This window comes from Collinsella aerofaciens, assembly GCF_040920445.1.
GTDB classification, from domain to species: domain Bacteria; phylum Actinomycetota; class Coriobacteriia; order Coriobacteriales; family Coriobacteriaceae; genus Collinsella; species Collinsella aerofaciens_BH.
In genome coordinates, this window is record NZ_JBCOTQ010000008.1 from 1 (window position 1) to 51,889 (window position 51,889).

At 57.5% G+C, this 51,889-nt stretch carries 55 protein-coding genes; 20 read left to right on the forward strand and 35 right to left on the reverse strand.

The window, feature by feature from the left end; genetic code table 11:
- Positions 1-45: 45 nt before the first annotated feature.
- The 3 genes from AB5405_RS02100 to AB5405_RS02110 form a co-directional block, all read right to left on the reverse strand.
- Positions 46-801 (reverse strand): B12-binding domain-containing radical SAM protein, encoded by a 756-nt coding sequence (locus AB5405_RS02100; RefSeq protein ID WP_368137444.1) that lies wholly within the window; start codon positions 799-801, stop codon positions 46-48.
- Between the two features lie 442 nt (positions 802-1,243).
- Positions 1,244-2,428, reverse strand: a complete 1,185-nt coding sequence (locus tag AB5405_RS02105) for an MFS transporter (RefSeq protein ID WP_148332709.1) — start codon at positions 2,426-2,428, stop codon at positions 1,244-1,246.
- A complete protein-coding gene (locus AB5405_RS02110; RefSeq protein WP_055251466.1) occupies positions 2,406-2,687 on the reverse strand; it encodes a DUF2087 domain-containing protein in 282 nt (93 codons plus the stop codon). The genes AB5405_RS02105 and AB5405_RS02110 overlap by 23 nt, the downstream gene beginning before the upstream one ends.
- A gap of 483 nt (positions 2,688-3,170) precedes the next feature.
- Between AB5405_RS02110 and AB5405_RS02115 the strand changes: the two genes are divergently transcribed.
- Both AB5405_RS02115 and AB5405_RS02120 read left to right on the forward strand, forming a co-directional pair.
- Positions 3,171-4,124: a hypothetical protein gene (locus AB5405_RS02115; RefSeq protein WP_368137446.1), complete on the forward strand. Its 954-nt coding sequence runs from the start codon at positions 3,171-3,173 to the stop codon at positions 4,122-4,124.
- Between the two features lie 140 nt (positions 4,125-4,264).
- The gene (locus tag AB5405_RS02120) at positions 4,265-5,554 is read left to right on the forward strand and encodes a hypothetical protein (RefSeq protein WP_368134851.1); all 1,290 of its coding nucleotides are present in this window, start codon (positions 4,265-4,267) and stop codon (positions 5,552-5,554) included.
- Between the two features lie 54 nt (positions 5,555-5,608).
- On the opposite strand, the gene AB5405_RS02125 is transcribed toward AB5405_RS02120, so the two are convergent.
- The 5 genes from AB5405_RS02125 to AB5405_RS02145 all read right to left on the reverse strand — a co-directional run bounded on the left by AB5405_RS02125 (position 5,609) and on the right by AB5405_RS02145 (position 10,226).
- A complete protein-coding gene (locus AB5405_RS02125; RefSeq protein WP_196032689.1) occupies positions 5,609-5,947 on the reverse strand; it encodes a hypothetical protein in 339 nt (112 codons plus the stop codon).
- Between the two features lie 31 nt (positions 5,948-5,978).
- Positions 5,979-7,106 (reverse strand): hypothetical protein, encoded by a 1,128-nt coding sequence (locus tag AB5405_RS02130; RefSeq protein WP_147332645.1) that lies wholly within the window; start codon positions 7,104-7,106, stop codon positions 5,979-5,981.
- 280 nt (positions 7,107-7,386) lie between these two features.
- A complete protein-coding gene (gene ettA / locus AB5405_RS02135) occupies positions 7,387-9,066 on the reverse strand; it encodes an energy-dependent translational throttle protein EttA (RefSeq protein ID WP_368137447.1) in 1,680 nt (559 codons plus the stop codon).
- 184 nt (positions 9,067-9,250) lie between these two features.
- Positions 9,251-9,955 carry an SdpI family protein gene (locus AB5405_RS02140; RefSeq protein WP_368137448.1) on the reverse strand — a complete coding sequence of 235 codons (705 nt, stop codon included), beginning with the start codon at positions 9,953-9,955 and terminating at the stop codon, positions 9,251-9,253.
- Entirely contained in the window at positions 9,948-10,226 is a 279-nt protein-coding gene (locus AB5405_RS02145; protein WP_022094448.1) for an autorepressor SdpR family transcription factor, read from the reverse strand. Before AB5405_RS02145 ends, AB5405_RS02140 begins: the two co-directional genes overlap by 8 nt.
- Positions 10,227-10,526: 300 nt before the next feature.
- On the opposite strand from AB5405_RS02145, the gene AB5405_RS02150 reads away from it, so the two are divergent.
- Both AB5405_RS02150 and AB5405_RS02155 read left to right on the forward strand, forming a co-directional pair.
- A complete protein-coding gene (locus tag AB5405_RS02150) occupies positions 10,527-11,321 on the forward strand; it encodes a tRNA threonylcarbamoyladenosine dehydratase (protein WP_117770138.1) in 795 nt (264 codons plus the stop codon).
- Between the two features lie 14 nt (positions 11,322-11,335).
- Positions 11,336-12,118: a TatD family hydrolase gene (locus tag AB5405_RS02155; protein ID WP_368137450.1), complete on the forward strand. Its 783-nt coding sequence runs from the start codon at positions 11,336-11,338 to the stop codon at positions 12,116-12,118.
- Positions 12,119-12,396: 278 nt separating this feature from the next.
- On the opposite strand, the gene AB5405_RS02160 is transcribed toward AB5405_RS02155, so the two are convergent.
- The 9 genes from AB5405_RS02160 to deoC form a co-directional block, all read right to left on the reverse strand.
- On the reverse strand, positions 12,397-13,260 hold the full coding sequence (locus AB5405_RS02160) for a PfkB family carbohydrate kinase (protein ID WP_035138847.1): 864 nt from the start codon (positions 13,258-13,260) through the stop codon (positions 12,397-12,399).
- 14 nt (positions 13,261-13,274) lie between these two features.
- On the reverse strand, positions 13,275-14,243 hold the full coding sequence (locus tag AB5405_RS02165) for an SIS domain-containing protein (protein ID WP_022094440.1): 969 nt from the start codon (positions 14,241-14,243) through the stop codon (positions 13,275-13,277).
- 62 nt (positions 14,244-14,305) lie between these two features.
- Positions 14,306-15,157 carry a sugar phosphate isomerase/epimerase family protein gene (locus AB5405_RS02170; protein ID WP_161194583.1) on the reverse strand — a complete coding sequence of 284 codons (852 nt, stop codon included), beginning with the start codon at positions 15,155-15,157 and terminating at the stop codon, positions 14,306-14,308.
- Position 15,158: 1 nt separating this feature from the next.
- A complete protein-coding gene (locus AB5405_RS02175; protein ID WP_271739980.1) occupies positions 15,159-16,742 on the reverse strand; it encodes an amidohydrolase in 1,584 nt (527 codons plus the stop codon).
- 9 nt (positions 16,743-16,751) lie between these two features.
- Entirely contained in the window at positions 16,752-18,215 is a 1,464-nt protein-coding gene (locus AB5405_RS02180) for a YfcC family protein (protein WP_368137452.1), read from the reverse strand.
- Positions 18,216-18,433: 218 nt separating this feature from the next.
- Entirely contained in the window at positions 18,434-19,177 is a 744-nt protein-coding gene (locus AB5405_RS02185; protein WP_368137454.1) for a GntR family transcriptional regulator, read from the reverse strand.
- A 149-nt stretch (positions 19,178-19,326) separates the two neighbouring features.
- The gene (locus tag AB5405_RS02190; protein WP_308196326.1) at positions 19,327-19,986 is read right to left on the reverse strand and encodes an HAD family hydrolase; all 660 of its coding nucleotides are present in this window, start codon (positions 19,984-19,986) and stop codon (positions 19,327-19,329) included.
- A 64-nt stretch (positions 19,987-20,050) separates the two neighbouring features.
- Positions 20,051-20,893 (reverse strand): Cof-type HAD-IIB family hydrolase, encoded by an 843-nt coding sequence (locus AB5405_RS02195; RefSeq protein ID WP_368137455.1) that lies wholly within the window; start codon positions 20,891-20,893, stop codon positions 20,051-20,053.
- A 149-nt stretch (positions 20,894-21,042) separates the two neighbouring features.
- On the reverse strand, positions 21,043-21,717 hold the full coding sequence (gene deoC, locus AB5405_RS02200; RefSeq protein WP_022094433.1) for a deoxyribose-phosphate aldolase: 675 nt from the start codon (positions 21,715-21,717) through the stop codon (positions 21,043-21,045).
- A 600-nt stretch (positions 21,718-22,317) separates the two neighbouring features.
- Here deoC and AB5405_RS02205 point away from each other — a divergent pair.
- The 3 genes from AB5405_RS02205 (at position 22,318) to AB5405_RS02215 (ending at position 25,342) form a co-directional block, all read left to right on the forward strand.
- Positions 22,318-23,364: a hypothetical protein gene (locus tag AB5405_RS02205; protein ID WP_368137456.1), complete on the forward strand. Its 1,047-nt coding sequence runs from the start codon at positions 22,318-22,320 to the stop codon at positions 23,362-23,364.
- A 63-nt stretch (positions 23,365-23,427) separates the two neighbouring features.
- Positions 23,428-24,045, forward strand: coding sequence for an ATP-dependent Clp protease proteolytic subunit (locus AB5405_RS02210; protein ID WP_195239148.1), 618 nt, complete (start codon positions 23,428-23,430; stop codon positions 24,043-24,045).
- Positions 24,038-25,342: a VirD4-like conjugal transfer protein, CD1115 family gene (locus AB5405_RS02215; protein ID WP_368137458.1), complete on the forward strand. Its 1,305-nt coding sequence runs from the start codon at positions 24,038-24,040 to the stop codon at positions 25,340-25,342. The genes AB5405_RS02210 and AB5405_RS02215 overlap by 8 nt, the downstream gene beginning before the upstream one ends.
- 141 nt (positions 25,343-25,483) lie before the next feature.
- Here the strand turns inward: AB5405_RS02215 and pgi are convergent, their stop codons facing one another.
- Positions 25,484-27,178, reverse strand: a complete 1,695-nt coding sequence (gene pgi, locus AB5405_RS02220; RefSeq protein WP_055251439.1) for a glucose-6-phosphate isomerase — start codon at positions 27,176-27,178, stop codon at positions 25,484-25,486.
- Positions 27,179-27,377: 199 nt separating this feature from the next.
- On the reverse strand, positions 27,378-27,902 hold the full coding sequence (locus AB5405_RS02225; RefSeq protein WP_158558624.1) for an iron-containing alcohol dehydrogenase: 525 nt from the start codon (positions 27,900-27,902) through the stop codon (positions 27,378-27,380).
- Positions 27,903-28,139: 237 nt separating this feature from the next.
- On the opposite strand from AB5405_RS02225, the gene AB5405_RS02230 reads away from it, so the two are divergent.
- Both AB5405_RS02230 and AB5405_RS02235 read left to right on the forward strand, forming a co-directional pair.
- On the forward strand, positions 28,140-29,645 hold the full coding sequence (locus AB5405_RS02230) for a Y-family DNA polymerase (RefSeq protein WP_346979392.1): 1,506 nt from the start codon (positions 28,140-28,142) through the stop codon (positions 29,643-29,645).
- Positions 29,638-30,063 (forward strand): hypothetical protein, encoded by a 426-nt coding sequence (locus AB5405_RS02235; RefSeq protein ID WP_346979393.1) that lies wholly within the window; start codon positions 29,638-29,640, stop codon positions 30,061-30,063. Before AB5405_RS02230 ends, AB5405_RS02235 begins: the two co-directional genes overlap by 8 nt.
- A 26-nt stretch (positions 30,064-30,089) precedes the next feature.
- Here AB5405_RS02235 and AB5405_RS02240 read toward each other — a convergent pair whose 3' ends face one another.
- The gene (locus AB5405_RS02240) at positions 30,090-30,473 is read right to left on the reverse strand and encodes a heavy-metal-associated domain-containing protein (RefSeq protein WP_346979394.1); all 384 of its coding nucleotides are present in this window, start codon (positions 30,471-30,473) and stop codon (positions 30,090-30,092) included.
- 175 nt (positions 30,474-30,648) lie between these two features.
- Here AB5405_RS02240 and AB5405_RS02245 point away from each other — a divergent pair, with 175 nt between their 5' ends.
- Both AB5405_RS02245 and AB5405_RS02250 read left to right on the forward strand, forming a co-directional pair.
- Positions 30,649-31,353, forward strand: a complete 705-nt coding sequence (locus AB5405_RS02245) for a DUF3793 family protein (RefSeq protein ID WP_349110421.1) — start codon at positions 30,649-30,651, stop codon at positions 31,351-31,353.
- Between the two features lie 46 nt (positions 31,354-31,399).
- Complete coding sequence (locus tag AB5405_RS02250) at positions 31,400-31,819, forward strand: flavodoxin (RefSeq protein ID WP_349076427.1); 420 nt, start codon at positions 31,400-31,402, stop codon at positions 31,817-31,819.
- Positions 31,820-31,936: 117 nt separating this feature from the next.
- Here the strand turns inward: AB5405_RS02250 and AB5405_RS02255 are convergent, their stop codons facing one another.
- The 6 genes from AB5405_RS02255 to AB5405_RS02280 all read right to left on the reverse strand — a co-directional run bounded on the left by AB5405_RS02255 (position 31,937) and on the right by AB5405_RS02280 (position 38,487).
- Positions 31,937-32,689, reverse strand: coding sequence for an amino acid ABC transporter ATP-binding protein (locus tag AB5405_RS02255; protein WP_055251428.1), 753 nt, complete (start codon positions 32,687-32,689; stop codon positions 31,937-31,939).
- A 12-nt stretch (positions 32,690-32,701) separates the two neighbouring features.
- A complete protein-coding gene (locus AB5405_RS02260; RefSeq protein ID WP_229058824.1) occupies positions 32,702-34,063 on the reverse strand; it encodes an ABC transporter permease subunit in 1,362 nt (453 codons plus the stop codon).
- A gap of 118 nt (positions 34,064-34,181) precedes the next feature.
- Positions 34,182-35,042 carry an ABC transporter substrate-binding protein gene (locus AB5405_RS02265; protein ID WP_099431468.1) on the reverse strand — a complete coding sequence of 287 codons (861 nt, stop codon included), beginning with the start codon at positions 35,040-35,042 and terminating at the stop codon, positions 34,182-34,184.
- A 147-nt stretch (positions 35,043-35,189) separates the two neighbouring features.
- A complete protein-coding gene (locus AB5405_RS02270) occupies positions 35,190-36,056 on the reverse strand; it encodes a deoxyribonuclease IV (protein ID WP_368137461.1) in 867 nt (288 codons plus the stop codon).
- Positions 36,057-36,186: 130 nt separating this feature from the next.
- Positions 36,187-37,206 (reverse strand): Gfo/Idh/MocA family protein, encoded by a 1,020-nt coding sequence (locus tag AB5405_RS02275; protein WP_368137463.1) that lies wholly within the window; start codon positions 37,204-37,206, stop codon positions 36,187-36,189.
- 90 nt (positions 37,207-37,296) lie between these two features.
- The gene (locus AB5405_RS02280; protein WP_346979401.1) at positions 37,297-38,487 is read right to left on the reverse strand and encodes an aldo/keto reductase; all 1,191 of its coding nucleotides are present in this window, start codon (positions 38,485-38,487) and stop codon (positions 37,297-37,299) included.
- A gap of 162 nt (positions 38,488-38,649) precedes the next feature.
- On the opposite strand from AB5405_RS02280, the gene AB5405_RS02285 reads away from it, so the two are divergent.
- Positions 38,650-38,844 carry a cyclase family protein gene (locus tag AB5405_RS02285; RefSeq protein ID WP_138374657.1) on the forward strand — a complete coding sequence of 65 codons (195 nt, stop codon included), beginning with the start codon at positions 38,650-38,652 and terminating at the stop codon, positions 38,842-38,844.
- A 123-nt stretch (positions 38,845-38,967) separates the two neighbouring features.
- On the forward strand, positions 38,968-39,882 hold the full coding sequence (locus AB5405_RS02290) for a ketopantoate reductase family protein (RefSeq protein ID WP_055251420.1): 915 nt from the start codon (positions 38,968-38,970) through the stop codon (positions 39,880-39,882).
- Between the two features lie 109 nt (positions 39,883-39,991).
- Here the strand turns inward: AB5405_RS02290 and AB5405_RS02295 are convergent, their stop codons facing one another.
- The 3 genes from AB5405_RS02295 to AB5405_RS02305 all read right to left on the reverse strand — a co-directional run bounded on the left by AB5405_RS02295 (position 39,992) and on the right by AB5405_RS02305 (position 42,781).
- Complete coding sequence (locus tag AB5405_RS02295; RefSeq protein ID WP_346979403.1) at positions 39,992-40,198, reverse strand: hypothetical protein; 207 nt, start codon at positions 40,196-40,198, stop codon at positions 39,992-39,994.
- A 186-nt stretch (positions 40,199-40,384) separates the two neighbouring features.
- A complete protein-coding gene (locus tag AB5405_RS02300) occupies positions 40,385-41,158 on the reverse strand; it encodes a hypothetical protein (RefSeq protein WP_368137466.1) in 774 nt (257 codons plus the stop codon).
- 312 nt (positions 41,159-41,470) lie between these two features.
- Positions 41,471-42,781 carry an O-acetylhomoserine aminocarboxypropyltransferase/cysteine synthase family protein gene (locus AB5405_RS02305; RefSeq protein ID WP_346979405.1) on the reverse strand — a complete coding sequence of 437 codons (1,311 nt, stop codon included), beginning with the start codon at positions 42,779-42,781 and terminating at the stop codon, positions 41,471-41,473.
- Between the two features lie 273 nt (positions 42,782-43,054).
- On the opposite strand from AB5405_RS02305, the gene AB5405_RS02310 reads away from it, so the two are divergent.
- The 5 genes from AB5405_RS02310 to AB5405_RS02330 all read left to right on the forward strand — a co-directional run bounded on the left by AB5405_RS02310 (position 43,055) and on the right by AB5405_RS02330 (position 46,579).
- Positions 43,055-43,957: a LysR family transcriptional regulator gene (locus AB5405_RS02310; RefSeq protein WP_117770163.1), complete on the forward strand. Its 903-nt coding sequence runs from the start codon at positions 43,055-43,057 to the stop codon at positions 43,955-43,957.
- Between the two features lie 48 nt (positions 43,958-44,005).
- Positions 44,006-44,542: a ribonuclease HI gene (gene rnhA, locus AB5405_RS02315; protein ID WP_117637459.1), complete on the forward strand. Its 537-nt coding sequence runs from the start codon at positions 44,006-44,008 to the stop codon at positions 44,540-44,542.
- A 75-nt stretch (positions 44,543-44,617) separates the two neighbouring features.
- Positions 44,618-45,724, forward strand: coding sequence for a Gfo/Idh/MocA family protein (locus tag AB5405_RS02320; RefSeq protein ID WP_368137468.1), 1,107 nt, complete (start codon positions 44,618-44,620; stop codon positions 45,722-45,724).
- A 2-nt stretch (positions 45,725-45,726) separates the two neighbouring features.
- Positions 45,727-46,137 carry an acylphosphatase gene (locus AB5405_RS02325; RefSeq protein ID WP_117583885.1) on the forward strand — a complete coding sequence of 137 codons (411 nt, stop codon included), beginning with the start codon at positions 45,727-45,729 and terminating at the stop codon, positions 46,135-46,137.
- Positions 46,138-46,198: 61 nt separating this feature from the next.
- Positions 46,199-46,579, forward strand: a complete 381-nt coding sequence (locus AB5405_RS02330) for a Fur family transcriptional regulator (protein WP_172677978.1) — start codon at positions 46,199-46,201, stop codon at positions 46,577-46,579.
- A 76-nt stretch (positions 46,580-46,655) separates the two neighbouring features.
- Here the strand turns inward: AB5405_RS02330 and AB5405_RS02335 are convergent, their stop codons facing one another.
- The 3 genes from AB5405_RS02335 to AB5405_RS02345 form a co-directional block, all read right to left on the reverse strand.
- Entirely contained in the window at positions 46,656-47,453 is a 798-nt protein-coding gene (locus tag AB5405_RS02335; protein ID WP_368137470.1) for an HAD-IIB family hydrolase, read from the reverse strand.
- A gap of 82 nt (positions 47,454-47,535) precedes the next feature.
- On the reverse strand, positions 47,536-48,114 hold the full coding sequence (locus tag AB5405_RS02340) for an urease accessory protein UreE (protein ID WP_117770167.1): 579 nt from the start codon (positions 48,112-48,114) through the stop codon (positions 47,536-47,538).
- A gap of 3 nt (positions 48,115-48,117) precedes the next feature.
- Positions 48,118-48,546, reverse strand: coding sequence for an FKBP-type peptidyl-prolyl cis-trans isomerase (locus tag AB5405_RS02345; RefSeq protein ID WP_055286916.1), 429 nt, complete (start codon positions 48,544-48,546; stop codon positions 48,118-48,120).
- A gap of 120 nt (positions 48,547-48,666) precedes the next feature.
- Between AB5405_RS02345 and AB5405_RS02350 the strand changes: the two genes are divergently transcribed.
- Together AB5405_RS02350 and AB5405_RS02355 are read left to right on the forward strand one after the other, a co-directional pair.
- Positions 48,667-49,680 carry a dipeptidase gene (locus AB5405_RS02350; protein ID WP_089572972.1) on the forward strand — a complete coding sequence of 338 codons (1,014 nt, stop codon included), beginning with the start codon at positions 48,667-48,669 and terminating at the stop codon, positions 49,678-49,680.
- Positions 49,681-49,754: 74 nt separating this feature from the next.
- Positions 49,755-50,531: a M48 family metallopeptidase gene (locus AB5405_RS02355; protein ID WP_368137472.1), complete on the forward strand. Its 777-nt coding sequence runs from the start codon at positions 49,755-49,757 to the stop codon at positions 50,529-50,531.
- A 6-nt stretch (positions 50,532-50,537) separates the two neighbouring features.
- Here the strand turns inward: AB5405_RS02355 and folB are convergent, their stop codons facing one another.
- The 3 genes from folB to AB5405_RS02370 form a co-directional block, all read right to left on the reverse strand.
- Complete coding sequence (folB, locus tag AB5405_RS02360) at positions 50,538-51,023, reverse strand: dihydroneopterin aldolase (protein ID WP_368137473.1); 486 nt, start codon at positions 51,021-51,023, stop codon at positions 50,538-50,540.
- A 43-nt stretch (positions 51,024-51,066) separates the two neighbouring features.
- Positions 51,067-51,648 carry an HD domain-containing protein gene (locus AB5405_RS02365; protein ID WP_368137475.1) on the reverse strand — a complete coding sequence of 194 codons (582 nt, stop codon included), beginning with the start codon at positions 51,646-51,648 and terminating at the stop codon, positions 51,067-51,069.
- Position 51,649: 1 nt separating this feature from the next.
- Positions 51,650-51,889: GTP cyclohydrolase I (locus tag AB5405_RS02370; RefSeq protein WP_368137476.1), on the reverse strand; the 240-nt coding region annotated here is incomplete at its 5' end.

The window sequence follows — 51,889 nt, forward strand, 5'->3', positions numbered from 1 at the left end:
GTGTTGGCTAAAATGGGTCGGCCGGGATTGGTCAATCTCGGCCGACTATATTTGGCTAAAATAATCCGACGCTAACATCGTTTCTCCATGCCAGAAAAACGTTTTTCCCGATGCGTTTATTTCATCCGCGAGTTGCTCCATTCTTTTGCCTTCGAATGTTTCATCCACAAAAGAGAAAACTCTCGTGCCGTATTTTTCATTTAACCGACACATTATTTCAAATACTCTCGATATAGGCATCTTTCGGTAACAACCACCGGTAGCACCGGGAATGGTGCAGAAGGCGCAATGATTAAAACACTGCCTAGAGGAATAAACCGGCAATATTAACTCAGGCATGAAGTATTTAGAAAGGGCGAAGCCATCGAAATCGGGAACTGTATCGTTGATAAATGTTTGCTCAATCCGATGGTTTTTATATATCTTTCCACCTTTAGCATGGCAAAGGTTTGGAACACAGTCGAGATTGTCATCACCAGAGTCAAGAGCCTCAAGAAGACGTGCAAGCGGCTCTTCGCCGTCATACATCATTATCGAATCAATGTATTCAAAAAAGGGATGCCATTCTTTCATGCAGTCATCTGCTAAACGAGTAATGTAATTGCCGCCCAATGAGACGTGTTTAACAGATGGACATTCTTCTTTAATCAGTTTCGCTAACGTAACTGCAGAAATCAATTGGAAACAGCCGCTCACCGAAATCCCAATAAACTCGATTTTTTCCCTCTGAATACGCTTAAGAAAGGCAGTTTCATAGAAGGAAATAAACGGATTATGCAGGGTATCCGCAAGCGATTTCATTATTTCTGGTGTCGAATAATAATCATAGGGCAGATCTATGGAGTTGAACGTGTATTTAACTCCATATGAGACGTGATTTATGATATAGAGTGCATTTCTAAAAATGTTTTCAGCATATTGTCTTTCTTACAGATCGAAGTATCTCTTCGATCTGAAAATATCTTTTGCCTCGTCAACATTAAGTGCTGACTTTTGTATCAACTCGATTGTTAATTGAACATTCGAACTAAACGAATCCTTTGATTCCCGATACCTTTTACAGCACTCTTCGACATGTCTAAAAGATAGGAGGTCATCGTAAAATTCCACGTTTAAGTCAACAATGTCAACTTTGTATTGTTCAACCTCTTGAAGATATGACTTCAAAACAGGCAAGGCAAGATACGGCCCCACTGGACTCCATCCTGGGGGAAATACTAAAAGCGTTTTAGGCATATCAACGTCACATCTTTCGCAAATAATTCAATTGAAACACAACTACCATCATAATTGAAAATACACCAAGTCCTGTAACGAGAATTGAGAACATCGCGATGCTCGTGAACAGCGAAACAAGGAGTGTTGAAATAACAACAGCAACCGATTGCAAAGACTCCCTAATTGAAAACAGGCCTATCGATTCAGATCCGTCTCTCGCCAAATCCTGCAGCGATGTTATGAGAAGCACATCTTGAATGGCGTTTCCGGCACCGACGATAAAAAGGAAAATAAACGATATCCCAGACGCATAGCGATAGCCAAACGCCAGATACGCACCGAGCGCAAGATACGTCACAAAACAATATGATTTAACGCAATCGGAACCACTGATTAAACGACCATATATTGTATTTCCGAACAACAGTCCGATTGTAAGACTGCTCTGAAGGAATCCGTATTGTATCGATGACGAGTCAAATTGCAATTGCGCTATAGCTGGCAAAAGAGAATTCAGAGAGCCGAATGCCACGCCACTAGAAATATCGATTAATAGGAAACCAATTGCCAAGTGCTTCGCGCTAAGATCACTAAATGCAGTCCTGTATTTTTCATTTTTGCTTATCCCCTCTTTATCATTAACCTCGATAACCGACGGAACATCTCGCAGCAACCAGAACGACGCGGCAAAAGATAGCGCGTCTAATGCAAGAACAGCCTCCGCCCCAAATTGAGCGACAACAAAACCGCCGGCAACTGGCCCCAGAACCATCATCAAATTCTGCAGAAACCCAAACGAATTATTAATTACGTCGCGATTGATACTATTCGTATTGGCTCTTAACAACGAGTAAAAGCAGGGCATTTCAACCGTTCGGCAAAGCGATACCGCGCACGTAATAGCAAACATACTCCATTTACTATCAACAAAAATATAGCAAACGAATAATCCCGCGCGAATTAAGTCTGCCAATCTCATGGCCTGCAGTGTCCCGATACCCATCTTCTGAGGCAGCTGCGCGAGCGCAACTGAAAACAGAGAGGGGGCAAATCTGCAGCAGACCATCAAAGCAGTTGCAGAAACATCGTGAGTTACCTCGTAAATCAGCATTGGCAAAGCAATATTCGCACACCAATTGCCTATTTCGCTTATCCCTCTAGCAATATATAGGACCCGAACCGGACGGCTAGCTCTCAATACCGTGAACATCACGATTAACCTCGTATTTCAGGCCTCGTTCATCCCTTAATAGGAATCCATAATCAACCAAATACCGCCTCAACACGGCATAATCAGGATAGAGCTGTGAAAGCACACGATTAACCTGAAGCTCCGTATAACTTGTATTTAATTCAAAGAAAGAGACGGCCCATAGCAGCATGATTCTTTTATAGCTTTCCTTTTTTGGAATTGAAACCAGCTCGCCATTCTTGAGAAATCGTTTTTTAAAGTCTATTAGCTCATCCATTCACATCCTCCATTTCATACGCATCTAATACTAAAAATGCATACGCTTTAGGTCATCGCATTCAGCTTCTTTATTAGAACTAATCTAAATAATTTGCTCAAACACTCTTCGAAAGCTCGTTTTTCACTCTGAGTAAAATGCCCTTCCCAGTCAGTCCACGAACAGGAAGGCAACTCACAACGAGCGGAGTCGAAGCCCTCTGCCGTCGGTCGTTCAAAATGCACGATAACCTTTTCGACATCGACATCTGTAATCAGGTCAGAATGAATGACCTCGGTACCGTCTTCGAATGTCATATACGGGTACATCACGTAAACCACCTCGCAATCGTAAGTCCAGTTTAGCATCAAGCTATTTCGCCAAAGACAGCAAGCCCCCCTTGATGAGTTGATGGTATCTGTTAAATGTCACGTACGATTCACATCTGGTGGGTACCCTGATGGCTACACGAAACGAAGCAGATTTACACCGGGAGGACCCCGTATGACAACCAAGTACACCGACGCGCCGCGTACACGCGTCATGACTCCGGCATCGCTCAACAACGGCGTGCACGAGAACCATTCCATCGGACAGACCATGGCCATCGCGCCCAAAAAGGGCCTGTTCGACGACATTTCCATTCCCCAGATCATCGCCGGCGCCGCAGCTGCCGCCACGAGCGTCGCGCTTGCCTCCAAGATTGGTATCGCTGGCTCAGTAATTGGTGCCGCCGTGAGCTCGGTCATCACCGTTGTGTCCTCGCAGGTCTACCGCCACTTTATCTCTGCCAGCGCCGAAGCCCTCAAAGGTACGCACGCCGACGTCGACTACCCCGCCGGCGCCTATGAGCCCGTTGAATTTAATGCCGAGGAGCACCTGGGCGGCGCCGCGACTACGCAAGAGATGCGCCAGATTGCGGGGCGCGCGACCACGGCGCGCGTTGCCCCCAACAGTCTGCGCGCCAAGGCGGCGGCCGAGCGTAGCCAGACGCAAAAGAAGGTCATCGTCTTCTCGATCGCTATCGCCATCGTCGCGGTCATCGCCTGCGCCGGCGCCATCCTTATCACCACTGCCGGTGAGGGTCTGGGCGAGCGTCCCGAGCCAATCCTGTCGTCGCGCACGACCGAGAGCGATGCAAATGGCAACACCCAGTCGCAGGATCAGCAGGCACAGACGGACGATACGCAAGACGGTTCTACCTCTGCCAATTCGTCCTCGAACACCCAAAACCAACCGCAGGGCACCGATTCCTCTACGGCCAACAGCAGCACGCCGTCCGGCACGACCGACTCAAGCCAAACAACTGACGGTTCACAGCCGAACACGGGAGGCCAGACGAGCGACACCACGTCGGGAACGGGTGCAGCAGACAGTAGCAACACCAACAGCTCGAGCGGAACCGCGTCCGGCACGGCATCTGACAACTCGAGCCAAGGCACGGCATCGGGCAACTAAGCACATTTGCCTCTCATAGATAACCGACCTATACAACGGGCGCGAATCGAAAGCGGTTCGCGCCCGTTTGCCTTGGGCGCCGCCATGGCGAACGCTATGCGATGGTAAGATGCTTTACATGTGTAAAGAGGAGATTTGCCATGAGCAAGACAATAGTTAGGCCCACGCTATCGCTGGGCAACCACATCTATCTGTATCGCCTGCTACGCGATGCAATCGGATGCGGCAAGCAAACGTTTATGACACAGGTCGAGGAGGCGCTCGCCGCCGGCGACATGACCGCTTATGACCTGGGCTTCGAGTCCACGCGCGAGCTGCTCGAGGAGCTCAACGACTGCATTAAGCTGACCGTCTTTAAGGGCGGCCGCCTGTATGCCACCGTCATCGCCAACGAGGCCTGGGATGCCGCCCTTGCCAAGGGCGAGGACAAGCCCAAGGCCACCAAGGGCGCCAAGCAGTCCTACAAAAAGAAGAAGCGCGGCGAGAAGGACCTGAAGGCCGTGCGCCCCAAGCACGTTAAGCGTCCCGAGCCCGTAGTTGAAGCTGTGCCCGAGCCCGAGCCCGAGATCGAAGTCGCTATTGAGGTAACGGCACAAGCCGAAACCGAAATCGCCACCACGGCCGATCCCAAAGTCATATCCGAGCAGGAAGCCACTGCGGAGCTCAACGAAGCTCCCAAGTCGACAACCGAAGAAGCCGCCGACCAGCCCGAGACGTCTGCGTTCCAAAACAGCGATGTCTTTGGCGACGAGGCCGAGGACGATCAGCCTTGCGAGCCCGCAGAACAGGACGCTACCGAGGTGGCATCGGAGCCCGAGGCACCGCAGCCTGCCATCTCGCTTACGGTCGTCTATGACCCCGAGAACGCCAACGCCGGCATCACCACCATGGCCTCCACGCCCATCGAGGCAAAGTCGAGCGTCGAGAATCAGAGCGCTCCGCAAGTCGAGTTCGACACCGCGACCGCAGACGCACCCGCCATCGTCGAGCCCGCAGATTCCGCGGCGATGCCGAAAGCGGACACCGAATCAGTACTCGGCGCCGAACCCGCGCCCGTCATCGAGGTGACGCCCGTCAATGAGCAGGCCTTCGCACCGACGATGGTACCGGCCCCCGCACCCGTAGCGCCCGCCATCCCCGAGGACTTCCCCGTCGATTTCGCAACCGAGGTCTTCTGCCCCGGCCCGCTTCTGCACCAGTTGTCGACCTATCTCCCCTACGGCGCCGACACGCTCGGCATCGTCGGCGAGTACTACTGGATCGCCCGCGAGCGCGGAACCATCGAGGCCGCGCGAAACCGCGCAAGCTTCCCCCTGCGTTACACGCAGGCAGGCGAGCGCCACGAAGTCACCGTGCGCATCCGCCGCAACACCACCGGCGGCCTCGGAGCCGCCTGGACCATCGACAAGGTCAACGCCCCGGTCGAGTAAAAAACGGCCTCGGATAGCCAATTGACCATCCGAGGCCGTTTGAATTCAGGCCTTTTAGTTGCCATCGGCGCATATAGACACCAGAGAAGCAAGCTCCTCCTCAAGTTGCGGAGCAAAATACCTAAAAGAAACTTGTGCTCCAATCGGTATCGACTCAATCATATTCGCAGCATTATCTGAAACACGGTACGATGCAGTTTCACCTGTCTTTAATTCCTCTATTGAGCAGACAGCGTCTTCAGCATCAATCGACCTAAGCATGCCTTTACCTTGCAACATCACATCGGCATGCCCACCAGCTATTTCCAATGAATCTGAGTTTGTCACAGACATTTCTCCGGAATCTCCGCGCGGCATCTCTTCTTTTGTTGAACAGCTCACCAATAAAGCCATCAACACCAAAGACAGGACTAAACGAATCGTCCTACTTCGAAAAAGTCGTTCCATAAGTCCACGCATAATAACTCTGATCATACTTCAGGAAGGATAAGGATGAATTCCAGCCGTCCGCTATGCCAATCATCTGCCTTGTCTCTCCAGTTTTCTTACCAGTAAGTGTGGCGTAAGCCTCCGCTGTTACAGAATGGGCTGATCCGTTGTACAAACTCGCATGTAAAACATTCGGTCTATTAGAGTTAATCTCATTTTGAATGTTCACGATAGCCGGGGAGGAGACAGTGCGAGCGATAAGATTACTCCCTCTGCTTGCGCAGTAATTTGTAAACCCCGTTGCACAGGTTGAAATCGGCGTTCCGCCCAAAACAACACCGGGAACAGTCTGTTCTTCATCGGAAAGAGCATGGGTATTGGTGTAATTCCATATCTGCATATATTGCGAAGGGTCGCTATATAAATTGGCAATGCCATACAGTTCCGCAACGTTCGAAAAAGCCGTCACCATACAAGCATAGTGGGCGGTAAGCCTCTTAATCTCGCTTTCATCATATGACATAAACTGAGAAATGGAACGAAATCCAGATACTGTGTAATCCTGCATTTGAGTTGCGTAAATTACAACATCGTTCCAGCTTGAAGGTTTATTCGATAAAACGACAGGCCGTCCTTCTATGGAAACAGCCGGGATTGTTCTTCCGCAATTTGTTGTTATTGAACCGTCCAAAGATTGCACGCCGAATTCGAATGGATTGATCATTACGACTGGGTTATTGAAAGAATAAGGCTCGACACCAAGATCTCCTCCCCGATCCATAGGGCTGACTAAGCCGTCTCCAAAACGATATCCCGTAAGTATTTCATCATCTGAAGCATCTAAAACCAAATAGCCCGCGGCTCTATTGGATGTCACAACCGGAACAATGTAACCAAGCGGGGACCCATCAACGTCTACAAAAGGAATAGGGTCAGAAGGCGTATACGAAGAGCCGAGGAGTCCCTTTATATATTTATCGGCAAGCTCTTGCGCAATTTCAGAAGTAAATTGTATCTGCTCACCATCAATATTGCCCGTCGAAGCAAAAACCTCTTTCGGACGTGCGGCTAAGGCGACAATTGAAGACGCGACAAGTTGCAGAAAACGACGACGCGAAAGCATATGTTCTTCTTTCTAGAGGAGCGACTTATAAGATACTCCTATTCTATAACCTTTTTTGTAACGTTACAGCACTGGTTATATTTCAATTCGATTCGCTTATGTCCTTGTAACCCAATACATCTTTACGTTTTAAACGGAATTAGAAAATCACTCATAGCAAAAACGGGCTTTAATCCCAAAGAGATGACTTTGATTATGAATCAAACCAGCAGCCAGGGCATAGCTGCAGAGCAATTGCTACAAGAAAGGCCGCCCTTGCTGGCGGCCTTTCTACTTGCTACTAGTCGCGCGTCAGCTTACGGTGGATACGATGCGGCTGGGCCGCGTCCTCGCCCAGGCGCTCGATGCGATTGGCCTGATAGGCCTCGAAGTTGCCCTCGAACCAATACCAGTTGCCCGGGTTCTCGTCGGTGCCCTCCCACGCCAGAATGTGCGTGGCGACACGGTCCAGGAACATACGGTCGTGGCTAATGACCACCGAGCAGCCCGGGAACTCGAGCAGCGCCGCTTCGAGCGAGGACAGTGTCTCGACGTCGAGGTCGTTCGTGGGCTCGTCGAGGAGCAGCAGGTTGCCGCCCTGCTTGAGCGTGAGCGCCAGGTTCAGACGGTTGCGCTCGCCACCGGAGAGTACGCCAGCGCGCTTCTGCTGGTCCTGGCCCTTAAAGCCAAAGCTCGCCACGTACGCGCGGCTGGGGACCTCGGTCTCGCCGACCATCATGTGGTCCAGGCCATCCGAGACGACCTCCCACAGGTTCTTGTCGGGGTCGATGCCAGAACGGTTCTGATCGACATAGGAGATCTTGACGGTCTCGCCCACCTCGAGCTCGCCCGAAGTCAGCGGCTCCAGGCCCACGATGGTCTTGAAGAGCGTAGTCTTGCCCACACCGTTGGGGCCGACGACGCCCACGATGCCGTTACGCGGCAGGGTGAACGAAAGGTCGTCGATGAGCACGCGACCGTCGAATTCCTTGTGCAGGTGATGGGCCTCGAGCACCTTGTTACCCAAACGCGGTCCAACGGGAATGCGGATATCGGTCCAGTCGAGCTTCTGGCTTGCGCGGGCCTCGGCCTCCATCTCCTCGTAGCGAGCCAGGCGGGCCTTGTTCTTGGCCTGACGGGCCTTAGGGCTGGAGCGTACCCACTCGAGCTCGGCCTCCATGCGCTTGGCGAGCTTGGCATCGCGGTTGCCCTGCGCCTCGATACGGGCGGCCTTGGTCTCCAGATACGTGGAGTAGTTGCCCTTGTAGGGATAAAGGTGGCCGCGGTCGACCTCGCAGATCCACTCGGCAACGTTATCCAGGAAGTAGCGATCGTGCGTGACGGCAAGCACCGCGCCCTGATAGTTGTGCAGGAAGTGCTCGAGCCACAGGATCGACTCGGCATCCAGGTGATTCGTGGGCTCGTCGAGCAGCAGCAGGTCGGGAGCTTCGAGCAGCAGCTTGCACAGGGCCACGCGACGACGCTCGCCGCCGGAAAGCACATTGACCGGCATGTCGGAATCGGGCAGCTGCAGGGCGTCCATGGCCTGGCCGAGCTTGGAATCGATATCCCAGCCGTCGGCGGCATCAATCTCGTCCTGGAGCTTGCCCATCTCGGCCATGAGGGCGTCCATGTCGCAATCCGGGTCGCACATCTCCTCGCCGATCTTATTGAAGCGATCGACCTTGGCGATCATATCGCCAAACGCCATGCGCACGTTCTCGATAACGGTCTTGTCGTCGTCGAGCGGCGGCTCCTGCTGCAGGATGCCCACGGTGTAGCCGGGGGTGAGCCTGGCATCGCCGTTGGAGACCTCCTCGATGCCGGCCATGATCTTGAGCAGGGTCGACTTACCCATGCCGTTGGGACCCACGACGCCGATCTTGGCACCGGGGTAGAAGCTCAGGGTCACGTCGTCAAGGATTACCTTGTCGCCATGGGCCTTGCGAGCCTGATACATCTGGTAGATAAACTCCGCCATATGCCTGTTTTATCCTTTCTACCTGCTGTTTCCCTATTCTTGTTTCGCTTTAGTGGAAACGAAATGGAAAAACCAGCTCTGAAACGTAACGAAAAAGGGGCATGGTTGCCCACACCCCCTAATACTACCTGGGAAAAGTCCCCCGGAACATACTATGAACTGCGTACGCTAGTTTTCCGCAACCTTAACGAGCGGCTCGCTGCGATTTGCGCCACAGCAGATACGAGTAGACGTAGACGGCTCCAACCGAACCAAACGCCAGAACCGCAATCACCGCGGCGACGACTTCGCTCGAAAGCATGCTGCCCGCCACGCCCATCACAATCAGGCCAACACCCAGCACCATAAAGCAGGCGCCGCCAAAACGCTGCGTACGGCGCCAGTTCTCGGGATCGGCAAGCGCCCAAGGCGTCTTGATACCGAGCGTATAGTTCTGCTTCACACGCAGCAAGTAGTTGCCTACGCCGATGAACAGCAAACCGACAGCACCGGAAATCAGCACGTTAACCGAACCGACCGCCGGCACCACGCCCCAGACCGTGAGCTCTCCCAGCCAACTTATGGCGCACATGAACAAGGTGAAGGCGATTACGAAGCCCTGGTAGAACTTGCCCGAGGTTCGATATGCCTCACCTTTGGGGTCGATGCGCGGCACCACGCAGAACATTGCGAGAAGCGCCAGAGGCAGCACGCCGAGCGCGGAGGCCATCCAGCTAGGACCCCAACCGTCGACGGCGCCGTTCGCGCCCCAGTGCGTGGGAATCTGCGCAGGCAAGCTCGGCATCACCATGAGGTGCGCTACGACATTGGCGACGCACAGAGCGACCAGCGCAATCCACACGCGCGACGATACCCCCGTGGGGTGAATGCCCTTGTTTTCGTTATTCATCCTTATCACCTTCCGTGTTTGTAAAACCCATAAACCAGCCAATCAAATCCTGCATGACGGTGGTGTTTAAGCTGTATACGATGTTTTGGCCATGGCGCTCGTCGGTCACCAACCCGGCGTTTTTGAGCGTCGCCAAATGATGGCTCAGCGACGGCTTACTGATATCGAAATGCTCGGCAAGCTCCCCCGCCGTGCAATTGCCCTCGCGCAGCAACTCCAAAATGCGCCGTCGCGTTGGATCGGCAAGCGCCTTAAAACCCTCTCCCGGCATAAGACCTCCTCTCATCATCTCTCATGACGCGCACACTATACTCGATATTTAGATGTTTGTCTAACTATCTAATCTTGTACTCAAAAAAAATAGCCGCCTCCGCGTAATGCGAAGACGGCCACTTCTCACGCTACAAACGTGTTTTGGAGTTGGCCAACCCGCTGCAACGGGTGCCATCTGCTTCAATCTTATGCGAACCCCGATCCCATTTCAACAAGCCCAAGGGCTCAAATGGAATCGCGATAACACCTATAATGGCGATAGCTAAAACACGATTCGCTTCCCCATCGGAGGATGTCTATGACCGAAACCGCTGCCGCTCTCGTCGAGACACGCGACACCAAGCTCGAGATCATCATGGGCCGCGAGGCACTCGATAAGCTCGCCGATGCTACGGTGCTGGTGCTCGGCTGCGGAGGCGTGGGCTCCAACTGCTGCGAGGCACTCGCCCGCGGCGGCATCGGTCATTTCGTCATTCTGGACAAGGACATCATCGCGCCCAGCAATATCAATCGCCAGGCCATCGCCTTTCACAGCACCATCGGCAAGCGCAAAGTGGACGTGATGGATGCCATGATTCGCGATATCAATCCCGCCGCCACCGTTATCAAGCGCACCGAATACCTGCTGAGCGACAACATCGACGAGTTCTTCGCGAGCGTTTTGGAGCAGACGGGTGGCAAGCTCGACTACGTCGTCGACGCCATCGACACCATCTCGGCCAAGCTTACCATTGCCAAATATGCTCAGGACCACGGCATTCGTTTGGTTAGCTCCATGGGCGGGGCCAACAAGCTCCATCCCGAGTGCCTCCGCTTTGCCGACATTTTCGATACGGTACGTGACCCCATGAGCCGCATCATGCGCAAAGAATGTAAGAAGCGCGGCATCAAGAGCCTACATGTACTGTTTAGCTGCGAGGAATCGGTTAAGACACAGCCCCGCGACCCTTCCAATATCCACGAGCGCACCGAGTTGGGCACCGCCAGTTTTATGCCGCCCATCATGGGTCAGATGATCGCCGGCGAGGTTATCCGCCAGATCAGCGGGCGCGGCACCGAGCGCGTACGCGCCGACGGCCAACGCCTGGACTAGCAGGATGTCCTGCGATGGAACCGCAATTCTTTGACACGCATTGTCATCTTGATTTGATGCTCGGCCCCGATGCTGCAGCCAGTGAGTCGGCGGCGTCGGGTCTGGGGCTCTTTGACTGCGGGGTCGACCCACGCGACTTTTCGGCCGCAAACGAGCGCGCCCGTCGCCTACCAGGCGTCATCGCTGGCGTTGGGCTCCACCCCTGGTGGCTCGCCGACGGCCGCTGCGGTCCTGCCGAAGTCGATCTGCTTTGCGAAGTTGCTGCCCAAGAGCGCTACATCGGCGAAGTCGGACTCGACTTTTCCGCGCGCTTTGCTGGAAGTGAGCCGCTACAAATACAGGCACTTAACCGGCTCTGCGATGCGCTCGTGCAGCATCCTCTTACCGGGCGCGTGATATCAATTCACGCCGTTCGTTCGGCAGGAGCCGTACTGGACGTCCTCGAATCGCATGGACTACTCATCCCAAACCCCGACTCCCCCGTTATCATCTTCCACTGGTTTAGCGGTACTTCGGACGAACTCGTCCGCGCGCGTAATGCGGGCTGTTATTTTTCCGTCAACGAACGCATGCTCGCATCTAAACGAGGACGCGAATACGTACGACAAATTCCACTCGATCGTTTACTGCTCGAGACCGATGCACCAGCGGAGGCAAACGCAGAAATAAGCGCACAGTCACTCATCAGATCGCTCGAAAGCGCCTCAGAACACGTCGCCTCGCTCAAAAAATGCGACGCAAAGCATATTGAGTCGGCGGTTTTAGCGAATGCACACTCTGTTTTTAGCCTTCGCTAACCCCTGTGGTCAAAAAACGTCAAATATGAGTACTGCTAGCGAAATGGATACATTACTCTGAGCTTTCCGACCACCAGAATAATCTACGATTGTCCATTAACTAACACTTTTACAGTCACTCATCCTGCATTTTCGCAATCTTAAACCCCTCCAAACGCTCAAATCACGTCTGAAGGGGTCGATTTTGCTGCGACTAAATTAGTCACAGTACTCATATTTGGCTTTTTTAACCACCGAGTCACGGGAAGGCACCAATACAGCTCCCCGGGACAGCTCGGCTATTCGACGATTGGTGCTCCGTGGCCCCAAGAACCTTCCATGCCGCACACGGTCGAGGCAAACCCGGCAGCAAAGTCGAGCGCGCGCTCGATGGCCTCGGCGCCATCCTCACCACGCTTGGCGGAATCGAGATAGCACATCAAAAACGAGGTGAGGAACGAGTCGCCCGCCCCCATGGTGTCCTTCATGTCCGTTACCGGTTTAGCCAGCTGGCGGTAATAACGCTCGCCGTCGTAAGCAATGCAGCCCTCGGCGCCCGCCGTAGCCGACACAAAACGCGGACCCAGGCCCTTCACCCATGCCAGACGCTCGCGAATCTCGTCCTCACTCGCGGCATCCGCCGCACTAAAGAAAGCGAAATCGACGTAGGGCGCAATCTGCTCGTAGTACTCGTCGGTGGAGTCGTCCGAAAAGTCAAAAGAGACCGTGACGCCCGCAGCCTTCAGCTTGGGCAGCTCGCGCTCGGTAAAGCAATAGTTGCCCGAATGAACCACATCGAACTGCTTCATGTACGAAAGGTCAAAGCGATCGAGGACATAACGCGCATCGCCACGGATACCGCCCTCGTTGGAGCCGAGGAAGACACGGTCACCGTCAACGACGGTCACGCGAGCCGCTCCGTTCTCGCCAATCATCTGCTCGCACTTGTCAAGCTCGATACCCTCATCCTCGAGGCTTGCAATGACATGCTCGGCAGCGGCATCATTGCCAAAAATGCCCATGTATGCGGAGCGTGCGGCACCGCATTTCTTGGCATAAACGGCGAAGTTCACCGCATTGCCGCCGGGATACATGGTGTGGATATGCTCGTAGCGATCGACGACGTTGTCGCCAAATCCGAGCGCGTTAACGTTAAATGCCATGGCCTTTGCTCCTTCTAGTACTCGACAACACCCATATAGCGACGGAAATCGGGATCGTGATCAAACACCTTGCCGCGTGCGGCACGCAGCTCGCAGTTCATGGCGTAGAACAGCACCGGGTCCAGATAGGCACGGACGCTCGCCGGCACGGCTTCCATACCGTACTCCTTGGCATCGAGCACCATCAGCGTATCGGTATGCGTCTTAAGGAACGCCAGGGCGCGCTCGTCCATAGCACGGCACTCGCTGGAGCCCATCTGCAGGAAGTAAAAAACGCCATCCTGAGTAGCCTCGAAGGGGCCGTGGAAGTACTCGGCAGAGTGGATGTAGCTGCAGTGCTGCCACTGCATCTCCATAAGAGAGCAGATAGCGAAACCGTAGGTCTGGCTAAAGTTGGGACCGCTGCCCAGAATATAGAAGAACTCGTGCTCCTGGCAAAGCTTGGCAAAGCGATCGCCCAGCTCGGCATTTACCTTCTCGCGTGCCGGAGGAAGAATCTTATCCATCTCAGCAATACCGGCATACATATCGGCAAGATCGGCGTAGCCCTCCTGCTGATCGAGCAGCTCGGCCGCAAGCGACAGCGAAATGCCAGCGGGGACCTCGGCCTGCGGCACGCCCTCGCCCCACGGGTAGACCCACGTGGTCCACTTGCCGGAGTCAATCTTGGATCCAGCGTTGTCGGTCTGGGCGATCACCGTAGCGCCGGCAGCAAGGGCAATCTCACAGCCCTCGACGACCTCGGGGGTGTTGCCACTGTGGCTGCAAGCAATGACCAGGGATTTCTCACCCAAGCGGCGCGGGCGCATGATATCAAACTCGCGAGCCGTATAGATATACGAAGTGAAGGTGGTTGCCTCGCGCTGCAGAAGCTCATGAGCCGGGATCAAATCGATCATGGAGCCACCGCAAGCAATCCAGTAGACGCTGTCGAACTTGCCCTTCTCGGCAATTGCCTCTTTGATCAGGTCGTGTGCGTTCATATCCAGTTCCTTTCTTGTTTGGTCCACAATCAATGACGTTGGTTGCGTGGCCGATAGTTGTTTTAGTCAATCAGATATTTCTCGAATGCGGCCATGTTCTTGGCATCTGCCGCCGCCGGGTCATCATAGTAACGACCGTCCGTGATTTCCTGGCCCAGCATGCCGTCGAAACCATGGGCGTTGAGCGTGGCAACGAAGGCGTCCATATCGTGCTTGCCATCGCCCCACACCAGATGGCCATACGGATCACCGTCGATAAAGTGCATCTCGTGAATTGCCCCATCACCAAAGGCGGCAAACCAGTCCTCGAGCGTCTCGCCTGCAACGCCCATCGCGGTTGTATCAACCATGGGCTGTAAGTACGGGCTCGCGACCTCGTCAATCATGCGCTTCGCATCGGAAACCGTCGTCACAAGGTTGCTCTCCTCGGGACGCAGGCTTTCCATCGTAAGCACCAGACCGTGCTCGCCGGCATACTCCGCCAGAATGGACATGTGCTCGCGGCTGCGCTTCCAGGCTTCCTCGCGGTCCTCGTCCCAGTCGCCCCAGCCCGAGTTGACGGACATACGGTCGCACCCAAGTACCTCGGCAAGCTCAATGCCGTGCTTAAAGTACGCCAGGCTGCGCTGTTCATGCAGCGGTTTGCGTGCGCAGTATTGCCAAGGATAGACAACATTCTCGGGGCACAGAGTACGATACCTAAGCCCACGGTCTGCAGCTTTTTTCGCCAGGACCTCAGCCTCAAAGTAGCCCGTATGGTCGAGTGTCACATGCGGCTCCGCACACCACAGCTCAATGGACTCAAAGCCCAAACGCTGCTGCACATCAAGGAAGTAATCGAGCGACCACATGATGTAGTGGATATTCATGCCCGCAATCTGTTCGCGGCGCAGCGTCGGCTTGGATTCAGACATCTTATGCCTCCTTATTTCGATCGAACACGATTTGTCCGTCCGACATCGTCATATCAACCGAAAGATCGCGTGCGTCGCGATAATCGAGGTCGAACACATCCCGATCGAGCACGCAGATATCAGCAAGCTTGCCGACCTCGAGCGTACCCAGCTCGTCTTCGCGCATCAGATCGTACGCGCCCCCGGCAGTCCAAGCACGCAAGAGCTCGACAAGCGTCAGCGCGTTGGCCTCATTCACGGGCAGTCCATCGTCGAAGTATCCGCCGCACGCACTGTAGATTGACTCGCCCAGGCTCGGAATCAGCAGCGGCAAATCCGTACCACAGCACACCGTGCATCCGGAATCTTCCATGCCGCGGCGATTCCAGCTGTGCAAAAGTCGCGTCTTGCCAATTTGTCGACGCATCATCGACAGGCAATCCTCGCGCCGGTCCAGCGTCAGAATCTGCGGATAGACCTCGCAAATTCCACCTAACTTGCCAAACTTGACAAGATCGGTCGGATCAGAGTTCTCGAGATCGGTAATCGCATGGCGGCGAAGCAACCGTCCATGCTCGTCTCGAGGCAGCGAGGCATAGAGCGCCACGGTGCGACGAACGGCGCCATCGCCCTGGCAATGCAAGGAATATCGGAAGCCGTCAGCATCAATTGCGCGCAGCTCGTTCTCAATCAGATCCCACTCGGGCTCCTCGACAACCGTCTTGCCGGCAGCGCCCGCATCGGCCGTGTCCTCATAGGGGTCAATCATCTCGGCAAGCCCCGCCCATACGCCGCGATCGGTCATACGGTTGAAGCCAGAAAAACGAACGAACGGTCCCCGGAAGCGCTCTCGTGCCTCGCGGGCATATGCCAGATTTGCACCGGCACCCACCGGCTGCGACATCATAGAGACGCGAACCGTCAGCTCACCAGATTCCTCACGGCGAGCCATTTCGTCGGCAAAACCGTAGTAGTCATCAAACGCCATCTCCTTGATGGCGGTAACGCCGCGCTCGTTAAGCATGCTCATGTAGTCCGAATACCCCGCACGTACCTCGGGCAGCGCGAGGAAATCGCTCATCATGCGCCAGATCTTCTCGGCATAGCACGCCTGGGGTGTAAAGCCGTATCGTGCACTGGCGGCAGCATTGAGAACGCAGGTCTCCGCACCCGGTGTAAAGCAGACGACAGGGATATCGCCAAAACAATCGTCAAACACAGCTGCCGTATTTGCGTTCTCGGCATCCGATGCCAACGTTTCGGGTAGGCTGTGGCCAAAAGCCGCCGCGCAATCCGGATGATCTTCTTTCCATGCACGCAAGAGCGACACGGCCTCTTTGGCATCAGCGATGCCGGACAGATCAGACCCCAACGTCCGCAGCGCCCAGCCTGTATAGAAGGTATGCACATCGATCAGGCCAGGCATGACGGTACGGTCGCCCAGATCAACTACCTCGTCCGCCTGGGTCAAATACGAAGCTACCTCACACTTGGTGCCAACCGCCTCAATTCGATTGCCACGGACCGCTACGAAACCTTCGAACGGCAGGTCCCCCGTACCGGTAAAGACGCTCTTAGACGTCAGGACCGTTAAACGATCAGACATCACAACCACCTACACCGGAAGCATGCCAGAGATTGCCGTTACGATCAGGCCAAAGACAACCATGAAAATGAAGAACTTCCAAATGGTCTTCCACCATTGGCCAAACGAAATCTTAGCCACGGCAAGGCCGGCGACCGTCATGCCCGCCACGGGACTGATGGTGTTGATGGTCTGATTAGCAAACTGGAGCGCGGTAACGGCAGCTTCGGGATTGAGGCCCATAAGCTCGGTCAGCGGACCCATGACGGGCATGGTGAGCGCCGCAAGTCCAGAACTCGAGGGAACCAGCAAAGAGAGCAGGCCAAGGACGATATACATAAACGTGGTGTAGACGGCAGCGGGTGCACCGGCGAGCGCAGTAGCGAGCGCCTGGAGGATGGTGTCGATGATCATGCCGCCCTCGGCGATGACCAGAATACCGCGAGCGATACCGATAACGATAGCAGCGTACGCAAAATCGGCGAGACCCTTAACGAACTCCTCAGCGATCGTCTGCTGGTCAAGACCGCCCAGGATACCGGCAAGCAAGCCCATGCCAAGGAACACGGCGGAAATCTCATTCATGTACCAGCCCTGGGTAACAAGACCCCAGACGATAATGCCCATACCGCAGGCAAAATCGATAAGTACGAGCTTCTGACGGGTAGTGAACTCTTCCTCGATGGAGGCATCGGTCACGGAAAACTCAACACGCTTGAGCTTGTCGTCCTCGTACGTAATGGACGACTCGGGGTTTTTCTTGACGCGCATAGCGTAGCGCATGGCCCATGCGATACCGACGGCAGTAAAGATGACCCAAGAAACGGCGCGCAGCCACAGCTGAGGATTGCCCTCGATGCCAATGATGCCCTGGGCGATCAAAACATTAAACGGGTCGATGGTCGAAGCACAATATCCCAGGTTAGGACCAAGGAAGCAGATGATGAATGCCGTCATCGAGTCATAACCGATACCCATCATGATGGGAATGAAGATGGCATAGAACGGCAGGGCTTCCTCAGACATGCCAAACGTAGTGCCGCAAATGGACAGCAACGTCATCGTAATGGGAATGATGAGGATGTCCTTGTTCTTGAGCTTTTTAATCACACGGCTCATGCCGGCATTCAAAGCGTTGGTCTTGGTGATGATTGCGAACGATCCGCCAATCAATAAGACGAACGCAACGACGTCGGCAGCCTCCTGGATGCCCTTAGTGGGCGCTTGCAGGACCGCGAAGATATCCTGACCCAGATTGATGGTCTCGCCGGTCTCGGAATCGGTGTAGTTCTTATCGACCTGCTCATAGGTTCCAGCAACGGCGACTTCGCGCTCGCCCGCCGCTGTCGAAATCGTCTTGCGCTGATACTGACCCGAGGGAACGATCCAAGTCAGGACCGCAAAGGCAACGATCAGCAAGAACATGATCGTATAGACATGCGGTAATTTGAACTTAAAACGTCTGTTTGTCTTCTTCGCCTTCGTATCTGACATAGATACCTCCAAAGAACTCGAGACTGCATCGCATCTCGCTTCAACGCTTGCATAAGGCAAACGTTCTATGACGTCCCATAGATTACCAGCAGCTTTTTCCTTCATCAAGATAATTTCAAACTGGTTGCCGCAACGCGGTTGAACGGTTGTGTTCGCGCCGTGAACGGTATGGAAACGCCCGGTGAGATGATCCACCGGGCGTTTCCATTCGCAATGTCCTAAATGTCAAAAACGTAGCGAGACCCAACGATCCGCTGACGACCGATGATAAACGGCCGCCGCTGCTCATCGAAAAAGAAGGCTTCCATATAAAACAAGGGTTCGCCAACGGGAACTGCCAACAGCCGAGCGACCTCGGGCGACGCGCACGCGATCTCGAGCGTGCACGGGTCGGTAAACGCGGGCGTGCGGCCCGTTCGGTTGCGCACGGACTCAAAAATGGATTGGTTAGATAGAGGTGCCGTTGATAGATAGGCGTTGTCCTCGTAAACGTATATGTTGTTCTCGAGCATGACGGGGACTCCATCGGCAGTACGTACACGCTCAACGCAAATCAAATCAGTTCCAACGGGAACACCAAAGAACTGCGCTTCGGTAGAATCTGCCGGCAGTATCTTTCTCGAAATGACGCACGCCCCCGGCTCCATTCCGTTAACGCGGCATGCGTCCGAAAAACTCTGGACGTCATCCTTCTGGCGAATCTTGCGCTTAAGCTTGGGGGCATTGACAAACGTGCCTTTCCCCTGCCGCTTCGTTAGATAGCCCTGCTGGACGAGCTCCTCAATAGCGCGTCGCACGGTAACGCGGCCAACTTTATAGTTCTCAGCCAATTCGAATTCGTTGGGTATCCGCGCGCCCGCCTTGTAGGCACCGGAATTGATTTCGTTTTTAATGATATCGATAACCTGTTGGTACAGCGGTATCGCTGCTTTACCGTCAGTTAGCCCTTCAGTCGGTGGCATATACCCTCTCCCAGCACAATTAAGTCTAAAACGGGCTTAAGGGCATTCAGCAAGTCCTTAGCCCGCATTAGCTTAAAGTATGCTAGGTGCCGCACCAAAATGTCGGGTATTTACTCATCTGACCCGAAAAACGCGCAACTACCGCGCTCCTAAGAAAGCGTGAGCAGCTCCGGCAGCTGGTCGATAATCTTGTCCGCGGCATCCTGGCTAAAGCCAAAGCGTTCCTCGCGCTTGGCAATGACCGTCAGGCCGGCTCGCTTACCCGCGGTAATGCCCGGAACGGAATCCTCAACGCAGCAGCAACGATTCGCGGGCAGCCCCAGCAGGTCCAGCGCATGCAGGTAGATGTCGGGCTCGGGTTTGCTCTCCTTAAACTGCTCGCCGCTCACCACATACTCAAAGGCATCAGACAGCCCGCATGCGTTGAGCACTTCCTCGATGCTAACCATGGGAGACGAGCTGGCAAGCGCCACGCGAACGCCACGGCGCGGCAGCTCTCGAATCGTATCCACGGCGCCTGGGTTAATCAAAGCCTGATAGTCACGCGGACGCTTATGCGCCCACTCGTCCCAACGGGCCAACGCCTCCTCGCCAGTGAAGTGTCCCTTACCGGCGCGCTCAAACCAATCGACCAGCATATGCAGGAAGAACTGATGCGAGGTACCGACCTGCCCATTCAACTCCTCTTGAGTCAGATTAAGTCCAAGCTCCTTGGCAAACGCGGCAGTCTCGCCCAAGTAGTAATACTCGGTATCGACAATGACGCCGTCCATGTCAAAGATAACGGCGTCGAACGGAAATGCGGACACGGCACCCTCCCTAACAAAAGGACGCCCGCAAGCAGGCGCCCGAGCCATGCATTAATCGGCGATTCTAACCCAGCAGCTTATCCAGCGCCACCGCAATGCCATCTTCGTTGTTATCGGCGGTCACCATCTGGGCTACAGCCTTAACCTCTTCGACGGCGTTACCCATGGCAACACCGGTGCCGGCCCACTCAATCATGGACTTGTCGTTCTGGCCGTCGCCAAACGATACGACCTCACTGGCATCGATGCCGAGCTTGGGCAGGGCACCCTCGAGTGCGCGGGCCTTGTCGATACCGGGCGCCGTGTACTCAAAGTACCAGTCGGCCGTAAACATGCCCGAAAGCGTCTGCTTAAAGGGCGCATACATCTCCTCGTAATGCGCCTGCAGGTAGGCCGGATCGCCCGCCGTCAGCAGCTTGTCCACGGGATAAGCATCAGCGACCTCATGCAGGCTCTCCACCTCGCGAATCTTAAGATCGCACGCGTCGCGCTCATACTTGACGATATTCTTCTGCGAGCCGTCAGGCAGCGTGATCATGCAATGGTACGAGTCCTCGACGTGCAAATCGCGACCGAGCGAAATCATAGGGATCACGTCAAAATTACGCAGGTGATCAATCAGGCGATGCAATTCGTCGGCAGGCATAGCCTGATCGAACAGCACCTCGTCGGTCTGGGCATCGACGACGTGTGCGCCGTTAAAGGCAACTAGCAGACCGTCATGGTTTTGGAGGTCGAGCTCCTGCGCCAAGGCGTGGAGCCCCCATGCGGGACGGCCCGAAGCCAAAATGAGCTTAATGCCCGACTCCTGCGCCGCGAGCAGCTTCTCGCGCGTACGCGGGCTAATCACTTTCTGATCGTTGGTGAGCGTACCGTCGATATCCATCGCGATGGCTTTGATTGCCATATATGCCTCCCTGTCATTGAACAACCTTGTCTGAGCCATCATACAGAACACCCATCGCGACTCCGTTTACAACGGGCAAAAAGTCATATTGTCTCGAACATGAACGGCGTGTGGTCGTGAAGCTTTATCGCTCAGGTCAAATACGTCTGCTAGCGACGCTCATCCGTCGGTGCGCCCTCGACGATCGCGATGCCCGCCGATGCACCTAACGCGCTGGCGCCGGCCTCGATGAATGCGCAAGCCTCTTCGTAATTATGGATACCGCCCGCCGCCTTGATTGCCACGGCATCGCCGAGGACCTCGTGCATCAGCCGCACGTCCTCGAGCTTAGCACCGCCAAAGCTTCTGCCGGTCGATGTCTTAAGGAATCCCGGCTTGGCCTCCAGCGCGATCTCGCATACACGGCGCTTGGCGGCGTCGTCGCCGTCCAGCTTGCACATCTCGACGATTACCTTGTCAGTGATGCCATGCGCGCGACAAAAATCAGCAATGGTAGTCATCTCGCGCTCGATGGCATCAAAATCGCGGTTCTCGATCGACCCCTGATTCAAAACGTAGTCAATCTCGGTAAAGCCACACGCAGCGTATTCCTCAAACCTCGCAAGCTTCTCCTCAAGCGTCATAGTGCCCTGGGGAAAGTCGATAGCGCCGGCAAGGATGATGTCAGAGCCCTCGAGCATGGCGCGGCCTGTCTCGTACTCCTGCAGGTTCGCAAATACGCAGCGAAAGTTGTACTTTAACGCCTTCTCGACATACTGCTCAAACGTGTCCTCGGGGGCATCGATATAGTCGATGTATTTATTGATGGGTTTGGCAAGCGTCATGCTGGGCCTCCTTGTTCAGGGCTGGCAACCGATTCGTGGCTTCACGCGAAAAACCACGTTCAATGTACGCCCGGCATGCAAGGACAGCGTCCGCATTCCGACAAGTGGTATGAAATTAGCCGTAAACGTATATTTACAGACAGCGAATGGCACCGCACGCGGATGCCGACAGCAAGACATCCCCCCTCAATACACCCTCATGCCCCTTTACTGTTTGCGGCCAGAAATGATGAGCTGCACAACGTCGTTAGCGGTCGAATTCGACCTCTGACGACGTCACGCGACTCATCGTATCCGACCGACAACAGAAAAGGGGCACGTTCGCATAGCGTGGCGCGTGACGGTTGCAAAACCACCCCATTTGAAACAAACGCAAAAAAGTACTTGCAAAGACGCGTTCCGACATATAAGTTGATAAAAGACCGCCGTTGCGGTTTTAAGTAGATCGAGCATATGAAATTTCAGTTTTTAGCGTGTAAGAGAAAGAAGATCGGCAAAGTACAACCCCAAACGCAATGACAACTTAATGAGGTAACTGCCACATGTGAGGCACCCAGGGCATTGCTGTCTCGATTTTGAGCACGATGCCTTCCGCCTTGCATGGGCCGTTCCATCCCGCCCCTGCAGCAACTGCCTCACGGGCTCATTGAAAACCGCATAGCACCCCAACGTCAGCACATCACCCACGGCAAGCACATCACTCACGACAACCAACACATCAACAAACAGCACGAACATCAACCGATTGGAGAAGCTATGACAAACCACCGCGCTGAAGACGGCGATAAGAAAAGCATTCTGGATGCCCGCATTGAGCGAGCATATGCAAACGAATATGACGCCGCCTTTGCCGCCGCGACCATCAAGAACTACGCGTCGCTACCGCTCGCGACGATCTTGGCCGACCACCCTCAACTGCTGAAGCGCTGTACAAAGATCATGGGCGACCCCGACATTCGCAAGCTGACAGACCCCTATGCCCCAAAACGCGACAACGATTCGTACGTTCTTACCGTAGGCTGCCTTGCCCATATGCTTACGGCGCTCGACACGAAACTCAAGCTCGAATGGGAACCCGACGAGCGTCATGAACTCGAAAGCAAGCGGAACACCCTGCGCACCGCACTGTTCCTTCCGTTGGACGGCCTCAAGCGCTGCAACGTCGAGCTCAATACACAGGCGCGGCAAAAGCCCGGGACCACGGGGCAGAAAACTCCAAGACCCCATGCGGCCATCGTCGACCGCAACCGATATAACCGCATGACCGCGCACTTTTCTGCCGAGGGAGTAGCCATAAGGACGCTGATCGACCTGCTGTGCCTCCTGAGCATCAACGAGCTATTTGAGGGCTATCTCGCCCTTGTTCCCGCGACGGCACCCAAGTCGGTAGCAAAGATCATCGAAACCTGCAGACGCCAGTTTGAGCGCCATCGCAATGGCAGCGAGATGAACGCCAGCATCGCGCAGTACTACGCGGCTCATTACAAAAATGACGGACGTGCCCCTGTCGAGCATCAGCTGCGGCTCGCCTACACCACGCCCGTCGCAACGCTCCATCGCTTTGGAGCCCTTGGCGCTTGCGAGCCGCACGAACAGGCAGCCTGCCCCACAACCGAGCTCGATCTCAGGCTCGGACGAACCCTGTAGCCCGCCAGCCCCTCCGCGGGCAACAATCCTATTCCACAACACAACCAACAGAAAGGAGTCCTCATGGACACCAATCATTCCCCCATCATCAGCCCCCTCACCATGCGTGAATCCGCCCGAGGTATCACGCTCACCAGCATTTACGATGAGATGCTCGCCCGTCGCGAGCTCTCCGTCATGGGAAACATCGAAACCCCGATGGCCCACGACCTATGCCAGCAGATCCGCCTGCTAGATGCCACCGACCCCAGCCGCCCCATCACCATATTTGTCGCCAGCGCTGGCGGAAGCGTGCGATCGGGTCTTGCGATCTATGACGCCATGCGCCTCGCATCGTGCCCCATCCGCACCGTCTGCCTGGAATTCGCCGCGTCCATGGGCGCCGTGATCTTTATGGGCGGCGACAATCGCCGTATGGCGCCCCATGCAGAGCTCATGATTCACGACCCGCTGATCCCCCAGGGGGCAGGCGGCTCGGCACTTGCGCTGCAGGAAACCAGCCGGCGTCTTATGCAGACCCGCAAGACCCTCACGCAAATCCTCTCGGACCGCAGCGGTCTCACGCCCAAGCGCATCCAGTCCCTCACTGCAAAAGACACCTACCTTTCGGCCGAGCGCGCCGTCGAGCTCGGCTTTGCCCACGAAATCCTCTCGACCACCAAGGAGGTCGCCCATGTCTAACCTCACCAGCCGCCTCGCCGCATCTGAGTCCGCATCGTCCACCATCCTCGCCAAGGATCGAACGCTTTCCTGCGACACCCGCCAAACGGGACTCAACAACAACGCACTTGTGATCGGCCCCTCGGGAGCCGGCAAGACCCGAAACGTCCTCAAGCCCAACCTGCTGCAAATGAACGCAAGCTACATCGTGCTCGACACCAAAGGCACGCTCTGTCGCGAAGTGGGACCCGTGCTGGCAGCCCACGGCTACCGCGTGCAATGTCTCAACTTCGCCGACCTCAACACCGTCCCGGCCCTTGCGCCCGGCATCGAGCGCTGCGGCTACAACCCCCTGAGGCACATTCGCCGCAAGGCGGACGGCAGGCCCAACCAGCAGGACATCCTCTCGGTGGCAAAGGCCATCTGCCCCATCGAGGACAACAACCAGCCTTTTTGGGATCATGCGGCGGCAAACCTGCTGTCGTGTCTTATCGCCTACGTCACCGAACAGCTACCCGCCGACGAGCAGACGATCAGCTCGGTCATCAAGCTGATCGAGCACCTGCAGGACGGTGCCACGGGTCGATTGTTTGACGACCTGATCACGACCGACCCCCAAAGCTATGCCCTCTCGCTATGGCGGCGCTACGCCATTACGCAAAATGCCGAGCGCATGCACGCGAGCATCGTCGGCATCCTTGCCGAAAAGGTCATGTGTCTGGGATTCGACGGTGCGGCACAGCTCTATCGTGAGTGCCATCAGGTGGACTTCGCTTCCATGGGACACACCCCCTGCGTCCTGTTTGTAACCGTGAGCGATATTGACCGCAATCTCGATCCGCTGACCGGCCTCTTTATTTCGCAGGCGTTTATGGGCCTCATTCGTGAGGCCGATAGGCAGCCCGACGGCAGCCTGCCCGTGCCCGTGCGCTTTATGCTCGATGACTTCGCAAATCTGCAGATCCCCCAGATCGACAACGTGCTCTCGATTATCCGAAGCCGCAACATCTGGGCAACGCTGCTGCTGCAGTCGACCAACCAGCTCGATGCGCTCTATGGCGAGGCACGCGCACGCTCCATCATGGGCAACTGCGACACGCATCTGGTGCTGGCGTTCCAGGATCCCGAGAGTGCCCGGGTGTTTTCCGACCGCGCCGACGCGCTGCCCAGTACGCTCATGGCGACACCCGTCGACCGCTCCTGGCTGTTCGTCCGCGGCCGCGCTCCCGAACAGGTCGAGCGCTTTAGGCTCGAAGACCATCCGCTCTACGGGGAGCTGCCCGAGGCGCAGCGAGGCCATGCGGAGGCCGAGATCTAGGCGCAGGGTTCTCGCAGCGCGCGGCGCCCCGGCGATGTTCCACAAAGACCGTGCGCCCCGGGACCACGGCAAAGCAAAGGGGCCCGCATCCGATAGGATACAGGCCCCTGACTATAAGGCGCGATGCGTTAACAGCAGCGACTACTTGCGGTGAGCGCGGTAGAACTCGATGAGCGCCTGGGTCGAAGCGTCCTGCTCGGCCTTGGCGGCGTCATCGTGGAAGGCCGGGGTGATCTGCTTGGCAAGCTGCTTGCCCAGCTCAACGCCCCACTGGTCGTAGGAGTCGATGCCCCAGACCGTGCCCTCGACAAACGTGATGTGCTCGTACAGGGCGATGAGCTCGCCGAGCGCAAACGGGGTCAGCGTGTCACCGAAGATCGAGGTCGTCGGACGGTTGCCCTCAAAGCAGCGGGCCGGGACGATCTGCTCGGGCGTACCCTCGGCGCGCACCTCATCGGCCGTCTTACCAAAGGCGAGCGCCTTGGTCTGGGCCAGGAAGTTGCCCAGGAACAGCTCGTGGACATCCTGGCCGCTGTCGGTTGCGGGATTGGCAGTGTTGGCGAAAGCGATGAAATCGGCCGGAACCACCACAGTGCCCTGGTGCAGCAGCTGGTAGAAGGCATGCTGACCGTTGGTGCCGGGCTCGCCCCAGAAGATCTCACCGGTATCGGAGGTCACGGCGCTGCCGTCCCAGCGGACGTGCTTGCCGTTGGACTCCATGGTGAGCTGCTGCAGGTAGGCCGGGAAGCGGTGCAGGTACTGGCAGTACGGCAGTACGGCGTGGCTCTTGGAACCGAAGAAGTTGACGTACCAGACGTTGAGCAGGCCCATCAGCGCGACGGCGTTGTTCTCGAGCGGGGTGTTGCAGAAGTACTCGTCGATGGCGTGGAAGCCCTCGAGGAACTGCTGGAAGCGCTCGGGGCCGAGCACGACGATCAGCGACAGGCCCACGGCGGAGTCAACAGAATAGCGGCCGCCAACCCAGTTCCAGAAACCGAAGGCGTTGGCAGGGTCGATGCCGAAGGCCTCAACCTTCTCGAGTGCGGTGGAAACGGCGACGAAGTGCTTTGCCACGGCCTCGGCGTTCTGCTCATCGGAGCCGTCGATGGCGCCCTGAGCCTTGAGCTGCTCGAGCATCCAGGTCTTGACCTCGCGGGCGTTGGTAAGGGTCTCGAGCGTGGTGAAGGTCTTGGAGACGATGATCACGAGCGTGGTCTCGGGATCCAGGCCCTTAAGCTTCTCGGCCTGGTCGTTGGGGTCGATGTTGGAGATATAGCGGCAGTCGATACCGGCGTCGGCATAGGGACGCAGGGCCTCGTAAGCCATGACCGGGCCCAGATCGGAGCCGCCGATGCCGATGGACACCAGGTGCTCGATCTTCTTGCCGGTAACGCCCTTCCACTCACCGGAGCGCACGCGCTCGGCGAAGGCATACATGCGATCGAGGACCTCGTGCACGTCGGCGACGACATCCTGGCCGTCGACGATGAGCTGGCCCCTCTCGGTTGCGGGGCGGCGAAGCGCGGTGTGCAGGACGGCGCGGTCCTCGGTGGTGTTAATGTGCTCGCCGGAGAACATGGCGTCGCGGCGCTCCTCGAGCTTCACCTCGCGGGCAAGATCGCACAGCAGCTTGACGGTCTCATCGGTCACCAGGTTCTTCGACAGATCGAAGTGCAGGTCACCGGCGTCAAAGCTCAGCTTGTTCACGCGCTCGGCATCGGCAGCGAACCAGGCCTTGAGGTCGATACCCTCGGCCTCGAGCTTCTCCTGATGAGCCTCGAGTGCCTTCCAAGCGGCAGTCGACGTAGCATCGATAGGTGCGGCAACAGTTGCCATAGAGTCCTCCTCAGCATACGGGCGCACGCCTCCATGCGCCCGGACATTCAGATGCCACTATTCTAGCGCAGGTCAAGACTACAATCAGCGAGCGTTGCCAATCGGCCCCCAAACGGCAACCGATCAAAAAGGGACAGGCTTATTTTGGCAGGTCAAACGCTTTACCAACCAAAAATAACCCGTCCTTTTATGGCAAATATTAGGCCGCGGCGCAGACGCTACCGAGTAACTCACGCAGAGGAGACCCGATGCCCTCCAGCAGTTCGGGCGCGATAATGGCAAAAACGGGAACCTCGCCGGTGCCCACGACAGCAGGCACCTTGCCCTCCGAGACAATGCATCCATAAGGCACAAAGCCGTCTTCGCCGGCATCGAGCGCCGCCATGCGACGCGCGAGCTCGCGCGCAAAGCCAGCAGTATCGGCATCGCCAATCGCCAGGACAAAGTCCACGCCTTCGTCGGTCGCCAGGGCCACGGCCTCATCGACCAAATCGTCTCCCCCATCGCCCCCGACCAAGCCGCAGCGAAAAAGCACGCGTTCGAGCAGAGCTCGATCAAGCGAGCCGAGCGCCGCCGAGACGAGCTCATCGTGCGTATGTTTGTCACCGCCCAACACGACCAGCGCCTTGGTGCCACCGTAGTGAGCGACCAATCGTCCGCACCAGCGAGCCACGTCTCCATCCGCAACAAGGCGCGTCGGCATACCAAACCCATAATTGACCATCTTTTCCACAACCCTTCCGTGCGTATAGGCGGTATCAATCGTTAGGCTCATGCTACGAAGCGAGGTTTTCCGAGCTGTTTCGCACTCTTTAGAGCTGCGTTAAAACCCGATCCAACCGCACGACCATACCTACCAAAACAAACCAGTCCCTTTTTGACAGGTTTTGACGACGTCCGGACGAGCGGGTATTATCGAACAGGTATTCGATAAGAACATGTGTTTGATGAAGGGACACGGATGGCGCACGAGCAGCACACCTATATCTGCATCGACCTCAAGACGTTTTATGCCAGCGTCGAGTGCGTCGACCGTGGGCTCGATCCGCTCACCACCAACCTGGTCGTTGCCGACGAATCGCGCGGGCGCACGACCATCTGCCTCGCCATCACGCAGGCTATGAAGGACTTAGGGATTCACAATCGCTGCCGCCTATTCGAGATTCCCGATGGCATCGACTACATCACGGCCGTACCGCGCATGCAGCACTATATGGAGGTGTCGGCGCAAATCTACGGCATCTATCTGGAATACGTAAGTCCGCAAGACATTCACGTCTATTCAATCGATGAATGCTTTATCGACGTGACGCCCTATCTGGACCTCTATCACACAGATGCGGAAGGGTTCGCCTGCACGCTGCGCGACGAGGTCCTCGCGCGCACCGGCATCACGGCGACGGTCGGCATCGGCCCCAACCTATTCCAGGCCAAGGTAGCGCTCGACATTACCGCCAAGCACGTACCCAGCCGCATCGGCATACTCGACGACGAGACCTTTCGCAAGGAGATCTGGCCCCATCGTCCCATCACCGATATCTGGGGCATCGGTCCCGGCGTGGCAGCCCGCCTCGAGAAATACGGCGTCTACGATCTGATGGGCGTCGCGGCGCTCGACGAAAACCTGCTTTACGACGAGCTCGGCGTCAATGCCGAATATCTCATCGACCATGCCTTCGGGCGCGAGCCGACAACCATCGCCGATATTCAAGCCTATCGCCCGCAAGCAACTTCGACCACCACAGGACAGGTGCTCTCGAAGGGTTATGCCTACGAACAGGCCTATACCGTCTTGCGCGAGATGGTCGACAACGCCGTTTTAGACTTGGTCGATAAGCACGTGGTCTGCGACAGCATCTCGCTCTTTGTGGGCTACGCGAGCGAACGCGCCGACATACGCCGCCTCGACGCCAGCGGTACAGCGCAGTATGTGGACGGATGCGGGCACCTGCGCTCGAGCACATCGAGTATCGAACCCACCGCAACCGCCGGCCCCGAGCTCGCGCCCCGTGCGCCCAAGCCCGTCCAGCGCGATGACGAACGGCGTCGCCTGGTGCGCGAAGCGCAGGCAATCGATGGCATCTTTGTGGGAGAGCATGGCGGCAAACCGCGCGGTGGCTATGCCGCACTCTTTGCGCACTCTAACGCCTCGCGAAAGCTGAGCGAGCGTACCAATTCGTTTAAGAAGATCATGGGCTATTTCGATGAGCTCTGGGCGCAGACTGTCGATCCCAAACGACCGGTCAAGCGCATCAACCTGGGATTTGGCAACCTCATGCCCGAGGAATTTGCCACCATCGATCTGTTCAGCGATATCGAGGCCGATGAGCGCGAGCGCGACCTGGCGCGCGCCGTCCTGGCCGTGAAAGGCAAGTACGGCAAGAACGCGCTCGTCAAGGGATTAAGCTTTACCGCCGGCGCCACCGCGCGCGAACGCAACGAACAAGTTGGAGGACACCGTGCCTAAACCCAAACAACAGCCCGTGCGCCCGCCGACCGCCTTCGAGCGCCTGGCGGACCCCGAGGGCAGACGCCGCGCCGCCGACCCCAACCTCACTGCCAACGGTGCCGTGCGCGCCAACCGCGCCGCACAGTTTATGCCCTTTGCCGCCCTCACGGGATACTACGAACTCGTGCGCAAGCAGGAAATCACCGTCGAGCCAAAACGTGAGCTCGCGGAAGAAAAAGCCCTCGTGCTTTCTAAAAAACTCGAGGGTCTCAAACGTGGCGACTTGGTTCGTGTCACCTATTACGATACATACGGCTATCGCAGCCGCACCGGCATCCTCGACGAGGCGCTCCCCGCCTTCAAGCTCCTCAAGCTCCGAGACATCGCCATCGACTTCGACGACATCCAAGACATCGAACTGCGCGGACGAGCCTAGCCAAGGAAGCGCATCCAGAGCGACGCTTACAGCGTCATGACGTAGTAGCCCGCGTCTTTCACGGCCGTCTCGAGGACATCACGATCCACCGGCTGCTTAGAGCGCACGCGTGCCGTGTGGTCCGCATACGTCACCGTTGCCCACACGCCATCCAGTGCATTGAGGGCATTGGCCACGTTCTGAGCGCAGCCGTCACAGCTCATGCCGCCGATGAGCAGCTCATCGCTATAGGGATAGTGTGACGCATCGGTATCCACCACAACAACCTTTTTGGCCTTCTTGCCGCTCGCACCATCGCTGCAACAACTCTTCCCGTGTGTCGAAGCGGCAATGCGACGCAGTCCAAAAAACATGCCGACGGCAATGACGGCCAGCACGATGAAATTCGCAGGGCTGAGCAAGTCACTCATGCGTTCCCCTTTCAAGTAGCCCTATCTAGATACCCCCATGGGGTGTCCCCATCTTAACCCAAAATCATGTCTGTTCGGTCAATTAGTTTCCCTCTTCAAACTTTTTTGTTGACCATGGCTTACTTTCGTGTATAAGTTTTCCTAGGCTAACAACTGAGGACCCGAAAGGGGCATCGTGACTCGAACCATTGACATCCCAACATACCAAACGGCTGTCGTGCGCAACTGCTCCCCTACGCTCGCAGGTATCAAGCCGGCTTCGCTCTTTACCTATCCCGGCGTTTACGCCAACCAAAACGGAAAACCCAGCGCCGCCCATATCGAAGAGCGACGCTCTCGCCTGCTCGCCGTCATAGCCCAATGCAACCGCGAGCTCCAGCCACTCGGGATCCATATGAGCGTTTTGGTCTGGCGCCCCTGCGGAGCGCTCATCTATGTGTACCGCCCTGCAGACCTCATGCGATACCTCTCCGACCCCCGCGCCACGACGGCGCTTGCCGCCGAAGGTTACGATGTCCACAACCTGCCCGCGTCCCTGGTGCATCTCGCCGCGCGCATCACGCTGGCAAGCAGCAATGCCGCAGAGAGCGCCTATGACGGCAGCGTCTGCGCGCTCGCGCGAAATAGGCACTGCGATACGGGGTGCATGTGCGAGTTCCCCCACGAAATTGGCTATTTTTTGGGCTATCCCTACGAAGATGTCCATCAGTTTATCGTCCAGCACGGCGAAAACTATAAGGTCTTTGGCGCATGGAAGGTATACACAAACGTTGAGCAGGCGCTCACGACCTTCGATTCCTATCGCGCATGCACGCAATACCTTACCTACATCTATCAACAGGGCTGCACTCTGGGACAACTTGTCCAGGCAACCCGATAGAGCATACAAAACGCGGCCGCACGCCGCACAACCGAAAGGAAGACATATGAGCAAGATCGCAGTCGTCTACTGGAGCGGTACAGGCAACACCGAGGCCATGGCAAACTTCGTTGCCGAGGGCGCAACCGGTGCCGGCGCCGAGGCAGAGGTCATCTCCTGCGCCGACTTCTCTGCCGACAAGGTCGCCGAATATGATGCCTTCGCCTTCGGCTGCCCCGCCATGGGTTCCGAGGAGCTTGAATACGATGAGTTCCAGCCCATGTGGGATGAGGTCAAGGAGACCCTCGGCGACAAGAAGGTCGTCCTCTTTGGCTCTTATTCGTGGGCCGAGGGCGAATGGATGGACAACTGGAAGGCGGACGCCGACGAGGCGGGCGTCAACGTCGTGGACTCCACCATCTGCTACGACGCGCCCGACGACGAGGGCGAGACCGCTTGCAAGGCCCTCGGAGCCGAGCTCGCGTAACGAACCCAGGGCCTCCAAGAGAGCCTGCATCAAAGCGCATCCCCATCCCTACAAAAGAGCGGGGGCTGGATTCAAGTCCAGCCCCCGCTCTTTTATAACGGCAGTTACATCAACCGGCTACGAGATATTGCCCAAGAACGCCTTGGTGCGCTCGCTCTTGGGGTGGTCGAAGACCTCGCTCGGCGTACCCTCTTCCACAATGACGCCGCCGTCCATAAAGACGACGCGGTCGGCGACGTCGCGGGCAAAGCCCATCTCGTGCGTCACGACGATCATGGTCATGCCATCGCGTGCCAGGTCGCGCATGACACCCAGAACGTCGCGAACCAGCTCGGGATCGAGCGCCGACGTGGCCTCGTCAAAGAGCATAACGTGAGGGTTCATCGACAGGGCGCGGGCGATGGCAACGCGCTGCTGCTGGCCGCCCGAGAGCTGGCTCGGCATAAAGTCGATACGCTCGGCAAGACCGACCTTGGTCAGCTCCTCGACGGCGATCTTCTCGGCCTCTTCCTTGCTGCGCTTGAGCACCTTTTGCTGCGCAAGCATGACGTTCTTTTTGACCGACAGGTGCGGGAACAGGTTGAACTGCTGAAACACCATGCCCAAGTGCGTACGCACCTTATTGAGGTCAACGCCCTTGGCGCACACATCCACGCCCTCGACGACAATCGAACCACTCGTAGGATGCTCCAGACGATTGATGCAGCGAAGCATCGTCGACTTGCCCGAGCCCGAAGGACCCAGAACTACGACGACCTCGCCCTTATGCACATCCAGATCGATATCGCGCAGGACCACGTTATCGCCAAAGGCCTTCTGGAGGTTCTTAATGCTGACGACGACCTCGTTCGAGTTATTGGTTTCGCTCATGATAGGACCTCCTTACAGACCGGCGATGTGATCGGCAGGCGTCGCGACAACCTGTCCGGCGCTCTTGGCGGGACGCTTCTTCTTGGTCTCGGTCGTACCCAAAAGCCTCGCCTCAAGACCGCTCACCAAGCGAGCGAGCGGCAGGGTGATGACCAGATAGAACAGGGCGGCAACCACATACGGCGTGATGGAGCCCGTCGTGGCCACGATGGTACGGGCGTTCATGACGATTTCGACCACACCCACGGCGGCAAGCAGCGACGTATCCTTGTAAAGCAAGATAAACTCGCTGGTCAGCGTAGGCAAAACATTGCGGAACGTCTGCGGAATCATAACGTAGAGCAGCGTCTGGAAGGCATTCATGCCCAGAGAGCGAGCAGCCTCGTTTTGGCCCTTGGGGATCGATTGAATACCGGCACGGAAGATCTCGCACAGGTACGCAGACGAGTTCATGGCCATGACGATAACGCCCAAAACATAGTCGTCCACCTTGACGCCGGCCAACGGCAGACCGAAGAACGCGATATAGATCTGCAGGAACGCCGGCGTACCGCGAATGATATTCACGTAGATGCCGGCGAGGCAGCGCAGGATGCGCGACTTGGAGATGCGCATAAGCGACAGGGCAAAGCCAAAGGGAATTGCCAGCGGAAACGCCACGAGCACGATCGAAAGCGACATAAGGAAGCCCTTGAAGACGATCGGCAGGCTCTGGACCAAAATGACCGGGTTCAGGAACAGGCGCAGGAACATATTGGAGTTCCACGCCTCGACCCACGGCTGCTCCTTAAGGTCGGCCAGGAAGTTATCGAAGGCCGTCACGCCCTTGATCTCCACCGACGGAATCTTGGAGATCTTCTTGGTCGAACCGTCGGCGAGCGTATAGGTGCCGCTAAAGGCCTCATCGCCGCCCTCGACGGGGAAGGTCACGCCGTAAACCTCGACGCGGAAATAGCCGCCGGCAGGCGCCGTCTCGCCAAAGTCAATCTTGAGCGTCTGGCCGTCAGCCTTGCACGTGGGCTTCATGGGCGTACGATCCATGAGGTCCTCGCCCGAGAGCATCGTCAATCGCGTGTCATCGGTACCAAACGTCGTGCCGTCGACAAACGTCAGCGAAAGACCGCTCAGCTCCTCGTCGGCATCGGCCTGAACTTCCCAAGTGATGCGCGTCTCGGTGCCGCCGACCACATCGCTACCCGAACCGGTATTGGGTCGGGCGGTAATCTTTGCGGTCTCAAGCGCCTGGGCGGTCGTGGGCACGCAGGCCCCCGCGCATACCAGGGCGAGCGCCACAGCCAGGGCACAGGCCAGCTTTTGGAGCATCGAGGGCAGTGGAAAACGCTGCTCCGCGGCCCCTTTGTTCAGTCGAGACAAGGTGGCTCCTATCGTAGAAGTTGCCGGCAAAACGAGACGGAAACGCTCTCCGTCAAGAGAAGCGCAAAGGCCCTTTCCGCCAAAACGGAAAGGGCCCGCGCGCAATCAAGTAGTTATTTTACTTGATATTGTACTTAGCCATGAGGGCGTCGACGGTACCGTCGTCGGTCAGGTCCTTGATAGCCTGGTTGATGTCGTCCTTGAGCTTGGTGTTGCCCTGGTTGATGGCGATGGCGTACTCCTCGCCGGTGCTGATCTGCTTGATGGTCTGGCAGGTGTTGAACTGCTCGGCGGTCAGCTGGCTCGCAACGGAGCGGTTGGTGACTACGGCGTCGCCCTTATCGGACTGCAGGGCGCTGAAGCACTCGGTGGCGTCCTTGTAGGGGACGATCTTGGCCTTGGGGAAGTTCTCCTGGGCAAAGGCCTCGGCGGTCGAGCCAGACTGGACGATGATGGTAGCGTCGGCGTTGTTGAGCTTCTCGCTGTAGTTGTCGGCCGTGATGTCGGTGTTATCGACCTTGGTCACGATAGCCTGATCGTCCATGTAGTAGGAATCAGAGAAAGTGACTTCCTTCTCACGCTCGGGCGTGTCGGTGATAGCCGCGATGGAAACGTCATACTTGGCGCCCGAAGCGACGCCCGGAACCAGCGTGTCAAAGTCATTGTTGACGTACTCGACATCCAGACCCAGCTTGTCACCGATAGCCTTGATGAGCTCAAGGTCAAAGCCCTGGTAGTCGCCGTTGTCATCCTTGTACTCAAACGGCGCGTACTCGGCAGAGGTGCCGACGGTCAGCGTGCCGTCCTTGACGAGCGCGTACTCCTTGGAGCCGTCGACCTTCTCGACCTTAGCGTCGTCAGAGCTGCTGGAACCGGCATCAGAACCAGAGGTGGCGTTGGACGAACCGCAGCCCGTCAGAGCAAGGGCGAGTGCCATAGCACCCGTGGCGGCAAATGCGCCAAGCTTCTTCAGCTTCATAATCAGTCTCCTTCCGGTGACCTCGTTTGATTCAGAGGTCTGCAAAAACTGTTGGCTATTATGCACCCGGAATTACGAATCTGCAATGAGAAAACTGATTGAAACAAACCCATAACGTGAATGGAATACTCTACTTTGTGACAGTCATTACTGCTGCAATGACCTTAATAGTCTAATTTCAGCTGCATAACCTGCAAGTTCGTTCGGAGTCTCCAAAATAAACGGCAGCGAACGCAAGTGGCCATTCGATACAATATTCTGCATAGCCTGCATACCGCCACCAAATTCCTCGCTGCCAAGGTATCCCTTGCCGATGCACTCGTGACGATCTTTATGGGCGCCACAAGGGTTCTTCGAATCGTTGATGTGTACGGCATGCAAGCGATCGATACCCACCACGCGGTCGAACTCGTCGAGTACGCCGTCCAGATCATGGATGATGTCGTAGCCGGCATCGCTCACATGGCAGGTGTCCAAACAAACGCCCAGCTTATCGGACAGCTCTGGGCACTTGGCGGCAACGCCCTCGATAATGCACGCCAGCTCCTCAAAGCTGCGGCCCACCTCGGTACCCTTGCCGGCCATGGTCTCGAGCAGCACCGTCGTCTGCTGGCCCTCAAACATCACCTGGCACAGGGTGTCGACAATCATCTGAATGCCGGCGTCGGAGCCCTGCCCCACATGCGCACCGGGATGGAAGTTGTAGTAGTTGCCGGGCAGCGCCTCCATGCGCCGCAGGTCCTCTGCCATGGCCTCCAGGGCAAACTCGCGCGCCCGCTCTTTGGCTGAGCAGGGGTTATAGGTATACGGGGCATGAGCCACGAGCGGGCCAAAGTCGTTTTGCTCCATAAGCTCGCGCAGGGCCGCCACGTCATCCATGTCAAGGTCTTTCGCCTTGCCGCCGCGCGGGTTGCGCGTAAAGAATGCAAAGGTATTGGCGCCAATGGACAACGCTGTCTCCCCCATTGCCCGATAGCCCTTCGTCGTCGAAAGATGACACCCGATCGTCAGCATCTCCAGCTCCCTCCTCATCAGTTGCGGTGAAATACGGTCTATTGGTGCCTTATTTTGGCGCAAACAGACCGTATTCCACCGCAAGTTATAAAAGGGGCATCAGGGGCACGGTCCGCCGAGCCCCCACGCCCTAAAGTTTCAAGCGAATCGCATCGATGATGTGCGCACAGCGCTGTGTGGCGGCTAGGGACATGATGGGGCTTTCGAGTTTCCCCGCCTGAATGAGCCGCGCCGCATGCGACACCTCACCGTAAAAATCATCGACCTCAAATGGTGCATCGATTTCGAGTATCCGACCGTCGGAATACTTCACATGAGCGAGCTCGGGGCGATGGAGACGCTCGATTTCCAACGAGCCCCGCTCACAGGCAATCGTTAAGCGGCTTTCATATGTTGCTTTGCCGTCGCACACCATATGAATGGGTATACCGCCGACGCTCATATGGATCTCGTCGGCCCAATCGACGCGGCCGCCCGATACGTCACGCCAGCGAACTTCACGAGACGAAACCTCGCAAGCGCCCGCGAGCAAATCCTCAAACCAACCGACTGCATAGCAGCCCATGTCATATAGACAGCCGCCCTGCAATGAATCAAGCAGATAGCCCGAAGGAGACTCGCCGTAATCGAGCTTTTGCACGCTTTCAATCGAGACAATACGGCCAAGCTCACCCGACGCAAGCAAGTCCTTCACGCGAGTGCGCATCGGGCAAAACCGATTCTTCATCGCCTCCATAAACAGCACGCCGCGCTCGCGAGAGGTGGAGGCAATCGAGAGAGCCTCTTCCTCACTCAAAACGGCCGGCTTTTCGCACAGCACGGCCTTTCCGGCGCACAGCGCGCGACAGGCCCAACGCGTATGCATGCCATGCGGAAGAGCCAAGTAAATTGCGTCGACATCGGGGTCGGCAATCAGCGCGTCATAAGCCGCATCGCCGTTATCGTCGACCGAGGCATGGCCATGCGCAGCATCAATCGAAAACGCTCGGCAAAATTCCTCGACATGTGCAGGAGTGCGGCCGGCCGCAGCCACCAGCCGTGCCCCGTCGACCTTCTTGAGCGACGATGCAAATCGATGAGAAATGTGCCCAGCGCCCAAAATGCCCCAACGAACCTCACGCGAATCATCCCATGAATCCCGATGGCCCACGACAGCCCCCTTCAGTTGCGGTGGAATAGTCCCTGTTTAAGCCCTATTCTGCCGCAAGCAGGAACTATTCCAGCGCAAGTTATAAAAGGGTCACGAGGAGCGCGTTTTGCCGAAGGCCTTAAGCACTGCCGTCACGGGGCCAGGCTGGAAACGTCGGCGCACGTCATCGAGACGCTCGGGGATATCGATATGCTGTGGGCAGTGGCGCGCGCATTTGCCGCACTTGACGCAATTGCTCACCAGCTTGGCCTCGCTTGTGCGCACCGCGCTCGCCGTAAAGTACTGCGATAGACCCGTAAACCAGCTGTGCGCATAGCTTGCGTTGTAGGCGGCAAAACATCCAGGGATATTGATGCCTTTAGGGCACGGCATGCAATAGCCGCATCCCGTGCAGGGCACGCGATTCGATTTTTCAAACTCATCCAGCACGTGCGCGATCGTGTCGAGCTGGTTGGCAGTCATCGAATCCGGCAGGGCCCGATCGGCCAACACCGCGTTCTCATCCACCTGCGCGATATCGGTCATACCCGAAAGCAGCATCGTCACCTGAGGATGATTCCAGACCCACGAAAGACCCCAGGCGGCAGGAGTGCGCAAATGCGGGTCACGGGCACTATCGAGCACAGCGCGGGCCCGTGGCGGCAGCTTGCCCGCTAAACGCCCGCCCAGCAGTGGCTCCATCACAAACACCGCGAGGCCTCGCTCGGCGGCGGCCATGAGCCCCGCTGTTCCCGCCTGATATCGCTCTCCAGCGTAATTGTACTGGATCTGGCAAAAGTCCCACTCATATGCATCGAGCATCGTCAGGAAATCCGCCGCGCTGCCGTGGTACGAAAAACCAATCTGGCGAATGCGCCCCGCCGCCTTTTGACGCGCGATCCAGTCCTCGATGCCCAACGCCACCACACGTTCCCACTGGGCGGGCGAGGTAATGTTGTGCATGAGGTAATAGTCGATATGGTCGGTCCGCAGGCGGCGCAGTTGCTCGTCGAAGAACCGGTCGAAATCCTCCGCGCATTTGCACGAAGCATGCGGCAGCTTGGTTGCGAGCAAAACCTGGTCGCGCAAGCCCAGGCGCTCAAGCGACGCACCCACACAAGCCTCGTTGCCGGGATAGAGATAGGCCGTGTCCAGGTAGTTAATCCCCTGCTCCACCGCACGGGAGATGATGGCGTCGGCAGTCTTCGCATCCGGGCGTCCCGGCGCACCGGGAAACCTCATGCAGCCCAGCCCCAACGCCGAGATACGGTTGCCGCTTTTGGGGTCAACGCGATATTGCACGGCCCCTCCCCTCCCATCGAAGCCCTGACAAGGCGAAACAAACCCGTCACGTCATCGAAACACATCGGAATCGCAATTGAGAACGTATCGTAACGCAGCAGAAATCAGGCCGTCACGGCACCGCTTTAACATCAGCAAAAAGCCCGATGAAAGGAGACGAGCGTGACCACACGCGAGGACGCCTACCCCTACCCCGGCGAACAATACATCCTCTCGGTCGACCGCTATCAGATCGAGGTCATGGACCATCTAGACGAGCTTCCCGCCACGGGCGCCGTCATCTTCTGCACCTTCCCTAAGGTCCGTGATGGTGTCGGATACCCCGCGCGCGTTTTTGCGGTCTGCCCCGCGGCATAAGCGCACTGCGCAATAGTTTCTTTTTCACAACAGCAGCCCCGCGCGCCCACCAAACGCCCCGACGACATACAATCCATCAGGCGCCCCATATGCGGGCGCCTTTTATATGGGGAGATGATTCATATGCAGATCAACAAGGTCGCCTTTATCGGCAAGGGCGGCGTCGGCCTGCTCTACGGCAGCATGATTGCCAAGGCCCTCGGCAACGACGCCGTCGAATACGTCATGGACGACGCTCGCTTTGAGCGCCATGCGAACGACGCGCTCACCGTCAACGGCAAGCCCTGCGATCTCACGTCCGTCCGCGCCAGCGAGGCGACACCCGCCGATCTGGTCATCCTGACGGTCAAGACCACCGGTCTCGACCAAGCACTCAAGACTATGGAGCGTGTCGTGGGACCCAACACGCTCATCGCCTCGCTGTGCAACGGCATTACGAGCGAGCAAAAGATTGCCGAACGCTTTGGCTGGGAGCATACCGTTCTTGGTATCTGCCAGGGCATGGACGCCGTGTTCCTCAACGGCGCGCTCACCTTTACCAATGCGGGCGAGATTCGCTTTGGCGCGGCAGCGGGCACCGACCCCGCGACTGTCGCCGCTATCGACGAGCTCTATACGCGCTGCGGCATCGCCCATACCGTCGAGGACGACATCGCCCACCGCATGTGGGCCAAACTCATGCTCAACGACGGCATCAACCAGACCTGCATGGCCTACGGCGGGACCTACGGAAGCGCCACGGAGCCGGGCTCCGAGCAGCGCCGCTGTTTTGTCTCCGCCATGCGCGAGGCGCTTGCGGTTGCCAACGCCGAGGGCGTTGAGCTGACCGAGGCAGACCTGACGCAAATGGTGCACCTCATCGAGGGAATCGACCCCACCGGTATGCCCTCGATGGCGCAGGACCGCATCGCACAACGAAAAACCGAAGTCGAGGAGTTCGCGGGCACCATTTGCCGCCTGGCCGCCAAACACGATATCCAAGTGCCGCAAAACGATTGGCTCTACCAGAGGATTCGCGAAATAGAAGGCAGCTGGTAGTGCTCGGCATACTGCAGCCAACAGATCCAATGGTAAAGCCGCCGCAAGGGGCACTCCCCTCGCGGCGGCTTCCTTTTTCATCTTTGACCAAAAATCAGCTTCACAACGGTTAGAGCTGCGACTCCGACGCCTGGCCCTCATCGTCGCGACAAAGGGCTACACCCGCACTTCCCAGCAGCGCGGCCGCGATCAACACGCCAACCACGATAGAGGCAGCCCCACAAGACCCCTGCATACCCGCGACGAGCGCGGCCGTAGGACCAAGGCAACCAAGCATCAACGCGACGGCGGCAACGGCAATATCTCGAGCATTCACAAGACCACTTCCTCCAAGAGAAAGACCTTATTTCTCAAGAACCAGTGTGCCCCGCATCCATACGCCCAGCGTACCGCCACGGTAAGGGCTCTGTTAACTCAAACGCATACATAGAACGGACGTCCTTACGTTGCCCTAAAGCTCGGTAAAGACGCCCGTCCGCCAAATATCCGTGATGCAGAAAAATTACCAACCGGTGTAGTAGTCGGTGGTTCCGGCAGCGCAACCGGAGTCATAGACCTTGCAATCACCCTTGGAGCCCGTAAAGGTCGAGCCCTGGGCCATATCGCCCGCGGCAACAACGTAATAGCCGTCGGAATCGCGCCAGAAGCCCTCAGAATCCTGAGTCCATTCGCCCGTGCGATAGTGATAAAGCACATTGCTGCTGTAATAGGTCTCGCGGCGCCCGTTGTAGTTATTGACACCCGCAGAGCGCGTCAGGCCCGATCCGTTCGCGTAGGACGCGGCAGACGCGTAGGACGGAGTGTAACCGGCGTTGTAGTACGAAGCCTGGGCGACCTCGGCAGCCTCCGCCTCGGCGGCAGCCTCGAGCGCATTGCGCTTGGCATCCTCAAGCGCAATGCGCAGCTCATCGAGCTCGGTCGACCTGGCGTCAACCTCCCCCATCGTCAACAGGCTACCCGCGCCGTCGATGCAACCCTGCAGCACAGCGCGCTCGTCATCGGTGGCATAGTCACCGTACATGTTCATGATGATCTGAGCGCGCATCTCCAGGGAATCGCGCTTGGCCTCCATCGAGGCGTTCCACTCCTGCATGGAACCATAACCATCGCCGCGATAGTCAACGGGCTGTACCAGCGTCGTCTCGGACGGAGTAGATCCAACCGTATCGGACAGTGTTGCGGCGTGGGCATCAGTTGCACCGGCGCCCGCCAAAAGTGCCACGGTCAGAGCGGCGGAAAGGGCGGCGGCTTTCGGTTTTCGTGAATCGATCCTCATGTAGCTGGAAACCTCCGTAGTGCGTTTTTGCTGCGTTTGAGCTGCGTGTGATTCGATCGCGCTGCATAGTACCCCGAGCAAATCGCGACCTGCGGTTTTACTCAAAAGGCGCACGTCAATTGCGTAAAACTCACATCCTCTCAACAGGAGTTTTCCACAACTCAAATGCATAAAGCGTGTCAAAAACCCTGTTTTTGCACCCGCTCTATGCAAAAAAGGCGCCTGTGCAACCATTGTTCGCACAGGCGCCTTGAGCAGGCATTTTATGCAGTTATACCTATCGAGTCGCAAGGGGTCCTTGCACAAGTCGCCTTACTCGTCCAGCGCGGCGAAGGCCTGCTTCAGATCCCAAATGATATCCTCGGCGTTCTCGGTACCGATGGAAAGACGGATCGTGGAGGGCGTGATGTTCTGCTCGGCGAGCTCCTCGGCAGAGAGCTGGGAGTGCGTGGTGGTAGCCGGGTGCACGACGAGCGACTTGACGTCGGCCACGTTGGCGAGCAGCGAGAACACCTGCAGATGATCGATGAACTTCCAGGCGGCCTCCTGGCCACCCTTAATCTCAAAGGTAAAGATCGAGGCACCGCCGTTGGGGAAGTACTTCTGATAGAGCTCGTGATCGGGGTGCTCAGACAGGCTCGGGTGGTTCACCTTGGCGACATGGCTGTCACCAGCCAGGAACTCAACGACCTTCTTGGTGTTCTCGACATGACGGTCAACGCGCAGCGACAGAGTCTCGGTGCCCTGGAGCAGGATCCAGGCGTTGAACGGGCTGATGCAGGCGCCCTCGTCACGCAGCAAGATAGCGCGGACATAGGTTGCGAAGGCGGCGGGACCGGCAGCCTCGGCAAACGAGACGCCATGGTAGGAGGGGTTGGGCTCGGCGATCTGCGCATACTTGCCGCTCGCCTTCCAATCGAAGTTACCGCCGTCGACGATCACACCGCCCAGCGAGGTGCCGTGGCCGCCGATGAACTTGGTTGCGGAGTGAACGACGATGTTGGCACCATGCTCCAGCGGACGGAACAGATACGGGGTGCCGAAGGTGTTGTCGACGACAACCGGCAGACCGTGCTTCTTGGCGATCTCGGAGATGGCGTCGATGTTGGGGATGTCGGAGTTGGGGTTGCCGAGCGTCTCGAGATAGATGACCGTGGTGTTGTCCCTGATGGCACCCTCAACCTCTTCCAGGTTATGGGCATCGACAAACGTGGTCTCGACGCCAAACTGGGAGAGCGTATGCTCCAGCAGGTTGTAGGAACCGCCGTAGATGGTCTTCTGGGCGACCACGTGGTCACCGGCCTGGGCGAGAGCCTGCAGGGTATAGGTGATGGCAGCGGCACCGGAGGCGACGGCAAGACCTGCCACGCCACCCTCGAGTGCGGCGATACGGTCCTCGAAGACGCCCTGGGTGGAGTTGGTCAGACGGCCGTAGATGTTGCCGGCGTCGGCAAGACCAAAGCGGTCGGCGGCGTGCTGGGAATTGCGGAACACATAGCTCGTGGTCTGGTAGATAGGCACGGCGCGGGAGTCGGATGCGGGATCGGCGCTCTCCTGGCCAACGTGAAGCTGCAGGGTATCGAAACCAAAGGTGTGCTCGGGGTTGTTGATGAACAGGCTCATGATGATCTCCTTGATCGAACAAAAGTAAATAAAAAGAGAGAAGTAAGTCGCTGTCTCCTGATCACGCCGACGGGCGCAAACAGGAGCCCGGCATTCGTCTTGGTAAGCAATTCATATGCGGGCCTCCTTTCGCATCCCGGTTCCGTGGTTGGCTTAATTACCTACCGCCTTTGTGTGTTTTGAATAGTACGAGCATTGTTTCCCTCGGTCAATCACTTAAAAGCGCTAACCTGTTATCGGTTTTTTAGATAGCTATCGAAAGGACGGGCGCCGATGACCCTCCAGCAGCTTCGCTTTCTTATCGCCGTGGCAGAATCCGGCTCAATTAACGCCGCAGCTCAGCGCCTCTATACCGCTCAGTCCAACATCTCAAACGCCGTCAAAAGCCTGGAACAGGAACTCAATCTGGAGATCTTTACGCGCTCCAGCCGCGGCGTCACGCTCACCAACGACGGCACCGAGCTTTTGGGTTATGCACGCCAGGTCGTAGAGCAGGCCGACATGCTCGAGGCCCGCTACGAGGACGGCGGTACCCCGCAAGCCCGCCTCGCCATTTCCGCCCAGCACTACGCCTTTTCGGTCGAGGCCTTTGTCAACGTAGTCGAGCGCTGCCGCGACAGCAAGTTCGAGTTCATCATGCGCGAGACCACCACATCGCAGATCATCGATGACGTCCGCGCATTTCGCAGCGACATCGGCATCCTCTATCTGGACGACTTTAACGCCCGCGTTCTGCAGAAGGCTTTTGCCGATGCGCGCGCGAGCTTCCATCCCCTATTCAACGCGACGGTCCACGTCTTCGTTAGCGAGCGCCACCCGCTTGCCCGCCGCCCGCAGCTGTCCCTTGCCGACCTCACACCATATACGCGCTACAGCTTTGAGCAGGGAACCTCAAACTCCTTCTATTACGCCGAGGAACCTTTTAGCTATATCCCTTGCGACCGCAACATACGAATCTCGGACCGCGGAACACTTACTAACTTACTTATCACGTCGAACGGCTACACCCTGTCGACCGGTGTCCTCTCCAATGAAATGCAATGGGGTATGGCATCGATCCCGTTAGCAGACGCCCCAACGATGCACGTAGGCTATATCATGCACGACGAGCGCAAGCCCTCTCCCCTCTTGCAGCAATACCTCGACGAGCTCAACCGCATCATCCATGCCAACTAACTGTCGGAAGACGGGGTAGAAATCGTAGATTGCTAGCCCCCGGCGGGCATGGCGCTACAATGGTCACTCACACGAAACGTACCCAACGAAAGGAAGCCCGTGAAGGTCATCATCTATACCGACGGCTCGGCCCGATCAAATCCGGGACGCGGCGGCTACGGCGCCGTGCTCAAATACACCAACCCCGCCGGCAAGACCTTCACCTCCGAGCTTTCGCGCGGCTACGCCAAGACCACCAACAACCGCATGGAGCTCATGGCGGTCATCGTGGCGCTCGAGGCACTTAACCGCCCCTGCGAGGTCGAGGTCCATTCCGATTCGCAGTACGTCGTCAACGCCTTTAACAAGCACTGGATCGACGGCTGGAAAAAGCGCGGATGGAAAACCGCCAACAAGCAGCCCGTCAAGAACCGCGACCTGTGGGAGCGCCTACTCACCGCCAAAAGCAAGCACAAGGTTGAGTTCATCTGGGTTAAGGGTCACGCCGGCCACGAGCTCAACGAGCGCTGCGATGAGCTCGCCACCACGGCGGCCGACGGCAGCAACCTCGATATCGATACCGGCTTTAACGAGAGCGACCTGTAACGGCGTTTTCGCACGCTATTTCCTGCCCCCTCGCGCTACACTCATCCTGTAAACCGAACGGCACGAGGGGGATACATGCTGCGTATAGCGACCATCGGCACATCCATGATTACCGACGACTTTATCCAGGTCGTCAACGCCAACGACCAAGCCGCGTTTGTGGGCACGCTCTCGCGCGATGCCGAGCGCGGCGCCGCCTTTACCGCCGAACACGGCGGCGAGCGTAACTTCACCGCACTTGACGAGCTTGCGTCCGCCGACGACGTCGACGCCGTCTACATCGGCAGCCCCAATGCGCTCCACTACGAGCAGGCCCTTGCCTGCATCGCCGGTGGCAAGCACGTCATCGTCGAGAAACCCTTCTGCGCCACCGAAGCGCAGGCGCTGGAAGTCTTCCGCGCTGCCGAGGCAGCAGGTGTCGTGGCCCTCGAGGCCATGCGTCCCCTCCACGATCCCGCCTTCCACGCCATCGAGGACGCCCTGGGCGAGATCGCCCCCATCCGCCGCGCCTCATTGCGCTTTGGCAAGTATTCCTCGCGCTACAACGAGATTCTCGCGGGACGCGCCACCAATATCTTCGACTGCAATATGGCATCGGGTTCCCTCATGGACATTGGCGTCTATACCGTCGAGCCCATGGTCGAGATCTTTGGCATGCCCTCCGGCCTTACGAGCATGACCACTCTGCTCGATCCCACCACGCGACAGCTCACGCACGGCCCCATCGATGGCTGCGGTTCCATCCTCGCCAGCTACGGCGGTGGCCGTATCTCCGTCGAGCTCGCGCACTCCAAAATTACGAACGACCTGTTGCCCTCGCAGATCGAAGGCGAGCGTGGCACTATCCAGATCGACCATCTGTCCACGCCCCGCAACGTCCGCATCGACTATCGCGGCGACGTCGTACGCGGCTCGGCGACCGAGGCACCGCGCGAACAGGGAGACAACGGCCGCGTGCTCGACCTGCCCAAATCGAGCAACACTATGGAATACGAACTCACAGACTTTATCACCGCCATCGGCGGCATCGATAACGGTAAGGAAGAGATTTGGGAGACCCCGGCGGGACGCCACGAGCTTGGCCACTACCGCGATGTCACACTCGTCTCACTGCGCATCATGGATGCCGTGCGCCAGCAGGCCGGCATAACCTTCCCAGCCGACGCAGGCAAGCAGGCATAGCTATGGGTCTCTTCGATACGTTCTTCTCCAGCGTCACCGGCGGCAGTCGAGAGCCTCAAAAACCATCAAACGTCGAGCTCGAGCTGCGCCGCAGGCTTACTGTGCTCGCAAGCGACGAGGCCACTCAAGACACTCCCCTGCGCTATTTCCTGCGCTGGGCGGGGCAAGTCCAGGGCGTTGGCTTTCGCTTTACCAACACCAACCTCGCGCAGGCACGCGCGCTCACCGGCTGGGTGCGTAACATGGAAGACGGCTCAGTCGAGATGGAGATACAGGGGGCTCCGGCAAATATCCTATCTCATCTCGAGGCGCTTCATGCCTCCTACGAGCGTATGGGAACGCGTTTTCGCCTCGTAGACGCCCAGGCCCGAGCCCCACTTGCCAATGAAGACGGTTTCACGCCTCGTTATTAGTATTGTGTGCTAAATACGGTATCATTTACCTACGACCGTTGATAGAAAAGAGGCGAGGCGCATGGCGGTGCAAAGAAGGAATACCAGGCAGCGAAAGCTGGTTCTTGACGCCGTGCGCCAAAGCTATAACCATCCCACCGCCGACGAAATCTACAACGTCGTGCGCGCGCAGGATGACAAAATCAGCCGCGGCACGGTCTACCGCAACCTCAATCTCTTGGCCGACGCCGGCGAGATTCTCTCCATCAAGACGCCGGGCGGCAGCCGCTTCGATCGCACGATCGAGCCGCATGCGCATATCATCTGCACCTCGTGCAGCCGCGTCATCGACGTACCGCTCCCCTTCGATGCCCAACTCGACGCCAAGGCATCCGAGCAAATCGGCTGGCACGTCACGTCGCACTACACCATCTTCGAGGGTCTCTGCCCCGACTGCCGGTAGATGTTCGGGACATGCCTTAAAATCCACCTTTCTGCACTCTGCAGCAAAAAGAGATTCCTAGGCATGCCACATATATCTACTCGGCGAGCAGGCGGCGCAGTTCTTCTTCGACCGTGCGCACGTAGCAGACGCGGTCGTTGATGCCACGCATAGAGGGATTGCAGCTCTCCATTAGATAAGGATGGCCCACGACGTTGAGCATGTCGCGGTCGTTTTCGTTATCGCCAAACGCCATCATCTCGTCGGGCGAAATTCCCAGGGCACGACCGTAATCGGCAAGCGCGGAACCCTTGCCCGAACCAAAGCCGATAAAGTCCGTCCACTCGGTTCCCGACGTCATCACGTCGACACGGTCGCTAAAGAGGCGCTCAAAATACTCCAGGGCCGCCGGCTGATCCACCTCGGGCGTCTGGAAGGCAATCTTAATGACGTCCTCGTCGATGTCCTCAGGACGGTCGACCACCGCCACATCGCAGTGGACCTCATAGCGCAAATGGTCGACGAACGCATCGTTGCCGCTCATGGTGTAGAGGTGTCCCTCACACGAAAGGGTCACGTCGGCATGGGGATACGCAACCACGGCATTCGCGATATCCATAGCAAGGCTACGCTCCATGGAACGCTTGACAACGGCACGCCCCTCGTTCATCACTAGGGCTCCGTTTTCGCATACATAGGCGAGCTCATCGGCCACCGGGGCAAACAGGTAGCGCAAGCTCGCATATTGACGACCGCTCGCCGGCATAAACACGATGCCGCGACGATGCAGTTCATCGATGAGCTCAAAGGCCTCGGAACGCGGCTCGTGCTCCCCCGGATGCAGCAACGTGCCGTCCAAATCGCATGCAATCAGCTTGATTCCCTCAAGACCCATATGCTTCCCCAAAGCCTCCTATCAACAGCAAGACGGACCTTGATTGGTCGCCCCTCAAAGCCCGCCTTGCGTATACACGCGCTTAGCCGCGCGTCTTTTTTACGATGGTAAAGTCGGGAGCCATGCTCACGACGGCATCCGCCGCACTCGACGCAAAGCGCCGGTCCGCATCGAGTTCACGGGTAACCACCGAGAGCCGAACGCCCTCGACGCCCCGGAGCATGCGGCCCAAAACAGGCTGCACCGGCGTATACATGCGCACGGTATACTCGTCCGAATCGCCTCGGAAAAGCGGCGCGTGCATATTGCCGATCTCCCAGCACGCATGCGCGAGCGCAATCGGGTCCATGCGGTCAACTTCGACCAAATAAACCTCGGCACTGCGCAGGCGCACGACAACCGCCACGGGCACCATGCCCGAACGGTCGATGGCGAGCACGTCGCCGTCGGTAAAACGACCGCCGTCGGCAGCATCCAGCCGAACATCGACCGTGCGCCCCAGCTCCGTCACGCCCACAAGCGCGCATACATCAGCCTGGTCCCAATCGAGCAGCAGCTCGTCAACTTCAAAGACGCCGCCCAACTTCCGGCGAAGCAGGAGTTCATAGGACGGATCGTTGAGATTTCCCAAGCATGTCGTCGAAACCAAGCGTTCAGGCATACTCTAACCCTCGACCTCAACGAGCTCGATATCAAAGTTGAGGTCCTTGCCGGCCAGCTCGTGGTTGGCGTCGAGCGTCACGGCCTCGGGCGTTACGTCTATGACCACGGCGGGGACGGGCATGCCGCTCGGCGTGGACAGGAAAAGCTTCATGCCCTTCTCGATCTGCTCGATGTTGGGAACCTGTTCGGCCGGGAAGGTAATAACCATCTCGGGGTTGTGCTCGCCGTAGGCATCGGCAGCAGGAATGTGCACGGTCTTCTTCTCGCCCACCTGCATGTCGACAACAGCGGCGTCGAAGCCCTTGATCATCTGACCGGCGCCGCAGGTGAACTCCAGCGGCTCGCCGCGATCGTAGGAGCTATCGAACTGCGTGCCGTCGTCGAGCGTGCCGCGATAATGAGTCTTGACCTTCTTGCCCTGGTTGGACATGGTAACCTCCGTGATAAGGGCGGCGCACAACGCGGGCCGCCGTGAACATATGGCGCTAACTATACCCTAGTCATACAATTCAAAGACAGTTTGCAAAGAAACGCTGCAACCGGAGGAACCATGGCATATCCCGTATTTGACCTACACTGCGACACCGCCGACCGCATCGGCTGGGCCACGCTCGATCTCGACCTGCGCTTTACCGCCGGCACCGACGGTTATTTCCCCGGCGACGAAACGCATCCGCAAGATTTCGACCTCATCGAGGGCAACGCCTGCGCCATCTCGCTCGCAAAGATCGGCAACACGCCGTGGGCACAGTGCTTCGCCACGTTTGTCCCCGATGAGATTCCCACCGCCCACGCTGCGCGCTTCCAGGCGCAGATCATGGCGCACATGAGCGGCCAGGCAATGCTCAACCACGACCGCATGGTCAACGTACGCAGCGCGGCAGACATTCGCCCTGCGCTCAAGGACGGCAAGGTCGCTTGCATCCACACCATCGAAAACGCGACGTTCTTTGCCGAAGACCCCGCGCTGATCGAGGTGCTCAAGAGCCTGGGCGTACTCATGTCATCACTCAGCTGGAACGCGCAGGGACCGCTCGCGAGCGGCCACGACACCCACGCCGGCCTCACCGCCGCCGGCATCGAGGCGCTTACGCAGATGGAGCACGCCGGCATGGTACTTGACGTCTCCCACCTCAACGATGAGTGCTTTGACGAGGTCGCCGCCCGCGCCACGCGTCCCTTCGTCGCCAGCCACTCCAACTCCCGTGCGGTTTGCGGCGCCAAACGCAACCTTACCGACGACCAGTTCCGCACCATTCGCGACATGGGTGGCATCGTCGGCCTCAACTACTGCAGCGAGTTCCTTTCCAACGACGCAACCGACAAGACCGCCGCAGACGTCACCTTCGACCAGCTGGCGGCACATATCGAGCACTGGCTCGACCTGGGCGGCGAGGACGTCATCGCGCTCGGCGGCGACTGGGACGGCGCCACTGTGCCCGCTTTCCTCTCCGATGCCAGCAAGATGCCCGAGTTCCAGAACATGCTTTCCAAGCATTTTGGCAAGACCGTGATGCAAAAGCTCTGCAGCGACAACGCGCTTGCCTTCTTCGAGCGTTATTAATTTCACATCCCTTGAGCGGGCCGGCATGCCGAACGGTCGACATGCCGGCCCGTCCCCAATCTGAAGGACCGCTTTTGACGCAGCAGTTTACGATTTCCGTATCCCGACCGGATGGGACGCCCATCCCCGTCGTAGTTACCAAAAAGCGCGTCAAGAACTTCAACCTACGCGTCACATCGAGTGGTGAGGTCCACGCCAGTGCACCGCTCGGCGCCAGCCGCGAGCGCATCGAAGCGTTTGTAAAGCGCAACAGTGCCTGGATTGTCAACCGACTTGCCCAGCGTGAGCGACGTCAGGCGACGGCGCGAGAGCCGCTCAGTCCCTCGTCCATCATTGCACTTTGGGGCAAGCCCATCACGGTACAGGATGCGCTCGATCACAACTTTGCATCACCCGCACCGCGACCCAAACAGGCCACCTTCGCAAGTTTTATGGGTACCGATAAATCGGATGAAAGCCCACAGACCAAGCGGCACGCAATCCTCGACGGCCTAACGTCCGATGAGCTCCAAGCCCACATCGACCAGCTCTATACGTCCGAAGTCACATCGGCGCTGCGCGATATGGTGCACGCATACGAAATCGCAATGGGTGTCGCCGTTTCTCGCGTTTCCGTACGCAGCATGAAAACGCGTTGGGGCTCATGCACTCCCAAATCCGGCGCCATTCGCATCGCACGCGAACTTGCCGCCTATCCCATCGAATGCCTCGACATGGTTGTCGCCCACGAGCTCGTCCACTTGCTCGAGCCAAGCCACAACCAGCGGTTCCACGTCCTGCTCGACACATACTGCCCCAACAATAGAGCACTGTCCCAGCGGCTCAAGCAGCCACCCATAGAGACATATTAGTACCGGTTAGCGCACGCGCTCGATCTCGACACCGCAGCTTGCCAGGGGAAGACCGACGGGCGCCCAAGGCTTATCGAGCTTGATGCGCACACCAAGCAGCGAGGGATAACGGCGCAGCAGCATCTGGGCCGTACCCTCAGCTGCCGCCTCGATGAGCCTAAACGTATGCTCGCGCAGATAGCCATCGACATCGTGGCACACCGAGCCGTAGTCAATCGAGGCGTCCAGGTTATCGTGCTCCCCCGCAGCGCGCAGGTCGGCATAGAGCACCAAGGACACGATGAACTTCTGGCCCAGCGCGTTCTCCTCGGGATACACACCATGGTTGGCAAAAACCTCAAGCCCGTCAATGACAATACGGTCGGCATGGCGCAGATCGTCATAGCTCACGTGGGGCACCGCCGTTGCGGTGGATATTTCGCCCCTTCCACGGCGGGCGAGCTCGGCGCCTTCAGTCTTGGTTGCATTCTCGGGCAGCTTTTTGTTACTCATCGCGATCGTCTCCTTCGTTTAGAACCCCGACCGCGCAAACTAACTACACGCGAATCGACAGGTTCTTTTTATCATCGCTCCAGTTGCAAGCATTGCGCGCGGGGCATGCGAAGCAGGCGCGCGAGGCCTTGTCGGCCGCATAGAGCAGACGCTCAAGCGGTTGGCTGTTCACGCGCAGCTTTCGATGGCCCAGAATGGCCGTCTTAATGGCTGCGGCATCGGCCGGCTCAAACGCCACGTCATCGGGCATGCCGCCGAGAATCGCATCAGCGACGCGTTCGCTTGCAACATCATGGGATATACCCGATTCATACTGTTCATCTTTGCCGATATCGTGAAGAAGTGCCGTGGCGTAGATGACCTCACGGTCAAATTCGAGCTGTTCCTCGAGATTCTTGATCCACATAATGCGAGCGACATCGAGAAGATGGTCAATACCGTGGCGGCAGAAGATGCGCCCCGATTCCAACTGTGCAATGTTACCCAGGTGCCGCCGGAACAGCCCGTTGGCGCAAATGTAATCAATGCGAGGCATGGCACCAAAGGGAGCCAAGCCCGTAGCCATAAAGCCGCGACGCGACGTCCCCTCATCGGTCTTCGATGTAAAGTCGTTGACGACCCTCATGCTAACGGCCCAGCATCCTAAAGAACCGCTCCTCGAGCGCGGGATCAGTCTCAAAGACGCCGCGGCGAGCGAGCGTCACGGTCTTGGTGCCGGGCTTTTGCACGCCGCGCATGGTCATGCACATATGCTCGGCTTCCATGAGCACAATCGCTCCCTGGGGAGCGAGATAATCCATGAGAGCGTCGGCAACCTGCGCACACAGCTGCTCCTGCAGCTGCAGACGGCGGGCATAAACCTCAAC

Coding starts and splice junctions, on each gene's coding strand:
- AB5405_RS02170 (WP_161194583.1), bottom strand. CDS start 15,157: ATGTCTGAATCCAAGCCGACGCTGCGCCGCGAACAGATTGCGGGCATG.
- AB5405_RS02335 (WP_368137470.1), bottom strand. CDS start 47,453: ATGGGTCTTGAGGGAATCAAGCTGATTGCATGCGATTTGGACGGCACG.
- AB5405_RS02215 (WP_368137458.1), top strand. CDS start 24,038: ATGTCTAACCTCACCAGCCGCCTCGCCGCATCTGAGTCCGCATCGTCC.
- AB5405_RS02225 (WP_158558624.1), bottom strand. CDS start 27,902: ATGGTCAATTATGGGTTTGGTATGCCGACGCGCCTTGTTGCGGATGGA.
- AB5405_RS02155 (WP_368137450.1), top strand. CDS start 11,336: ATGGAACCGCAATTCTTTGACACGCATTGTCATCTTGATTTGATGCTC.
- AB5405_RS02110 (WP_055251466.1), bottom strand. CDS start 2,687: ATGGATGAGCTAATAGACTTTAAAAAACGATTTCTCAAGAATGGCGAG.
- AB5405_RS02140 (WP_368137448.1), bottom strand. CDS start 9,955: ATGAATAACGAAAACAAGGGCATTCACCCCACGGGGGTATCGTCGCGC.
- AB5405_RS02310 (WP_117770163.1), top strand. CDS start 43,055: ATGACCCTCCAGCAGCTTCGCTTTCTTATCGCCGTGGCAGAATCCGGC.
- AB5405_RS02100 (WP_368137444.1), bottom strand. CDS start 801: ATGAAATCGCTTGCGGATACCCTGCATAATCCGTTTATTTCCTTCTAT.
- ettA (WP_368137447.1), bottom strand. CDS start 9,066: ATGGCGGAGTTTATCTACCAGATGTATCAGGCTCGCAAGGCCCATGGC.
- AB5405_RS02345 (WP_055286916.1), bottom strand. CDS start 48,546: ATGTCCAACCAGGGCAAGAAGGTCAAGACTCATTATCGCGGCACGCTC.
- AB5405_RS02330 (WP_172677978.1), top strand. CDS start 46,199: ATGGCGGTGCAAAGAAGGAATACCAGGCAGCGAAAGCTGGTTCTTGAC.
- AB5405_RS02210 (WP_195239148.1), top strand. CDS start 23,428: ATGGACACCAATCATTCCCCCATCATCAGCCCCCTCACCATGCGTGAA.
- AB5405_RS02350 (WP_089572972.1), top strand. CDS start 48,667: ATGGCATATCCCGTATTTGACCTACACTGCGACACCGCCGACCGCATC.
- AB5405_RS02230 (WP_346979392.1), top strand. CDS start 28,140: ATGGCGCACGAGCAGCACACCTATATCTGCATCGACCTCAAGACGTTT.
- pgi (WP_055251439.1), bottom strand. CDS start 27,178: ATGGCAACTGTTGCCGCACCTATCGATGCTACGTCGACTGCCGCTTGG.
- AB5405_RS02195 (WP_368137455.1), bottom strand. CDS start 20,893: ATGGCAATCAAAGCCATCGCGATGGATATCGACGGTACGCTCACCAAC.
- AB5405_RS02145 (WP_022094448.1), bottom strand. CDS start 10,226: ATGCCGGGAGAGGGTTTTAAGGCGCTTGCCGATCCAACGCGACGGCGC.
- AB5405_RS02160 (WP_035138847.1), bottom strand. CDS start 13,260: ATGGCATTTAACGTTAACGCGCTCGGATTTGGCGACAACGTCGTCGAT.
- AB5405_RS02240 (WP_346979394.1), bottom strand. CDS start 30,473: ATGAGTGACTTGCTCAGCCCTGCGAATTTCATCGTGCTGGCCGTCATT.
- AB5405_RS02365 (WP_368137475.1), bottom strand. CDS start 51,648: ATGAGGGTCGTCAACGACTTTACATCGAAGACCGATGAGGGGACGTCG.
- AB5405_RS02270 (WP_368137461.1), bottom strand. CDS start 36,056: ATGCTGACGATCGGGTGTCATCTTTCGACGACGAAGGGCTATCGGGCA.
- AB5405_RS02340 (WP_117770167.1), bottom strand. CDS start 48,114: ATGCCTGAACGCTTGGTTTCGACGACATGCTTGGGAAATCTCAACGAT.
- AB5405_RS02125 (WP_196032689.1), bottom strand. CDS start 5,947: ATGGCTTTATTGGTGAGCTGTTCAACAAAAGAAGAGATGCCGCGCGGA.
- AB5405_RS02120 (WP_368134851.1), top strand. CDS start 4,265: ATGAGCAAGACAATAGTTAGGCCCACGCTATCGCTGGGCAACCACATC.
- AB5405_RS02205 (WP_368137456.1), top strand. CDS start 22,318: ATGGGCCGTTCCATCCCGCCCCTGCAGCAACTGCCTCACGGGCTCATT.
- deoC (WP_022094433.1), bottom strand. CDS start 21,717: ATGACGCTTGCCAAACCCATCAATAAATACATCGACTATATCGATGCC.
- AB5405_RS02130 (WP_147332645.1), bottom strand. CDS start 7,106: ATGCTTTCGCGTCGTCGTTTTCTGCAACTTGTCGCGTCTTCAATTGTC.
- AB5405_RS02250 (WP_349076427.1), top strand. CDS start 31,400: ATGAGCAAGATCGCAGTCGTCTACTGGAGCGGTACAGGCAACACCGAG.
- folB (WP_368137473.1), bottom strand. CDS start 51,023: ATGAGTAACAAAAAGCTGCCCGAGAATGCAACCAAGACTGAAGGCGCC.
- AB5405_RS02150 (WP_117770138.1), top strand. CDS start 10,527: ATGACCGAAACCGCTGCCGCTCTCGTCGAGACACGCGACACCAAGCTC.
- AB5405_RS02255 (WP_055251428.1), bottom strand. CDS start 32,689: ATGAGCGAAACCAATAACTCGAACGAGGTCGTCGTCAGCATTAAGAAC.
- AB5405_RS02325 (WP_117583885.1), top strand. CDS start 45,727: ATGGGTCTCTTCGATACGTTCTTCTCCAGCGTCACCGGCGGCAGTCGA.
- AB5405_RS02265 (WP_099431468.1), bottom strand. CDS start 35,042: ATGAAGCTGAAGAAGCTTGGCGCATTTGCCGCCACGGGTGCTATGGCA.
- AB5405_RS02185 (WP_368137454.1), bottom strand. CDS start 19,177: ATGCCACCGACTGAAGGGCTAACTGACGGTAAAGCAGCGATACCGCTG.
- AB5405_RS02180 (WP_368137452.1), bottom strand. CDS start 18,215: ATGTCAGATACGAAGGCGAAGAAGACAAACAGACGTTTTAAGTTCAAA.
- AB5405_RS02165 (WP_022094440.1), bottom strand. CDS start 14,243: ATGAACGCACACGACCTGATCAAAGAGGCAATTGCCGAGAAGGGCAAG.
- AB5405_RS02305 (WP_346979405.1), bottom strand. CDS start 42,781: ATGAGCCTGTTCATCAACAACCCCGAGCACACCTTTGGTTTCGATACC.
- AB5405_RS02115 (WP_368137446.1), top strand. CDS start 3,171: ATGACAACCAAGTACACCGACGCGCCGCGTACACGCGTCATGACTCCG.
- AB5405_RS02290 (WP_055251420.1), top strand. CDS start 38,968: ATGCAGATCAACAAGGTCGCCTTTATCGGCAAGGGCGGCGTCGGCCTG.
- AB5405_RS02175 (WP_271739980.1), bottom strand. CDS start 16,742: ATGTCTGATCGTTTAACGGTCCTGACGTCTAAGAGCGTCTTTACCGGT.
- AB5405_RS02320 (WP_368137468.1), top strand. CDS start 44,618: ATGCTGCGTATAGCGACCATCGGCACATCCATGATTACCGACGACTTT.
- rnhA (WP_117637459.1), top strand. CDS start 44,006: ATGGCGCTACAATGGTCACTCACACGAAACGTACCCAACGAAAGGAAG.
- AB5405_RS02300 (WP_368137466.1), bottom strand. CDS start 41,158: ATGAGGATCGATTCACGAAAACCGAAAGCCGCCGCCCTTTCCGCCGCT.
- AB5405_RS02105 (WP_148332709.1), bottom strand. CDS start 2,428: ATGTTCACGGTATTGAGAGCTAGCCGTCCGGTTCGGGTCCTATATATT.